General features: G+C 59.8%; 49 protein-coding genes (1 of these 49 running past the window's edge). 26 read left to right on the top strand and 23 right to left on the bottom strand.

Annotated elements, in window-relative coordinates; all coding sequences use genetic code 11:
• The 4 genes from AAAU26_RS09720 to AAAU26_RS09705 form a co-directional block, all read left to right on the top strand.
• Positions 1-2,116, top strand: partial view of a glycoside hydrolase family 2 protein gene (locus AAAU26_RS09720; RefSeq protein ID WP_227618699.1) — the 3' portion only. 272 nt of this gene lie to the left of the window's left edge; only the last 2,116 of its 2,388 coding nucleotides appear in the window; its start codon lies off the left edge, out of view; its stop codon occupies positions 2,114-2,116.
• A gap of 136 nt (positions 2,117-2,252) precedes the next feature.
• Positions 2,253-2,648 (top strand): hypothetical protein, encoded by a 396-nt coding sequence (locus tag AAAU26_RS09715; protein ID WP_207676915.1) that lies wholly within the window; start codon positions 2,253-2,255, stop codon positions 2,646-2,648.
• Between the two features lie 3 nt (positions 2,649-2,651).
• Positions 2,652-3,488, top strand: coding sequence for a DUF5685 family protein (locus AAAU26_RS09710; RefSeq protein ID WP_227618700.1), 837 nt, complete (start codon positions 2,652-2,654; stop codon positions 3,486-3,488).
• Between the two features lie 118 nt (positions 3,489-3,606).
• On the top strand, positions 3,607-4,362 hold the full coding sequence (locus tag AAAU26_RS09705) for a J domain-containing protein (RefSeq protein WP_158396255.1): 756 nt from the start codon (positions 3,607-3,609) through the stop codon (positions 4,360-4,362).
• A gap of 44 nt (positions 4,363-4,406) precedes the next feature.
• Here AAAU26_RS09705 and AAAU26_RS09700 read toward each other — a convergent pair whose 3' ends face one another.
• The 4 genes from AAAU26_RS09700 to serC all read right to left on the bottom strand — a co-directional run bounded on the left by AAAU26_RS09700 (position 4,407) and on the right by serC (position 9,315).
• Entirely contained in the window at positions 4,407-5,642 is a 1,236-nt protein-coding gene (locus AAAU26_RS09700) for a hypothetical protein (RefSeq protein ID WP_158396252.1), read from the bottom strand.
• A 284-nt stretch (positions 5,643-5,926) separates the two neighbouring features.
• Entirely contained in the window at positions 5,927-6,865 is a 939-nt protein-coding gene (locus AAAU26_RS09695) for a hypothetical protein (RefSeq protein WP_227618701.1), read from the bottom strand.
• 179 nt (positions 6,866-7,044) lie between these two features.
• Positions 7,045-8,205, bottom strand: a complete 1,161-nt coding sequence (locus AAAU26_RS09690) for a phosphoglycerate dehydrogenase (RefSeq protein WP_227618702.1) — start codon at positions 8,203-8,205, stop codon at positions 7,045-7,047.
• A gap of 27 nt (positions 8,206-8,232) precedes the next feature.
• Positions 8,233-9,315: a 3-phosphoserine/phosphohydroxythreonine transaminase gene (gene serC / locus AAAU26_RS09685; protein ID WP_227618703.1), complete on the bottom strand. Its 1,083-nt coding sequence runs from the start codon at positions 9,313-9,315 to the stop codon at positions 8,233-8,235.
• A 323-nt stretch (positions 9,316-9,638) separates the two neighbouring features.
• On the opposite strand from serC, the gene AAAU26_RS09680 reads away from it, so the two are divergent.
• From AAAU26_RS09680 to ilvD, 7 genes are all read left to right on the top strand, one after another.
• Positions 9,639-10,061, top strand: coding sequence for a BlaI/MecI/CopY family transcriptional regulator (locus AAAU26_RS09680; protein WP_207676910.1), 423 nt, complete (start codon positions 9,639-9,641; stop codon positions 10,059-10,061).
• Positions 10,062-10,198: 137 nt separating this feature from the next.
• A complete protein-coding gene (rlmD, locus tag AAAU26_RS09675) occupies positions 10,199-11,353 on the top strand; it encodes a 23S rRNA (uracil(1939)-C(5))-methyltransferase RlmD (protein ID WP_227618704.1) in 1,155 nt (384 codons plus the stop codon).
• A 14-nt stretch (positions 11,354-11,367) separates the two neighbouring features.
• A complete protein-coding gene (locus AAAU26_RS09670; RefSeq protein WP_227618705.1) occupies positions 11,368-12,093 on the top strand; it encodes a FadR/GntR family transcriptional regulator in 726 nt (241 codons plus the stop codon).
• A 292-nt stretch (positions 12,094-12,385) separates the two neighbouring features.
• Positions 12,386-13,465, top strand: a complete 1,080-nt coding sequence (locus AAAU26_RS09665; protein WP_158396239.1) for a Gfo/Idh/MocA family protein — start codon at positions 12,386-12,388, stop codon at positions 13,463-13,465.
• A gap of 27 nt (positions 13,466-13,492) precedes the next feature.
• Positions 13,493-14,353 (top strand): sugar phosphate isomerase/epimerase family protein, encoded by an 861-nt coding sequence (locus AAAU26_RS09660; protein WP_227618706.1) that lies wholly within the window; start codon positions 13,493-13,495, stop codon positions 14,351-14,353.
• An 18-nt stretch (positions 14,354-14,371) separates the two neighbouring features.
• The gene (locus AAAU26_RS09655; RefSeq protein WP_227618707.1) at positions 14,372-15,805 is read left to right on the top strand and encodes a GntP family permease; all 1,434 of its coding nucleotides are present in this window, start codon (positions 14,372-14,374) and stop codon (positions 15,803-15,805) included.
• Positions 15,806-15,853: 48 nt separating this feature from the next.
• Positions 15,854-17,602, top strand: a complete 1,749-nt coding sequence (gene ilvD, locus AAAU26_RS09650) for a dihydroxy-acid dehydratase (protein ID WP_227618708.1) — start codon at positions 15,854-15,856, stop codon at positions 17,600-17,602.
• Positions 17,603-17,699: 97 nt separating this feature from the next.
• Here the strand turns inward: ilvD and AAAU26_RS09645 are convergent, their stop codons facing one another.
• Both AAAU26_RS09645 and AAAU26_RS09640 read right to left on the bottom strand, forming a co-directional pair.
• Positions 17,700-19,583, bottom strand: coding sequence for a hypothetical protein (locus AAAU26_RS09645; RefSeq protein ID WP_227618709.1), 1,884 nt, complete (start codon positions 19,581-19,583; stop codon positions 17,700-17,702).
• Between the two features lie 5 nt (positions 19,584-19,588).
• Positions 19,589-21,673 (bottom strand): efflux RND transporter permease subunit, encoded by a 2,085-nt coding sequence (locus AAAU26_RS09640; protein WP_227618710.1) that lies wholly within the window; start codon positions 21,671-21,673, stop codon positions 19,589-19,591.
• Positions 21,674-22,427: 754 nt separating this feature from the next.
• On the opposite strand from AAAU26_RS09640, the gene pflB reads away from it, so the two are divergent.
• Both pflB and pflA read left to right on the top strand, forming a co-directional pair.
• Positions 22,428-24,680: a formate C-acetyltransferase gene (gene pflB, locus AAAU26_RS09635; protein WP_158400186.1), complete on the top strand. Its 2,253-nt coding sequence runs from the start codon at positions 22,428-22,430 to the stop codon at positions 24,678-24,680.
• Positions 24,667-25,419, top strand: coding sequence for a pyruvate formate-lyase-activating protein (pflA, locus tag AAAU26_RS09630; RefSeq protein ID WP_217211302.1), 753 nt, complete (start codon positions 24,667-24,669; stop codon positions 25,417-25,419). Before pflB ends, pflA begins: the two co-directional genes overlap by 14 nt.
• A 66-nt stretch (positions 25,420-25,485) precedes the next feature.
• Here the strand turns inward: pflA and AAAU26_RS09625 are convergent, their stop codons facing one another.
• From AAAU26_RS09625 to AAAU26_RS09605, 5 genes are all read right to left on the bottom strand, one after another.
• Complete coding sequence (locus tag AAAU26_RS09625) at positions 25,486-26,199, bottom strand: ABC transporter ATP-binding protein (RefSeq protein ID WP_015565417.1); 714 nt, start codon at positions 26,197-26,199, stop codon at positions 25,486-25,488.
• 3 nt (positions 26,200-26,202) lie between these two features.
• Positions 26,203-27,042 carry an ABC transporter ATP-binding protein gene (locus AAAU26_RS09620; protein ID WP_227618711.1) on the bottom strand — a complete coding sequence of 280 codons (840 nt, stop codon included), beginning with the start codon at positions 27,040-27,042 and terminating at the stop codon, positions 26,203-26,205.
• Positions 27,035-28,066 (bottom strand): branched-chain amino acid ABC transporter permease, encoded by a 1,032-nt coding sequence (locus AAAU26_RS09615; RefSeq protein WP_149793610.1) that lies wholly within the window; start codon positions 28,064-28,066, stop codon positions 27,035-27,037. Before AAAU26_RS09615 ends, AAAU26_RS09620 begins: the two co-directional genes overlap by 8 nt.
• 13 nt (positions 28,067-28,079) lie before the next feature.
• Entirely contained in the window at positions 28,080-28,958 is an 879-nt protein-coding gene (locus AAAU26_RS09610) for a branched-chain amino acid ABC transporter permease (RefSeq protein WP_158400188.1), read from the bottom strand.
• Positions 28,959-29,139: 181 nt separating this feature from the next.
• Positions 29,140-30,360 (bottom strand): ABC transporter substrate-binding protein, encoded by a 1,221-nt coding sequence (locus AAAU26_RS09605; RefSeq protein WP_227618712.1) that lies wholly within the window; start codon positions 30,358-30,360, stop codon positions 29,140-29,142.
• Positions 30,361-30,828: 468 nt separating this feature from the next.
• Here AAAU26_RS09605 and eno point away from each other — a divergent pair, with 468 nt between their 5' ends.
• The 3 genes from eno (at position 30,829) to AAAU26_RS09590 (ending at position 35,041) form a co-directional block, all read left to right on the top strand.
• Entirely contained in the window at positions 30,829-32,127 is a 1,299-nt protein-coding gene (gene eno, locus AAAU26_RS09600) for a phosphopyruvate hydratase (RefSeq protein WP_227618713.1), read from the top strand.
• Between the two features lie 220 nt (positions 32,128-32,347).
• Positions 32,348-33,448: a mannonate dehydratase gene (gene uxuA, locus AAAU26_RS09595; protein ID WP_015565411.1), complete on the top strand. Its 1,101-nt coding sequence runs from the start codon at positions 32,348-32,350 to the stop codon at positions 33,446-33,448.
• 6 nt (positions 33,449-33,454) lie between these two features.
• On the top strand, positions 33,455-35,041 hold the full coding sequence (locus AAAU26_RS09590; RefSeq protein ID WP_227618714.1) for a mannitol dehydrogenase family protein: 1,587 nt from the start codon (positions 33,455-33,457) through the stop codon (positions 35,039-35,041).
• A 172-nt stretch (positions 35,042-35,213) separates the two neighbouring features.
• Here AAAU26_RS09590 and AAAU26_RS09585 read toward each other — a convergent pair whose 3' ends face one another.
• Positions 35,214-36,329 (bottom strand): ABC transporter ATP-binding protein, encoded by a 1,116-nt coding sequence (locus AAAU26_RS09585; RefSeq protein ID WP_207676897.1) that lies wholly within the window; start codon positions 36,327-36,329, stop codon positions 35,214-35,216.
• A gap of 130 nt (positions 36,330-36,459) precedes the next feature.
• On the opposite strand from AAAU26_RS09585, the gene AAAU26_RS09580 reads away from it, so the two are divergent.
• Entirely contained in the window at positions 36,460-37,305 is an 846-nt protein-coding gene (locus tag AAAU26_RS09580) for a helix-turn-helix transcriptional regulator (RefSeq protein ID WP_227618715.1), read from the top strand.
• Here the strand turns inward: AAAU26_RS09580 and AAAU26_RS09575 are convergent.
• Positions 37,302-38,600, bottom strand: a complete 1,299-nt coding sequence (locus AAAU26_RS09575; RefSeq protein WP_227618716.1) for an MATE family efflux transporter — start codon at positions 38,598-38,600, stop codon at positions 37,302-37,304. The genes AAAU26_RS09580 and AAAU26_RS09575 overlap by 4 nt on opposite strands.
• Positions 38,601-38,771: 171 nt before the next feature.
• Here AAAU26_RS09575 and AAAU26_RS09570 point away from each other — a divergent pair, with 171 nt between their 5' ends.
• Positions 38,772-39,602 (top strand): PfkB family carbohydrate kinase, encoded by an 831-nt coding sequence (locus AAAU26_RS09570; RefSeq protein WP_227618717.1) that lies wholly within the window; start codon positions 38,772-38,774, stop codon positions 39,600-39,602.
• Positions 39,603-39,673: 71 nt separating this feature from the next.
• Here AAAU26_RS09570 and AAAU26_RS09565 read toward each other — a convergent pair whose 3' ends face one another.
• From AAAU26_RS09565 to AAAU26_RS09540, 6 genes are all read right to left on the bottom strand, one after another.
• Positions 39,674-41,014 carry a TRAP transporter large permease gene (locus tag AAAU26_RS09565; RefSeq protein ID WP_158396201.1) on the bottom strand — a complete coding sequence of 447 codons (1,341 nt, stop codon included), beginning with the start codon at positions 41,012-41,014 and terminating at the stop codon, positions 39,674-39,676.
• Position 41,015: 1 nt separating this feature from the next.
• Complete coding sequence (locus AAAU26_RS09560; protein WP_158396199.1) at positions 41,016-41,537, bottom strand: TRAP transporter small permease; 522 nt, start codon at positions 41,535-41,537, stop codon at positions 41,016-41,018.
• 101 nt (positions 41,538-41,638) lie between these two features.
• Positions 41,639-42,727, bottom strand: a complete 1,089-nt coding sequence (locus AAAU26_RS09555; protein ID WP_158396198.1) for a TRAP transporter substrate-binding protein — start codon at positions 42,725-42,727, stop codon at positions 41,639-41,641.
• A 244-nt stretch (positions 42,728-42,971) separates the two neighbouring features.
• Positions 42,972-43,982 carry a TRAP transporter substrate-binding protein gene (locus AAAU26_RS09550; RefSeq protein WP_227618718.1) on the bottom strand — a complete coding sequence of 337 codons (1,011 nt, stop codon included), beginning with the start codon at positions 43,980-43,982 and terminating at the stop codon, positions 42,972-42,974.
• Positions 43,979-44,809, bottom strand: a complete 831-nt coding sequence (locus AAAU26_RS09545) for a response regulator transcription factor (protein ID WP_207676894.1) — start codon at positions 44,807-44,809, stop codon at positions 43,979-43,981. Before AAAU26_RS09545 ends, AAAU26_RS09550 begins: the two co-directional genes overlap by 4 nt.
• The gene (locus tag AAAU26_RS09540) at positions 44,784-46,313 is read right to left on the bottom strand and encodes a sensor histidine kinase (protein WP_227618719.1); all 1,530 of its coding nucleotides are present in this window, start codon (positions 46,311-46,313) and stop codon (positions 44,784-44,786) included. Before AAAU26_RS09540 ends, AAAU26_RS09545 begins: the two co-directional genes overlap by 26 nt.
• Positions 46,314-46,504: 191 nt before the next feature.
• Between AAAU26_RS09540 and AAAU26_RS09535 the strand changes: the two genes are divergently transcribed.
• From AAAU26_RS09535 to AAAU26_RS09520, 4 genes are all read left to right on the top strand, one after another.
• A complete protein-coding gene (locus AAAU26_RS09535) occupies positions 46,505-47,032 on the top strand; it encodes a YcxB family protein (protein ID WP_227618720.1) in 528 nt (175 codons plus the stop codon).
• 627 nt (positions 47,033-47,659) lie between these two features.
• Positions 47,660-49,024 carry an MATE family efflux transporter gene (locus AAAU26_RS09530; RefSeq protein WP_158396192.1) on the top strand — a complete coding sequence of 455 codons (1,365 nt, stop codon included), beginning with the start codon at positions 47,660-47,662 and terminating at the stop codon, positions 49,022-49,024.
• 100 nt (positions 49,025-49,124) lie between these two features.
• On the top strand, positions 49,125-49,715 hold the full coding sequence (locus AAAU26_RS09525) for a chromate transporter (protein WP_158396190.1): 591 nt from the start codon (positions 49,125-49,127) through the stop codon (positions 49,713-49,715).
• Entirely contained in the window at positions 49,702-50,253 is a 552-nt protein-coding gene (locus tag AAAU26_RS09520) for a chromate transporter (protein WP_217211318.1), read from the top strand. Before AAAU26_RS09525 ends, AAAU26_RS09520 begins: the two co-directional genes overlap by 14 nt.
• Positions 50,254-50,374: 121 nt before the next feature.
• Here AAAU26_RS09520 and AAAU26_RS09515 read toward each other — a convergent pair whose 3' ends face one another.
• Positions 50,375-51,343, bottom strand: coding sequence for a biotin--[acetyl-CoA-carboxylase] ligase (locus AAAU26_RS09515; protein ID WP_227618721.1), 969 nt, complete (start codon positions 51,341-51,343; stop codon positions 50,375-50,377).
• Positions 51,344-51,491: 148 nt separating this feature from the next.
• Between AAAU26_RS09515 and AAAU26_RS09510 the strand changes: the two genes are divergently transcribed.
• From AAAU26_RS09510 to AAAU26_RS09495, 4 genes are read left to right on the top strand one after another with little or no spacing between them, the layout of a single operon-like run.
• Positions 51,492-52,010 (top strand): RNA polymerase sigma factor, encoded by a 519-nt coding sequence (locus AAAU26_RS09510; protein ID WP_223386858.1) that lies wholly within the window; start codon positions 51,492-51,494, stop codon positions 52,008-52,010.
• A gap of 1 nt (position 52,011) precedes the next feature.
• On the top strand, positions 52,012-52,512 hold the full coding sequence (locus tag AAAU26_RS09505) for a hypothetical protein (RefSeq protein WP_227618722.1): 501 nt from the start codon (positions 52,012-52,014) through the stop codon (positions 52,510-52,512).
• A gap of 15 nt (positions 52,513-52,527) precedes the next feature.
• Positions 52,528-53,199, top strand: a complete 672-nt coding sequence (locus tag AAAU26_RS09500; RefSeq protein ID WP_227618723.1) for a hypothetical protein — start codon at positions 52,528-52,530, stop codon at positions 53,197-53,199.
• Positions 53,168-53,500, top strand: coding sequence for a hypothetical protein (locus tag AAAU26_RS09495; RefSeq protein ID WP_227618724.1), 333 nt, complete (start codon positions 53,168-53,170; stop codon positions 53,498-53,500). The genes AAAU26_RS09500 and AAAU26_RS09495 overlap by 32 nt, the downstream gene beginning before the upstream one ends.
• A 71-nt stretch (positions 53,501-53,571) precedes the next feature.
• Here AAAU26_RS09495 and AAAU26_RS09490 read toward each other — a convergent pair whose 3' ends face one another.
• The 3 genes from AAAU26_RS09490 to AAAU26_RS09480 all read right to left on the bottom strand — a co-directional run.
• On the bottom strand, positions 53,572-55,122 hold the full coding sequence (locus AAAU26_RS09490; protein WP_227618725.1) for an alkaline phosphatase: 1,551 nt from the start codon (positions 55,120-55,122) through the stop codon (positions 53,572-53,574).
• Positions 55,123-55,351: 229 nt separating this feature from the next.
• Complete coding sequence (locus AAAU26_RS09485) at positions 55,352-56,698, bottom strand: dicarboxylate/amino acid:cation symporter (RefSeq protein WP_227618726.1); 1,347 nt, start codon at positions 56,696-56,698, stop codon at positions 55,352-55,354.
• A gap of 52 nt (positions 56,699-56,750) precedes the next feature.
• On the bottom strand, positions 56,751-56,954 hold a 204-nt coding region (locus AAAU26_RS09480; protein WP_227618727.1), incomplete at its 5' end, for a hypothetical protein.

The raw sequence follows: 56,954 nt of genomic DNA, 5'->3' as shown, positions 1-56,954 counted from the left end.
GCGGGTGTTCCACCACAGCTGCGGCTACACCGCTTTTACCGTCGATTTGACCAGTGCTCTCCATCTGGGTCAGAAGAACGTGGTGGCTGTCCGCTGCGACAGCCGCGAAGATTTGAACATCCCGCCCTTCGGCGGGCAGATGGACTTTCTGACCTACGGCGGCGTCTGCCGCGCCGTCTGCCTCGACGTGAAAGAGCCCGCCTACCTGCGGGACATCTTCATCGAGACGAAGGCCGAGGGCGATTTCCGCATCTACACGGCCACCGTGGGCGAGACCGTCGGCTGCACGTTACAGGCCGAGATACGCAGCCCCTCGGGCAGCCGGGCGTTCTACACCGGCGAGCTGTCGCTGCCCATCACCGGCGCACTGAACAGCGTCCATCCGTGGAGCATCGAGCACCCCACCCTCTACACCCTGACCGTCCGGCTCATCCGTCCCGGCACCGGCGGCCTGCCCGACCGGGTCCTGGACGAGAAAAGCTGCCGGTTCGGCTTCCGTACTCTGCAGTTCGTGGCGGGCGGGCTCTACCTCAACGGCCAGCGGGTGGAGCTGCGGGGCCTCAACCGCCGCCAGAGCTACGCCTATCAGGGCTATGCCATGCCCGACAGCATCCAGCGTCTGGACGCTCAGCTCTTGAAAAAGCAGCTGGGCTGCAACGCTGTGCGCCTCACCACGCCCCCCAGCCCCGCCTTCCTCGATGCCTGCGACGAGCTGGGCCTTTTGGTCTTTGTGGAGATGCCCGGCTGGCAGCACGTCGGCGACGACATCTGGAAAGCGCAGGCTCTGCAGAACTGCCGCGAGATGGTCTGCCAGTGCCGCAGCCACCCCAGCATCTTTTTGTGGGGCGTGCGGGTCAGCGGCAGCGCCGACGACGAGAGCTTTTATAAGCGCACCAACGAGACGGTGCGCCGCCTCGACCCCACCCGCCCCACGGCTGGTACCCGCAGCACCCGCCGCAGCCAGCTTCTGGAAGATGTTTACGCCTATGCCGACTACTCCTACCACGGGCGCGGCGTCGGGTGCGAGGCCCGCACCGCCGTCACCCCCGACACCCGGAAAGGCTATCTCATCAGCGAATTCGAGGGTGCCCAGTTCCCGGCCAAGCCCTTCGACGACGAGCCCCACCGCCTGGCGCAGGCCCTGCGCTACGCCGCCGTCCTCAACGACACCATCGCTCAGCAGGGCGTGGCGGGCAGCTTCGGCTGGTGCATGACCGACTACAACACCCACCGCGAATTCGGCAGCGGCGACCGCATCAGCTATCAGGGTGTGATGGACATGTTCCGCAACCCGAAGCTTTCTGCCGCCGTCTACGCCAGCCAGAAGACGCCCCGCTCCCCTTCTGACATCGTGCTCGAAATTTCATCCAGCATGGCGCTGGGCGACCATCCGGGCGGCTTTGCGGGGGCGTGCTGGGCGTTCACCAACGCCGAGAGCCTGCGGCTCTACCGGGACAACGACTTCGTAGCCGAGTTCACCCCCGACCGCCGGGGCCGTTTTGCGGCTCTGCCCCACCCGCCCATTGAGATACACGATTTCGTGGGCCTGCTGCTTGAAAAATACGAGGGCATCGACCGCACTGCCGCGCCGCAGGTAGCCGCCATCCTCAACGAGATGCGCCGGGACTCTATGGAGCTTTCGCCCCTGTCCCGGGCGCGGATGTACTCACTGCGCCTGAGCTGGAACGAGCTTGTGCAGCTTTACTACAAATATATCGGTGTGCTGGGCAGCCCCGCTGCCGTTTACCGCTTCGAGGCCGTGTGGCATGGCCGGGCCGTCCGCACCGTCGTGAAGGAGCCGGTGCAGAGCGTCCGGCTGGAATGCACCGTCCACAATCCCATCCTGACCGACGGCCCCACCTGGGACTGTGCCGCCGTGAGCCTGCGGGCCATCGACCAGAACGGCAACCTCCTGCCCTACTGTGGTGAGGCCGTTCAGCTGAGCGTAGAAGGGCCGCTGCGCATCCTTGGCCCCAGCGTCGTCCCTCTGCGGGGCGGCATGGCAGGCACCTATCTCGCCACCACCGGCGAGGCCGGCCCGGCCAAGCTCCACTGCCGGATGGAGGGTGCCTTGGACACCGAAGTTTCCCTCACCATCCGCTGCCGGGAGGAGTGAGCGGCACTTAAATGCCGTCTCTTTACGATAGGTTTGCACTCTGTTCAAAATTTTCTCATGGTTGCATGGTATCCTGAGAGCAGAAAAATACAGAAGGGGCGGCGCACCCGCCCCTCTTTTATGAGGAAGGACGTTTATGAAAGAAAAGATACGCCAGTTCATGATAGGCCGCTACGGCACCGATGGTCTGAACCAGTTTTTGAACATCGCCTCTCTCGTGCTGATCCTGGTCTATATCCTCACCCGTCTGCCGCTGCTGCTGTACGTTGGCGTGGTGCTGCTGGGCTTCTGCTACTACCGGATGTTCAGCCGCAACATCTCCAAGCGCACCGAAGAAAATTATAAATACTACGCCGTGAAGGACCGCATCCGCAATAAGTTCAGCGGCCTGAAGGACCAGTGGGACAACCGCAGACTCTACCACTATTACCGCTGCCCCCAGTGCCGCCAGAAGCTGCGCGTTCCCCGGGGCCGGGGCCGCATCCAGATCTCCTGCCCCCGCTGCGGCACCCAGTTCATCAAGAAGAGCTAACGTATGTTTGGATATGTCATCCCGAATCAGGCCGCGCTGGACGACGAGGCCAAGGCCCGTTACCGCACGGCCTACTGCGGCCTCTGCCGCCGCATCGGTGCGCTCCACGGCCTGCGGGGCCGTCTGACGCTGAGTTACGATTTGACGTTCTTGGATCTGCTGCTTTCCAGCCTCTACGAGGGTGAGAGCGAGTGCGTCACCGGCAGCGGCCACTGCCCCATCCACCCCATCCGGAAGATAAATTGGCGGCACAGCGGCCCCACCGACTACTGCGCCGATATGAGCGTGGCGCTCCACTACTACAACGCCGCCGATAAATGGAACGACGACCACAGCCTGCTGGGCCTCGGCTTCGAAAAGCTGCTGGACTCCCCCGCTCAGACCGTCGCACAGCGCTGGCCCCGACAGTGCAATGCCATCCGCACCTGCCTCGACCAGCTGACTCAGCTGGAAGCCGACGGCAGCGAGGACCTTGACGCTGTGTCGGGCTGCTTCGGCGAGCTGATGGCCGAGCTGTTCGACTACAAGCAGGACCACTGGTCGCCGGAGCTGCGGAGCATCGGCTTCCATCTGGGCAAATTCATCTACCTGCTGGACGCCTACGATGACCTGGCACGGGACGAGAAAAAGGGCGCATACAATCCGCTGCGCTCCCTCAGCCGTCAGCCCGGCTACGAGGAAGAGATGCGGGACATCTTCGAGCTGCTGTTAGCCCGGTGCGCCAGAAGCTTCGAGCGTCTGCCCTGCGTGGAGGACTCGGACCTTCTGCGGAACATCCTGTATTCCGGCGTGTGGCTCAAATACAACTGCAAACAGGCCAAAGAGGCCCAGAAAAAGTAACCAATTCCGCCCAAAAGGCGGATTTTGTCTTGATTTTGCAGGCACTGTCCTGTAGACTGTAATATTGTATGGAACGAAAAGGCCGCGCATGGCCTGAGAGACGTGAGGAAGTAGACCCATGAGAGATCCCTATGAGGTGCTGGGCATCCAGCGCGGCGCAACCGACGACGAGATAAAGAAAGCCTACCGTGCCAAGTGCAAGCGCTGGCACCCCGACCTGAACCCCAACGACCCCACCGCCGAAGAGCACTTCAAAGAGGTGCAGGCAGCTTACGACGCCATCACCAAGGGCGACACCGGCCCCCAGATGGGCGGACAGCCCGGCGGCGGTTACGGCTACGGCCAGCAGGGTTATTATCAGGGCGGCTACCAGCAGGGATACGATCAGGGCTACAGCCAGAACGGCTGGCAGCAGGGCGATTTCGGCTTCGGGTTCGACCCGTTTGGTTTCGGATTTGGTTTTGGCGGCTACCAGCAGCAGAGCGGGGCCAGCTACTCCGGCTCTGACAGCCCCGAGATGCAGGCGGCCCGCAACTTTGTGGCCAATGGCCGCTACGCTGAGGCCCGCCGGGTGCTGGACAGCATGAACAGCCGCTCAGCGCGGTGGTACTACCTCTCCTCGCTGGCCAATCAGGGCCTCGGCAACAGCATCGACGCGCTGCAGGACGCCCGCCGCGCCGTTCAGCTGGACCCCAATAACACCGAGTACCAGATGCACCTGCGCCGGATGCAGAATCCCGGCCAGACCTACCGCACCCAGACCACCTACGCCCAGCCCGGCGGGCTGATGCGCTGGTGCTGGAGCATGATTTTGCTCAATCTGCTCTGCAACTGCTGCTGTGGCGGCGGCTGGGGCTGGCGGTTCCGGATGTAACTAAAAAACGAAGGAGCATTGCTAATGCAGTGCTCCTTCGTTTTTTAGCGTTCGGCCAGTCTCGCAATTCCGAGGCCATCCTTCACTTCGACCTCAACAGCAGAATCCCGAGATTCATCTTCATAGCTAAGCAGCATCCACCTGTTCCAATAAAGTTGGTATCTCCTCTCTATCGGCCTTGCTCCGTTCATGAGGTCCTCTTCAAAAAACAAAAATCCATTTTCATCTGTGGCCATTTTATAGAAATTTTCCTTTTCTTCCTCCAATTCATTTGGGTGCTCTATGTAGGCTTTCAGCTTTGTATTCGGCAGAGGATAATCGTCTCCCGCCCATACGAGCACCCGGAATTCCTCGTCCTCCGACTCTTCTTTTGTCTCCCGCATGGAAACATAAGCTCCTTCCCATCCGTCCTTTTTTCCTCCGGCTACAACTTGAAGGGAGTAGGGTGAAACATAGGGACTGTAACCGTCCGCTTCTACCGCATAGTAGTATATCCCGGGCTGCAATTTTTCAAACACCATCGGTTTCGATAACTGCCCTCGTTTCATCTGTACAATTTTCCGCGTTTCGGCATCCAGAAGCGATATGATTACCTGATGCTTGCTAAGGTCATAGTAGTTATACAGCACCATATCGCTGCTGTCACCCAAGTATTTTGCCTTGGAGCAAAACAAAAAGGGGGATGCGGTTATCTTGAATTTGTCCTCAGCACACGGTTGGATCTTCTCTCTATCAAATTCGAAGTCCAGCTTTTCAGCTTTCGGTATGGGTTTCCGACCCTTGTCCCACGTTACATAGAGAATGATGTCCACCTTTTCCCCCATCCGATGATAAATAAGGCTTCCCGGCACATAGTTGATGCCGTACACCTTGAATTCCCCATCACTCTCCTCTACGTCCTCATTTTCTCTTTGGTTCGCCGCCTCGTCATATACGATGTCCGCTATACTGCCGGGCGCGGAGATCTCATTTTCCACCTTTTCATAACTATCGTAGAAATTGATGTTTGGCACCTCGTAATAGTGAAGCTTGCAGTATTCTCCGTAACAAAAAAAGATAATTGCAACTACCAAAAACAGTTCTCCTGCACACCGCTTCAGAGGCTTCTCTTCCTCCTTATCATTCTCCGAATCCTTATTCTCCTGAAAGAGCTGAGCGATTGCCACGACTGCAGCAATCCCCATGATCACCGATGTTGTAGAGTTATAGATCGTAAGCATTCCTTTTGCAAACACCGGATCTATAGAATCACGAAGGAAATCCATCATCATCCCCAGCATCTTCATTCCCCCTTTTTATTTTTTTCGTCCGTGACTCTATAATAAACATTTTCCCGACACATTTCAAGAGTTTTTTGTAGTTTTTGCCATAATCTTTTCGTGGATATTTTTCTTATATATACATCATGCACAATTTTATTTGAAATAAACTAGTATACATAACAGATTGCGTATGTTTTTTTCAAAATTTGTTTTCGTGTGTACACGCAAAAAAGAGTGCCACCGCACGATTCCTCGTGCAGCGGCACTCTCATTTCATTTTACTTTTTTCAGAACAGCACCCTTTAGCTGATGACGATGGTCCGTGTGATCTTCTCGCAGGAATAGTTACCGGAAACTGTTGCCGTCTGGGTGTAGATACCCGGCTGCGTCGGGAACTCCGTGGACTTGCTGCTGAACAGGCCCTTCTTTTTATAAGTACAGGTGACCTTGGCATTATCGACCACCACGCCGTCCGACTCCAGCAGAGCGCCGACATTGTGTGCCTCAGCCTCGGCCAGCGTCATCCCGGCGGGCAGGTCTTCGGCCCAGTAGAGGCGGACGCCCTCGGTCTTGGGCTTTATCTTGAACATGGCCACACCGGCGGTGTTCAAATCGCCGGATTCCAGCGCCACGGCACCCGCAACATAGCTGCCCGAATCCACGGGCTGTTCATCCAGATAGATGCGGCTGAACGCGCCCTCGGGAAGGTGGCGGCGGATGAGCTCGAGAGAGAGCTTCAGGCCCATGGACATATCTTTCAGGGTGGGGATATAGAATTTCAGGGTATCCATCACCTTGACGACCTCATCGGCCACGCCCAGCAGCACGCTGACATCGTTGCCGTCGATGAGCTGTTTGACATAGGCGTAGACATTGAACTCTTCTACCTGATCAGGGGTCTTGGACATCTTGCGGGGCAGGGGTATCATCTTGAGCAGGGTGCGGAGCTTATCGGAGAGCACGAGGGTGACGTAGCCCTTGGCTTCGCCCTTGATGCCCAGCACCACGCCGATATACTGCGCGTCCGCCGGGCGGGTGACCACCGACAGCTCGAACGGGGAGCCATAGACCAGCTTTCCGGCAGCCTGCAGACGAATGGAGACGACTTCATTCGTCTCTTCCAGCCGGGTCTGAGAGGCGCGGGGCAATTCGGTCTCTGCCGAGGCGGCCAGCACCGGGGTCACCATGCTCAGCATGAGGGCTGCTGTGAGAAGCAGCGAAAGCAATCTTTTGGCCTTCATATGGACAAACCTCCTGTATTCATCATCTTCAGCCGGGCGGGCCGCGCAGGCTGACACTCCGGCTGATATGATTTTACCGCAAATCCCTGCTGTGGTCAATGACGGGATTCAAGCGCATCCGCTCACGAAAAGACCGCTGCCCCAGCAGGGCAGCGGCCTCAGAAAATTTTATCGCAGCATCACAGGATGCGCACCCGGACGACGGCGGGGATGGCCGAGAGCTTCGCGGCCAGTGTATCATTCACAGCACCGGTGGCGTCCAGCATGGTGTAGGCCATGTTCTTCTTGCTCTTGTTCACCATGTTCTCGATGTTCAGGCCCGCCTCCGTGGTCAGGGCGGTGATCTGGCTGATCATGCCCGGCTCGTTCTTGTGGATGATGCAGATGCGCTTGCCGCCGGCGCGGGGTTGATGCACCTCGGGCATGTTCACCGAATGGGTGATGTTGCCGTTCTTGAGGTAGTCGTTGAGCTCCTGGGCGGCCATGACCGCGCAGTTGTCCTCGGCCTCCGGGGTAGAAGCGCCCAGATGAGGCGTGCAGATGACGCCCGGACGGCCCAGCAGAGCTTCCGTGGGGAAGTCGGTCATGTAGCCGGACACTTTGCCGGTATCAAGGGCTTCCAGCAGGGCGTCGGTGTTCACCAGCTCACCGCGAGCGTAGTTCAGCAGCTTGACACCGTCCTTGCAGAGGGCCAGCGTCTGGGCATTGATGGTGTCCTTGGTGGTGGGCAGATACGGCACATGGATGGTGATGTAGTCGCAGAGGGGCAGCATATCATTCAGGTTGACGCAGTGACGGACCTGACTGCTCAGGTTCCACGCAGCATCAATGGAGATATAGGGGTCATAGCCGTACACCTCCATCCCCAGCTCGATGGCGCAGTTGGCGACGCGGGAACCAATGGCACCCAGGCCGATGACGCCGAGGGTCTTGCCCTTGATCTCGTTGCCCACAAACTGCTTTTTGCCCTTCTCCACGCTCTTTGCCATGGCGGGGTCGCCGGCAAGACCCTGAGTCCACTGGGCGGCAGCAGCCACATTGCGGCTGCCCGCGATGAGCATACCGATGACCAGTTCCGCCACAGCGTTGGCGTTGGCACCGGGAGTGTTGAACACCACGATGCCCTGCTCACTGCACCGGTCGAGAGGAATATTGTTGACACCGGCACCGGCACGGGCAATGGCCAGCAGGTTGTCATTGAAGGTGGTGTTCAGCAGGTCGGCGCTGCGGACAAGGATGCCGTCGGGGGCGTCGGCGTCCACCGAGACATCGAACAGGTTTTTGTTCAGCTTTGCCAGACCTACCGGGCTGATGGCGTTCAGGGTTTTGATGGTGAACATACTTTCCTATCTCCTATACACAAAAACTCATGCGTTCTCTTTGCGGAACTTCTCCATGAAGTCTACCAGCTTGTCGATGCCCTCGGCTGGCATTGCGTTGTAGATGGAGGCGCGCATACCGCCCACGAGGCGGTGGCCCTTCAGGTTGACGAAACCGGCGTCTGCGGCCTCGGCGCAGAACTTCTTGTCGAGGTCGGGGTCAGGGCTGGTGAAGGTGACGTTCATGGTGCTGCGGTAGCGGTGCTCCACAGGATTATTGAAGAAGTCCTGACCATCGAGGTAGTCGTACAGGACCTTGGCCTTGGCCTCGTTGATCTTCTGCATATTGGCAAGACCGCCGATGTCGTTTTCCAGATACTTGAGCACCAGACCGGTCATGTAGATGCACCAGCAGGGCGGCGTATTGTACATGCTGTCCTTGGCCAGCAGGGTGGTGTAGTTCATCATGGTGGGTACATTGTCGGCGGCGTGACCCAGCAGGTCGTCCCGGACGATGGCGATGGCCATGCCGGCGGGGGCGACGTTCTTCTGGACGCCGAAATAGATGCAGCCGTACTTGGTGACGTCCACGGGCTTGGAGAGGATCATGGAGCTCATATCCGCCACCAGCGGCACACCCTCCACCTGAGGCACTTCGACATACTGGGTGCCGAAGATGGTGTTGTTCTGGCAGATGTGGATGTAGCTTGCATCCTTGTCGTAGTCGATGGCGTTCACGTCCGGGATGTAGGTGAAGTTCTTATCCTTGCTGGACGCGACGATTTTGGCCTCGCCGAACTTTGCGGCTTCCTTTGCGGCCAGGTTGGAGAAGTTGCCGGTGACGATGTAGTCGGCCTTGCCGGTGGTCATGAAGTTCAGCGGCACCATGGCGAACTGCTGGGTCGCGCCGCCCTGGAAGAAGCCGACCTTATAATTATCGGGAATGTTCATCACCCGGCGCAGGGTGGCTTCGGTGTCGGTGATGATGGCGTCGAACCACTTGCTGCGGTGGCTCATCTCCATCACGCTCTGGCCGCTGCCGCCGTATTCGAGCAGCTCTGCCTGAGCCTGCTTGAGCACCTTTTCGGGTAACATGCTGGGACCTGCGCTGAAATTATAAACTCGTGCCATGACGGATTCTCTCCTTTTCCTCTATCTGACGGCCCGTTCGGGCGTTGTGCTCTGGATTTGTCCGTAGTATAATGGTTTTGAGGGGTGCAAAACAAGAGCATCTTTGCACAAAGTTGAGCCGTCAAAGCCCGGGCGGGCGCACGAAGCGTACAAATGTCCTCGTGCAGGGGACATTTTCAAAGACATTTGTAAAACAGATAGTGGAGAGCCGCATGGCTGCTGGGTTTTCTGCTCTTGTTCTTTTTCCTGATTTTTGGTACAATGTCAGTATCTAAGACAAATGTAAAACTAAGTTTTTTACTCAAAAAGGAGAGATGGCCCCCATGTATGGCATTCCGGACAGGCTGAAAGCCCTTTCGGCGGCGGAGGAACAGGTGCTTCTGGCCCTGTGGGACTGCAAACCGCCCGTGTCGCGGCGGGACATCGGTGCGCGTCTGGCCGAAAAAGGCTGGGCCGCCGCCACCGTGCTGAACTTTTTATACCGGCTGGAAGAGAAGGGCTGGGTCACCTGCACCAAAGAGCAGAACCACAACCTCTACGCCCCCACCGTCACCCGCCGGGCCTACGGCGTCTACACCATGCGCCAGCGGCTGGACACCGTCTTTGGCGGCGACCTCGCACAGGCCGTGCGGGCGCTGGTGAGCGAGAGCGGCTGCTCCCAGAGCGAGCTGGAACAGGCCATCGCTGTACTGAACGAAAAGCACGCAGAATCGGAAGAATATGACCTGTATGACCCGTACGGTTAAATCTCTCAGTCTCGCTGTGCTCGCCGGCTTCCCTGTTAGGGGAGCCCTTGGCAGGCCGCTCAACTCGTACTGGATGAAAATGCACTGTCATCCGTAAGGCAATGGACCCTGCGGTCTGGTTTCAGGAGGATATGATAATGGATTGCAAACTTCGCGCCAAAAACTGCGGCGGCTGCCCGATGCTGGCCACCGAATACGCCGCACAGCTCAAAAAGAAAGAGGCCGACGTCCGCGCCCTGCTGGGCAAATACGGCCCCATCTCCCCCATCCGGGGGATGGAAACGCCCTACCACTACCGCAATAAAGTGATTTCCACCTTTGCCCCCGCTGCCGGTGGAAAACTCACCTCCGGCATCTACGCGGCTCGCACCCACAAGGTGCTTCCGGTGGAGAGCTGTCTTTTGCAGGACGAGGTACTGGACAAGGTGATGCTGGCCGTCCGCGCGGCCGCCAACGCCTGCCGCTACCAGCCCTTCAACGAGGACAAAGGCACCGGCCTGCTCCGCCACTGCCTGCTCCGCCGGGGCGTCGCCACCGGTCAGGTGATGGTGGTGCTGGTCACGGCCCAGCCCGTGCTGCCCGGCGCGAAGAACTTCGTGAAAGCCCTGCTGTCCGAGGCCGAAAAGCGGGGCGTCCCCGTCACCACCGTCGTACAGAACTACAATCCCCGCCGCACCAGCGTCGTTCTGGGCGAGGACGAAAAAGTCCTCTACGGCAAGGGCTTCATCCTTGACACCCTCTGCGGCAAGACCTACGCCCTCAGCCCCCGCAGCTTCTATCAGGTGAACCCCGTCCAGACCGCCGTGCTCTACGGGCTGGCCGTCGATGCCGCCCACCTCACCGGCAAAGAAGTCGTCCTCGATGCCTACTGCGGCATCGGCACCATCGGCCTGACGGCCTCTGACAAGGCCCGGCAGGTGGTGGGCGTGGAAGTGAACCGGGATGCCGTCCGGGACGCCATCGGCAACGCAAAGCACAACGGCGTAAAAAACGCCCGCTTCTTTGCCGCTGACGCCACCGCGTGGATACGGGAAGCCGCCGACGCGGGCCAGAAGGCCGACGTCGTCTTCATGGACCCGCCCCGGGAGGGTTCGACGCCCGCCTTCATCGAGAGCGTGGCCCGCATGGCCCCGAAGCGCATCGTCTACGTCAGCTGCAACCCCGAGACGATGGCCCGCGACCTCGCTCTCCTGACCCAGAAAGGCTACCGCGCCGAAGACTTCACGCCGGTGGATATGTTCCCCCACAGCGCACATTGCGAAGTGGTCGGGTCGCTGGTTCGTATAAAATAAAAGAGGAAAAAGATATGGCATCGTTTTCTGGCATCAAGAACACCCTGCTGGCTGAGCAGGTGGAAGAACAGCTGTACGAGTACATCACAAAGCTGCCCCTGAAGGCAGGCGACAAACTGCCCAACGAATTCAAGCTGGCGGAGATGTTCGGGGTAGGCCGCAGCACAGTGCGGGAAGCCGTAAAGCTCCTGGTTTCCCGGAACGTCCTCGAGACGCGGCGCGGCTCCGGTACCTATGTAAAAGACCTCGTCCCCACTGACCTCGACCCTCTGAATCTGCGCAACGTAGAAGATAAGGTCACACTGGCCATGAATCTGGTGGACCTGCGCCTCATCCTGGAGCCGGGCATCGCCGAGCTGGCAGCCTACAACGCCACCGACGAAGAGATCGAACATCTGAAAGACCTGTGCGACACTGTGGAATATAAGATAGACCATGACCTCTATTACATCCAGGACGACATCGATTTCCACACCTACATCGCCCGGTGCAGCAAAAACAAGGTGGTGGAGCAGATCATCTCCATCATCGAGACTGCGGTGCTGATGTTCGTGAACCTGACCCACCGCCGCCTGCGGCAGGAGACCATCATCACCCACCGCGCCATCACAAAATCCATCGCCGAGCACGACCCCGTAGGGGCGCGCAGCGCCATGACGATGCACATTTCCTATAACCGGGCCGCCATCAAAGAGATCTACGATGCACGGAACCGGGAGCTGGAAAATCAGGAACAATGACACTGCAGAGAGGTGCTACGGCACCTCTTTTTTTGATTTTCAGGCTGCTGTTTTGCGGCAAAAGTTGTCTGACTGATTTTGCAAAAAAGTTTACATTTTCGATTTAATTCGTTCACGCGACGAAATTTTCCTTCATTTTTGAGCAAAATGCACAATCAAAAAATCGCGTAATGTGGGAAAAGTAGAAGCTTTCGGAAACAACTTGCTGTGAAAATCCAGAAGTGGTATCATGAAGCCAGAAAAAGTCGTGCGACAATTTTCCTGTTCAGAGCATCAAGAAAAGGAGAAAACAATGAAGTTGAAAACCGGTATCATCGGCTGCGGAAAGGTCGGCGATTTCCATGCAAAGGCATACGCCCAGCTGGAGAACAGCGAGTTCACTGCCGTGTGTGACGCCAATCTGGAGCGTGCAAAAGCCTTCGCAGAGCGATACAATGTCCACGCCTACTCGGACATTGCGGAGATGATCCAGAAAGAACATCTGGACGTCGTCAGCGTCTGCACCCCGCACCCCATCCACTGCGACCCCGCTGTGACCGCAGCGGAGAACGGCTGCAACGTCCTCATCGAGAAGCCTCTGGCTTCCAGCCTCGCTGACTGCGACCGCATTATCGAGGCAGGCGACAAGAACCACGTCACCATCGGCACGATGGTGCAGCGCCGCTTCTACCGCCCTTGTATGCGCATCCACGAAGCCATCGAGGCTGGCAAGATCGGCAAGCCGGTGCTGGGCATGGTCACCATGCTGGGCTGGCGTGATAAGGCCTACTACGACAGCGACGCATGGCGCGGCACCTGGAAGGGCGAAGGCGGCGGCGTTCTGGTCAACCAGGCACCCCATCAGCTCGACCTGCTGCTGTGGTACATGGGCGACGTCGATGAAGTATACGGCGTCTGGAAGAATCTGAACCACCCCTACATCGAAGTGGAAGATACCGCCGTGGCCGTCGTCAAATTCAAGAGCGGCGCCGTGGGCAACATCGTGGTCAGCAACAGCCAGAACCCCGCCCTCTACGGCAAGGTACACGTCTTCGGCGAGAACGGTGCAGGCGTGGGCGTCCAGACCGACGGCGGCGCAATGTTCATCGCCGGTATGTCCACCATCACCGAGCCGCCTTACAACGACCTGTGGACCGTTGAGGGCGAGGCCGACAAGCTGGAGGACTGGAAGAAGGGCGACTGCGACTTCTTCAACAGCGTGGACTCCATGTACTACTACCATCAGGAGCAGATCAAGGACTTTCTCCACGCCGTGGAGACCCACACTAAGCCCCTGGTGGACGCCCGGGACGGCCGCAAGACCGTGGAGCTGTTCGAGGCCATCTACCGCAGCACCCAGACCAACTCCGTCATCAAATTCCCCATCCGCTGAGATGGGCAAAAAGGAGTGCTGCTGCTTATGAAGACCTCTTATAATGAAGCCTGCGCCCGCGACTGCTCTACTCTGGAAAAGGATCTCGCCCTCTGCGAGAAAGCCGGCTTCGATTACATCGAAATACGACTCGATCTGCTCCGGGGCTGGCTCAAGGAGCACACGGTAGAGCAGCTCAAGGAATTTTTCGAAACGCATCGGCTCAAACCCCACGCCATCAACGCCGTCTACTTGCATCAGGGGATGCTGCCGGACGAAACGCCCGACTGGGATGACCCCGCCATGCAGGACTTCAAGCTGGCCTGTGAGGTGGGCAGCGCCATCGGCAGCGGCTACGTCATCATCGTGCCGCCCCTCGACCCCAGCGGGGTGTTCACCGGTGATGCAGCCGCCGCAGAGCAGGAGTGCATCCGCATCCTGAAAAAGCTCTCGGCGCTGGCCCGGCCCTACGGCATGAAGCTCTGCTTCGAGCTGGTTGGCCTGCGCAAGAGCTGTGTGCGCAGCATCGAGGCCGCCGACCACATCGTGCGGGCCGTGGACGAGGACAATGCAGGCTTCGTGTTCGATTCCTACAACATCCACCTCAACGGTCACTGCAACGATTTCAGCGCCATCAAAAACGTGCAGCCCGAAAAGATCTTTGCCGTCCACCTGATGAGCGCCGACGACGTCCCCGAAAGCGAGATGGGGCAGGACAAGCGCTGCTTTGCCGGCACCGGCGTCGTGGACACCGACAGCTTTTTGCAGACCCTGAAATGCTGCGGCTACGACGGCATGGTCTCGGTGGAGACCTTCCGCCCCGAATACTGGGCCAAGACCCCTGAGTGGGTCATCGAGAACGCCTATCGTACGACCTATGCCGCACTGGAAAAGAACCAGTGCCTGTAAGCTTAAAAGGAGTACATTATGTCACCTCTACATTTTGTAATCATGCTGATCGTCGCGATCATCATCCTGACCGTTCTGACCCTGAAATTCAAGATGCACCCGGTCATGGTGCTGTTCCTTACCGCCACCTTCTGCGGTCTGGCCTCCGGCAAGACCCTTGTAGACACCTTTGCTGCCATTACCAAATACTTCGGCTCGACCTTAGGCTCCATTGGTGTTATGATTATTTTTGGTGCAGTCATTGCATCGGGCATCAATGACACCGGCGCTGCCACCAGCATGGTCAACTTCTTCATCAAGAAGTTCAAGGGCAAGTGCCTTGAGCTGGCACCGTCCCTGACCGGCTTCATCATGAGCATCCCCGTCTTCGGCGACATCGCCATCATCCTGAACGCCCCCATCTCCGCCATCCTTGCCAAGCGCAAAAAGCTGGGTATGCAGCAGGTCGCTCCCTTCGTTAACCTCGGCCTGACTCTGACCCACGGTCTGGTGCCTCCCACCCCCGGCATCCTGGCTGTCTCCATCCTGCTGGGCGCTGACATCGGCACTGTCATTATCATCGGCCTCATCTGCTCCGTCATCTCCTTCGTTGTCTGCTACCTCGGCCTGCGTCCTGTCTACGCCAAGGGCGAGTACGTCGCTCCGCTGCCCCAGTACACCGAGGGCATCGAGGCTGTGGAAGACACCAACGATGTAAACGCCCTGCTCATCAAGGAGGACAACACCCCCAGCGCCGGCGCTTCCTTCCTGCCCCTGCTTCTGCCTGCCGTGATGATCGCCATCGGCTCCATCGGCAAGCTGTTCACTGAGGAAGGCTCCTCTGCCTATAACTTCTTCAACACCTTCGGCAACACCGTTCTGGCTCTGTTCATGGGCATCATCGCTGTCGGCTGCCTGATCTTCGGCCGCAAGGACAAGGTCGTCAAGAAAGCCAATGCTGACGGCACCGGCTGCAAGCTGACCGAGAAGAGCTCCTGGTTCGAGATCGTCATGAACAACTGGGTGGGCCGCGCCCTCCAGATCGCCATCGGCGCTCTGCTCATCACCGCTATGGGCGGTGCCATGGGCGGCATCCTCCGCGAGAACGAAGCCATCGCCACCATCGGCGGCATGATCGCCGAGAGCAGCTTCCCCGCCGTTCTGGTGCCCTTTATCATGGCAGCCATCCTCATGACCGTCTGCGGTTCCATGACCACCGCCGCCATGACTGCTGCAGGTCTGATGGGCGGCCTGATGACCGTTCTGGGCCTCGACCCCGTCCTGACCACTCTGGCCATCGGCGCCGGCTCCATGGTCGGCTGGCACGTCAACAACAGCGGCTTCTGGATCTTCACCTCCCTGTACGGCTTTGACACCAAGCAGGGCCTGAAGTACTTCACCACCACCAACGCCCTCGGCGGCATCGTGGCTTTCATCGTGCTGGTCATCCTCCACGCAGTCGGCCTCGTCTAAAATATCATTCGCACACACCAAATATCATGGAAGATACAGGGATTTGTTATGGAACTCACTAGTCAAAAAATGCGCAAGCTGGCTCCCGAGCTGGACCCGCTCCGTCTGGGTACCGGCTGGACGCCGGATGAACTTTCCAAGCCTCAGATCATCGTAGAAAGCACCTTTGGCGACAGCCACCCCGGCAGCGGCCATCTGGACAAGCTGGTCAACGCCGCCTGCAAGGGCGCAGCCGAGGCCGGCGGCCACGGCGCCCGGTACTTTGCCACCGACATCTGTGACGGCGAGAGTCAGGGTACCGACGGCATCAACTTCAGCCTCGCCAGCCGCGAGATGATCGCCAATATGATCGAGATCCACGCCAACGCGACCCCCTTTGACGGCGGCGTCTATATTTCCAGTTGTGACAAGGGTATGCCCGCGAACCTCATGGGCCTGGCCCGGGTGAACATCCCCTCGGTGGTGGTCACCGGCGGCACCATGCACGCAGGCCCGGAGCTGCTGACGCTGGAGCAGCTGGGTATGTACAGCGCAAAGTATGAGCGCGGCGAGATCGACGAAGCAAAGCTCAACTGGGCCAAGCAGAACGCCTGCCCCAGCTGCGGTGCCTGCAGCTTCATCGGCACCGCCTCCACCATGCAGATCATGGCTGAGGCTCTGGGTCTGGCCCTGCCGGGCAGCGCCCTGCTGCCGGCCACCAGCCCCGACCTGGTGGAGTACGCCCGCCGGGCCGGCTATCAGGCCGTCGTCCTCGCAAAACAGGGCCTGCGCCCCAGCGACATCGTGACGATGGACAGTTTCGAGAACGCTATCATGGTCCACGCGGCCATCTCCGGCTCCACCAACGCCCTGCTCCATCTGCCTGCCATCGCCCATGAATTTGGCATCTCCATCGACGGCGACACCTTTGACCGTCTCCACCGCGGCGCAAAGTACCTGCTGGACATCCGCCCGGCCGGCCGCTGGCCCGCAGAGTTCTTCTACTATGCCGGCGGCGTGCCTGCCATCATGGAGGAGATCCGGGATGTGCTCCATCTCGACGCCATGACCATCACCGGCAAGACGCTGGGCGAGAATCTGGACGAGCTGAAGGCGAACGGCTTCTACGAGCACTGCCAGCAGCTGTTGGACGAGGCGAATGCCCGCTGCGGCATCAAGCTGACCCGCGCCGACATCATCCGCCCGGCTTCCGACCCCATCGGCACCGACGGCAGCATCGCCATCCTGAAGGGCAACCTTGCCCCGGAGGGCGCGGTCATCAAACACACCGCCTGCCCTAAGGAGATGTTCCAGGCTGTGCTCCGCGCTCGCCCCTTCGACAGCGAAGAGGAATGTCTGGACGCCGTGCTCCACCACAAGGTGGAAAAGGGCGACGCCGTCTTCATCCGCTACGAAGGCCCTCAGGGCAGCGGCATGCCGGAGATGTTCTACACCAGCGAGGCCATCAGCTCGGACAAGGAGCTGGGCCGCAGCATCGCCCTCATCACGGATGGCCGCTTCTCCGGTGCATCCACCGGCCCCGTCATCGGCCACTGCAGCCCTGAGGCCCAGACCGGCGGTCCCATCGCTCTGGTGGAAGAGGGCGACCTCATCGAGATCGACATCCCCGCTCGCAAGCTGAACATTATCGGCATCAAGGGGGAGCGCAAGTCCCCCGAAGAGATCGACGCCGTGCTGGCTCAGCGCCGCGCTGCCTGGAAGCCGAAGCCCCGCCGTTACAAGCGCGGCACCCTGCGGCTGTTCAGTGAGCACGCCGCCAGCCCCATGAAGGGTGCCTACCTCGAGTATAACGACTAAGCTATTTTCTCATTCTCAAAACCTCCATCCTCTGCTTTGCAGAAAACCGCCCGGACGATGACCGTCCGGGCGGTTTTCATTTTATATTCTTTTATTCTTACAGCCCGAACAGGGCCAGCAGGCGGTGCCACAGGCGGAGGAAGAAATTGCCCTCCGAGGCGTTGTCTGCCGCCGTCTCCACCGGAGCCGTTTCGGCGGGCGTCTCGGCGGTCTTGTAGAGGAACTTCACCCGGCTGGACGCACCCTCGGGTACACCGGCAAAGCTGGTGTAGTCGGCGAGACGGCTGGTCATCTCTTCCACCACGGTCTGCAGGGCGTGGAGCTGGTCGGCGTCCAGTGCACCGGTGAGCTGAGAAATGCCCTCCTCATTGAACTGCACGAGGCCGCCGCTGAGCTGGTCGGTGCCGTTCTGGAGCTGGAGCACACCGTCATACAGGGCGGATGCGCCGCTGGCCAGCTGAGCGCTTCCGGCCTTGGCGGTGTGTGCGCCGTCAGCGGCTGCGGCCACGCCGTCGGCGTACTGGCCGACGCTGGACACGAAGAACTGTATCTGGCCCAGATTTTCTTTCAGGGCGCGGACGCTGGCCATATCCTCGCTGTTGGCGGTCTGGTAGACCATCTCGTCGTGGATCTTCTGCTGGGCGTCGCTGTCGGTGAGCTTTTTCAGCCAGCCCATGATGAAATCGGGCGAAAAGCTCTGCATCAGGCGCAGAGCGGCCTCAAGGTCGTGGTCGGTCCTGGTGGCCGCGAGGTAGAGCGCGATGTCCAGCTGGCTGGCCTTGAACTGCGGAGCCTGCTCCCAGATGGTGCGCACCATCTTTTTGCGGCCTGCCGCCAGCGTCTTGTCGCCCAGCGAGAGGATGTCGTCAATGACGGCTTCATACGTATCCCACGTCATGGGGGTGTCGATGAGGCCGTTCTCCATGAGGGTCTGGTTGGCGGAGTCCAGCACGCCGTCGGCCACCTGCTGTGCGCCGGAAGTCAGGGCGGCGTTGTTGGACGTCAGGGTGTCCAGCCCTTCCGTCAGCTGTCCGAGACCGCTGTCCAGCTGGTTGACCCCATCCAGCAGAGCCAGCGAACCGGCGGCAAGCTGTGCCGCACCCGCTTTCAGCTGCGATGCACCGTCCAGCAGCTGGTTCATGGCATCATTCAGCGCCGCGATGCCGTCGGTCAAATCGTTGAGGCTGTCAAGGTCGAAGACCTCATCCCCCTGCCCCAGTGCCTCGGCACTCGCCGCACAGGCCAGCAGGATCTGAGGTGCCGTCAGCGACTCCACGTCGGCCTCCACGGTCACGCTGTCCTGTAAGTACTCAGCCACGCCGTTCACCTGCTCGGGAAGCAGGCCCTCGAGGGAATCCTTCACGCCCGGCAGGGTGACGAAGGCCGCCACGCTGCTCTTGGCCGCACTTTCCAGCAGGCCGTTTACAGCGTTGACATTGCTGGCGTCATCGCCCAGCACGACGCCCACCGCCGTGACCAGCGGGGTGACGATGGTGCGCTCTTTGCCGTTCACTGTCACCTTGCCGGTCTCATTGTTGGTCAGGTCGATGGTGAGCACGAGGTGGCCGCTCTGGCCCAGAAGCTCGCTGAGCGGGGCGGTCCTGCCGTCCAGCGTGTAGGTCACTTTGGCAGAGATGGGCAGCTGACGGTCCGTGTCGCCCTTGTAGTAAACATCGGTGTCGTCGGTGTTCCAGACCAGCGTATCGCCATTCTGGGTGTACTCGGCGAAGCTCTCGGTGTTCACGATGTTTTTCAGGGTGGACCTGTCCTCCACACCGGCGAGGCCGTCGGCATTGTAAAGATGCTCGCTGACGGTGGTCTTGGTGACAGAGCCGTCCGCTGCCATGACGGCATACACCGTCTCATCCTTCGAGAAGGGCGCCCTGGTCGCCGCAAAAGCGGGCTGACAGAGGCTGACCGTCAGGGTCAGGGCAAGCGCCGCAGAGCCAGCGCGGCGCAGAAAATTCTGAGTTTTTCTCATAGCATTCACTCCTTTGCAGCGTTGGGGGCGTTGAGCCAGTGGTAGGTGGTGCGGCAGATGAGGCCGTCCAGCAGCATCAGGCCAGCGGGCAGCACCAGCAGGATGACCACCATACTGATGAGCGCACCCCGGGAGATGAGCATACAGATACTTTTCAGCAGCTCCACCTTGCTGATGGCCGCGACGCCGAAGGTGGCCGCGAAGAAGGTCAGGCCGCTTGTCAGGATGCTCTGGCTGCAGTGCTCGAGGGCCTGCTGTGCCGCCGCCTTGGGCGAGCGGAGGGCCAGCCGCTCCTCGCGGTAGCGGGTGGTCATGAGGATGGAGTAGTCCACCGTCGCGCCCAGCTGGATGGTGCCGATGACGATGCTGGCGATGAAGGGCAGCGAGTCGTCGATAAAGTACGGGATGCCCATGTTGATGGCAATGGCCGCTTCGATGCTGGCCACCAGCAGAATCGGCACCGACAGGCTGCGGAAGGACAGCGCGATGATGACCAGCACCGCCGCGATGGACCAGATGTTGACATTTTTGAAGTCCTCGTCTGCGATCTCCACGAGGTCTTTCATCATGGCACCCTCGCCGGTGACGAGGCCCTCGGGGTCTGCCTCCTTGACGAGGCGGACCAGCTCGTCCACCTGCGCGTTCAGCGCGTCGCTGCCCGACTTATAACGGCCATTGGCGAGGATGAGCTTGTAACCGCCGTTCTGGACGATGTTTATCAGCTCGTCGGGCAGAAGTTCCGTCTCAAAGCCCGGGCCGGTGATGGAGTCGAGGCTCACCACCTGGGTGATGCCGTCCACCTCCTTTATCTCATCGCAGAGGGTGGACACCTGGGAAGCGGTCAGCTCTTCCCGTACGAGAATGAAGTGGTTGGTCATCATGCCGAAGTCTTCGCCCAGCTTGTTCGTACCCACGATGCCGGGCATATCCTGCGGAAGAGCGGCAAAAATGTTGTAGTAAATATCGGTCTTGCTCTGGGCCAGCCCGAAGGGGATCATCAGCAGGATGAACACCACCACGACGGGCATCGGGTGCTTCGAAACAAAATGGCTCAGGTGGGTGAGCTTGGGCATAAAGGTGCGGTGGCGGTATTTTTCCACCCACTTATCGAAGAAGAGAATGAGCGAGGGCAGGATGACGATGGTGCAGATGACGCCCAGCACCACGCCCTTTGCCATGACGATGCCGAGGTCTGCGCCCAGCGTCAGCTGCATGGCGCAGAGGGCCAGAAAGCCCGCAATGGTCGTCAGGCTGGACGCCGTGATGGAGCTCATGGTCTTACAGATGGCGTTCTCCATGGCCTCTTCGTTGGAGGCACAGAGCTTCTTTTCCTCGTCGTAGCGGTGGAGCAGGAAGATGGAGAAGTCCATCGTCACGCCCAGCTGCAGAACAGCCGCCAGCGACGCGGTGATAAAGCAGACCTGACCGAGAAAAATATTCGTGCCAAAGTTATAGACCAGCGGGAAGAGCAGCCCCAGCATGAACAAAAACGGCGTGAGCCAGCTTTCCAGCGAGAGGAACAGCACCAGCAGACAGCCGCCCACGGCGCAAAGCACATACCAGGGCATCTCGCCCATGACCAGCTCTTTGGTGTCGCTCAGGATGACGCTGATGCCGCCGAAGAAGCAGTCCTTCCGGAGTATCTTCTTGATTTGGGCCACGGCCTGCATCGTCTCTTCGCTGACGCTGGAGCCGCCCAGCTGGACGATGAGGATGGTGGAGTCGTTCTTGCCGAACATAAACTGCTGGACATCCGCCGGCAGCATCTCCGTCGGCACTGCCGGGTCCAGCACGTCGCTGAGCCAGAAGGTGTTCAGCACGTCCGGCACCTCGTCGATCTCGGCCTTCATGGCCAGCAGCTCGTTGGTGGGCATCCCCTCCACGGTTATCATGTTGGTGGACGCCAGATGGTAATCCGTTTCCAGCAGCAGCTGACCCACGCGGGAGTCCAGCTCCTGAGGCAGGTAAGAAAGGATGTCATAGTTGATGGGCGTGGCAATGGCTCCCACTGCCGCCGGGATGAGCAGCAGGACCGCCACGATGAGGATGAGCCTGCGCATCTTCACGATGGCCCTCGCTAATTTTTTCATTCATTTCCTCCCATTTTATCGTTCCGAAGAAAAACAACTTTTCTCGTTTTTCCGACACACATTATTATAGTACACTCACCCGGGGTGTCAAGAGACAGCTCTGCCGACGTTCTGCCTCTCCCTTTGCAAAACAAAAAGCGGGGCGCACAGGTGGTCAAGTCTGTGTGTCCCGCATTTTGTTCTTTTTTGCACAGGCCGCCGTACCAGAGCGCCCCGCGCTGCGCGCAGGGAAAGCGGAGCAAACCATAAGCCGCTTTCTCTTTTCAATAGATAGGAGAATGGAATGGAGGAACCGAATCGCCTCAAAGAGAGTTGCAGGCATCCCTTTGCAGTGAATCGGAGGAGCTTTGGTTAGGTTTAACTAACCTCGCCGTGACAACAGGATACCATAGTTTGTCATGACTGTCAAGCCTGTTTTTCAAATTTTCAAAAAATTTTTCTCCGGCGGCCTCCATGAGCATTTTTCATAACAAAAACCGCCATCTCTTGTAGAAAATCCACAGGTTCCCTCTTGCTTTTTCTGAGAATCACTGTTATTATATTGTCAGGCCGTTGCAGTCGGACTCGATTGCCTGTCTGCAGCGGCTCATAAACAGCGCAGGGGTTGCCATCCAAATACCTCTGCGCCCTGTACCACCCTGTCTTTCAGAAACCGCAATCGGCGGCTTTTTTAAGGCGGAACAGTTAGACTGCTCTAACTAATTATTGCAAAACAGATTGGTCGGAGCGTCAGGAACGGAGCAAGGAGGTTCCAATGATCGATTTTGAACAGTGGGAAGGCTTTGAAGGCCGCATCTGGAAAGAGGAAGTCAACGTCCGCGACTTTATCCAGAAGAACTACACCCCTTATGACGGCGACGAGTCTTTCCTGGCTGGCCCCACCGAGGCCACCGATAAGCTCTGGGGCGCACTGCAGAAGCTGCAGAAGGCCGAGCGTGCCAAGGGCGGCGTGCTGGATATGGAGACCGAGGTCGTCAGCGGTCTGACCGCGTACGGCCCCGGCTACATCGACGAGAGCCTGAAAGAGTTTGAGCAGATCGTCGGCCTGCAGACCGACAAGCCCCTGAAGCGTGCATTCATGCCCTACGGCGGCATCAAGATGGCGGAGCAGGCCTGCACTACCTACGGCTACCAGCCCTCTGAAGAGCTGCACAAGATCTTCACCGACTACACCCGCACCCACAATCAGGCTGTGTTCGATGCCTATACCCCCGAGATGAAGACCGCCCGCCACACCCACATCATCACCGGCCTGCCCGACACTTATGGCCGTGGCCGTATCGTCGGCGACTACCGCCGTGTGGCACTGTACGGCATCGACGCCCTCATCAAGTTCAAGCAGGAAGACTTCGCCAACTGCGGCGACGGCACCATGACCGATGACGTCATCCGCCTGCGCGAAGAGATCGCACGCCAGATCAACGCCCTGAAGGGCATGAAGAAGATGGCCGAGGCTTACGGCTGCGACATCTCTCAGCCCGCTAAGACCGCCAAGGAAGCCTGCCAGTGGCTGTACTTCGGCTATCTGGCCGCCATCAAGACCCAGAACGGCGCCGCTATGAGCGTGGGCCGCATCTCCACCTTCCTCGATATTTATATCCAGCGCGATCTGGACAAGGGCATCCTGACCGAGAGCGAGGCTCAGGAGCTCATCGACCACATGGTCATGAAGTTCCGCATGGTCAAGTTCGCCCGCATCCCCAGCTACAACCAGCTGTTCTCCGGCGACCCCGTCTGGGCAACGCTGGAAGTGGGCGGCATCGGCATGGACGGCCGCAGCATGGTCACCAAGAACTGCTACCGCTTCCTGCATACCCTCGAGAACATGGGCCCTGCACCGGAGCCGAACCTGACCGTTCTGTACTCCTCTGCTCTGCCTGAGAACTTCAAGAAGTACGCCGCCAAGGTGTCCATCAACACCAGTTCCGTCCAGTACGAGAACGACGACGTCATGAAGCCCGTCTGGGGCGACGATTACTCCATCTGCTGCTGCGTGTCTGCTACCCAGACCGGCAAGGAGATGCAGTTCTTTGGCGCACGTGCCAACCTGGCAAAGTGCCTGCTCTACGCCATCAACGGCGGTGTGGATGAGAAGAGCCACGAGCAGTGCGGCCCCAACTACGCCCCCATCACCGGCGAGTACCTGAACTACGACGAGGTGCTGCCCAAGTACGTCCAGATGCTGGACTGGCTGGCCGGCCTGTACGTCAACGTGCTGAACCTCATCCAGTATATGCACGACAAGTACTACTATGAAGAGGCTGAGATGGCCCTCATCGACACCGATGTCCGCCGCACCTTCGCCACCGGCATCGCCGGCTTCTCCCACGTCATCGACTCCCTGAGCGCCATCAAGTACGCCAAGGTCAAGGTCGTGCGCGACGAGATGGGTCTTGCCACCGGCTTCGAGGTCGAGGGCGACTTCCCGAAGTACGGCAACGACGATGACCGCGCCGACGAGATCGGCGTCTGGCTGCTGCGCACCTTCCTTGAGATGATCAAGAAGCGCCACACCTACCGCAACTCCGAGGCTACCACCTCCATCCTGACCATCACATCCAACGTGGTCTACGGCAAGTACACCGGCGCTCTGCCCGATGGCCGTGCCGCATTCACCCCGTTCGCACCCGGTGCCAACCCCAGCTACGGCGCAGAGCAGAACGGCCTGCTGGCCTCTCTGAACTCCGTGGCCAAGCTGCCCTACCACTGGGCTCTGGACGGCATCTCCAACACTCAGACCATCAACCCCGACGCTCTGGGCCACAGCGAGGGCGAGCGCATTGAGAATCTGGTGCAGGTCATGGACGGCTACTTCGACCAGGGCGCACACCACCTGAACGTCAATGTCTTCGGCAAGGAGAAGCTCATCGACGCTATGGAGCACCCCGAGAAGGAGGAGTATGCAAACTTCACCATCCGTGTCTCCGGCTACGCCGTCAAGTTCATCGACCTGACCCGCGAGCAGCAGATGGACGTCATCTCCCGTACCTGCCATGCAGCTCTGTAACCCCATCGGATACGTCCACTCGCTGGAGACTTTCGGTTCTGTGGACGGCCCCGGCGTCCGCTTCGTCGTCTTTTTGCAGGGGTGCGCCCTGCGGTGCAAATACTGCCACAACCCGGAGACATGGGCTGAGGGCGGCGAGGAATGGACGGTGGACAAGCTCTTCCAGCGGGTGTGGCGCTACCGCAACTACTGGGGCAAAAAGGGCGGCATCACGGTCAGCGGCGGCGAGCCGCTGCGCCAGATGGAGTTCCTGACGGCGTTCTTCGAGCTGGCGCGCTCCAAGGGCGTGCATACGGCTCTGGACACCGCCGGTCAGCCCTTCCGCCCCGACGATGCGGCCTATCTGGCCGATTTTGACCGGCTGATGAAGTCCACCAGCCTCGTCATCCTTGATTTGAAGGAGATCGACCCGGAGAAGCACCGCAGGCTCACCGGAAGGGACAACGCGAACATCCTTGCGATGGCGCGCCACATCTCCGACCTCGGCGTGCCGCTCTGGATACGCCATGTTCTCGTCCCCGGCCTGACGGACGACGAAGACGGCCTGCGGAAGACCGCAGAGTTCATCTCGTCCCTCAAGACGGTGCAGCGGGTAGAGGTACTGCCCTACCACACGCTGGGCCTCTTCAAGTGGCAGAAGCTCGGCATCCCTTATCCCCTGCCCGATGCTGTCCCGCCCACGGCGGAACAGGTCAAGCGGGCCGAGGAGCTGCTGGAAGTCAGCAAATATACAAGCTGAAAAAATCAGCTGATATAAAACAAAGAGGCGTGACCGCAAGGTCACGCCTCTTTTACTTTTTGTAATTTAGCCGCCCAGATATGCGCTGCGGACACGCTCGTTGGTCAGCAGCTCAGCACCGGTGCCATCCATGACCACGCGGCCCGTCTCGAGGACGTAGGCGCGGTCTGCCACGGAAAGGGCCATCTGTGCATTCTGCTCGACCAGCAGGATGGTCATGCCCTCTTTGTGGATGTTCTGGATGATGTCGAAGATCTCCTGCACCAGCAGGGGCGACAGACCCATGGAGGGCTCGTCCAGCATCAGCATGGAGGCGTTGCTCATCAGAGCACGGCCCATGGCCAGCATCTGCTGCTCGCCGCCGGACATGGTGCCGGCCAGCTGCTTGCGGCGCTCCTTCAGGCGGGGGAAGAGCTCAAAGACCTTCTCCTTGTTGGGAGCGATGGTGGAAGCGGGCTGGGTATAAGCGCCCATGTCCAGATTCTCTTCCACGGTCATATGCAGGAAGACATGACGGCCTTCCGGCACCTGTGCCAGACCGGCCTCGACGATTTTATGAGCGCGGACGCCCTTGATGCTCTTGCCCTTGTAGAGGACGTCGCCGGTCTTCGGGTGGAGCAGGCCGGAGATGGTCTTCAGGGTGGTGGATTTACCGGCACCGTTGGCACCGATGAGGGTGACGATCTCGCCCTCGTTCACCTCGAAGGAGACATCCTTGACTGCGTGGATGTTGCCATAAAAGACGTTGATATTATCAACTTTCAGCAAAGTCTGTGCCATCGTTCAGCCCTCCTTCTTGCCCAGGTAGGCTTCGATGACCTGGGGATTGTTGCGGATCTCGTCCGGCGTACCCTTGGCGATGATGCGGCCAAAGTTCAGCACGGCGATGCCCTCGCAGATGCCCATGACGAGGCTCATATCATGCTCGATGAGCAGGACGGCGATGTTGAACTCGTCGCGGATGCGGCGGATGGTCTCCGTCAGCTCTGCGGTCTCGGAGGGGTTCATGCCAGCGGCCGGCTCGTCCAGAAGCAGCAGCTTCGGGCTGGTAGCCAGCGCGCGCATGATCTCCAGACGGCGCTGTGCGCCGTAGGGCAGGCTGCCGGCCTGTGCATCGGCGAGGTCGGCCATGTGGAAGATGTCCAGCAGCTCGAAAGCACGTTCGGTGCAGCGCTTCTCTTCCTTCCAGTATTTGGGCAGGCGGATGAGAGAGGAGCCCAGATTGTACTTCATGGACTCGTGGAGGCCCACCTTGATGTTGTCGATGACGGACAGGTCCTTGAACAGGCGGATATTCTGGAAAGTACGAGCCACACCCATCCGGTTGACCTGATAGGTCTTTTTGCCGGCGGTGGGCATCCCATCGATGAGGATGGAGCCGCGGGTGGGCTGGTAGACGTTGGTCAGCAGGTTGAAGACGGTGGTCTTACCGGCGCCGTTGGGGCCGATGAGGCCGGTGATCTCGTTGCGGCCGATCATCAGGTTGAAGCCGTCCACGGCGGTCAGGCCGCCGAAGTCGATGCCCAGTTCACGGACGTCGAGGATGGGCTTCTTATCCTTGTCGCGGTCGGTCAGGAAGCCGCCGGAAGGGACGCTGTGTAACTTAGTCTGGAACTCACTCATGGTCTGCGCCCTCCTTGTCAGCATTCTTCTTGTGGAACAGCTCGCCGTTCATGACCTTTTCCACGATGCGGCTCATGGAGAAATCGTAGCTGCCCAGCAGTCCGCCCGGACGGAAGATCATCATCAGGACGAGCACCAGCGAGTAGATGACCATGCGGTAGCTGTCGAAGCTGCGGGTAGCCTCGGGCAGGATGGTCAGGACGGTAGCGGAGAGGATGGAACCCAGCATGGAGCCCATGCCGCCCAGAACCACCATGACCAGGATCTCGATGGACTTCATGAAGCCGAAGGTGGAGGGGTTCAGAACGCCGATGTAGCAGGCGTACAGACCACCGGCCAGACCGGCAAAGGCAGCAGAGAAAGCGAAGGCCATGACCTTATAATAAGTAGTCTGGATGCCGCAGCTCTCGGCAGCGATCTCGTTGTCACGGATGGCGAGGACGGCACGGCCATGGCGGCTCTTCATCATGGCATGGATGAGGAAGCAGGTGATGACCACACAGAGGAAGACATTGGCGAAGTTGGAGTACTTGGGGATGTTCTTGAGGCCCTTGGAGCCGTAGAACAGGCTGTAGCCCAGCACATCGTCGATGTTGTTCAGGGTGATGCGGATGATCTCGCCGAAGCCCAGGGTCAGGATGGCCAGATAGTCACCGGTCAGACGAAGAGCCGGGACGCCGATGAGGACGCCAAACAGGCCGGCCATCACAGCGCCCAGTGCAAGGCCGATGGCAAAGGAAACGCCATCGGGCAGAGGGCTGTACTTGGTGAAGAGGGCGCAGGTGTAAGCACCCACGGCCATGAAACCGGCGTGGCCCAGCGGCAGCTGGCCCAGATAGCCGGTGGCCACGTTCAGGGACACGGCCAGGATGATGTTGATGCCCACGGTCATGAGCACCTTGTTCTGGTAAGTGGAGAGCATGTTGCCGGTCATGTAGGAAAGGGCCAGGAACAGCAGCACCACCAGCACGGCGTTCATGAGGTAGCGCACGGGCATTTTGAGCGTTTTGCGATTCTTGTTCATCTTCATGCCCTCCTTACACCTTTTCCTGCACCTTGCGGCCAAGGAAGCCCGTGGGCTTGAACAGCAGCACGATGATGAGGATGGCGAACGTGACGGCGTCCTTCCAGGCAGACAGGCCGATGGCGGAGACGAAGCACTCGCACAGGCCGATGACGATGCCGCCGACCATTGCGCCCGGGATGGAGCCGATGCCGCCCAGAACGGCGGCGACGAAGGCTTTCAGGCCCAGCATGGAGCCCATGGTGGGAGTGGCCTGCGGGTAGGAGCAGCAGTACAGCACCGAGCCGATGCCGGCCAGTGCAGAGCCGACCGCGAAGGTAAAGGAGATGGTGCTGTTGACGTTGATGCCCATCAGGCGGGCAGCGTCCATATCCTCAGAGACGGCGCGCATGGCCTTGCCAAGCTTGGTCTTCTGGACGAGGAAGGTCAGCACCAGCATGGACAGCACGGTGACCACCAGCGTGATGATGGAGGTCAGGCCCAGAGGCACTTTGCCCAGATAGAAGGTCTTGTTGTCGTAGTAAGACGGGATGACCTTTGCGCCCGAGCCCATGACCAGCTCAGCCGTGTACTCGAGGAAGAACGACACGCCGATGGCCGTGATGAGCAGAGAGATACGGGGTGCGCTGCGCAGCGGGGTGTAGGCGATCTTTTCGATGACTACGCCCAGCAGCGTACAGGTGAGGATGGTGGCACAGACCGCCGTGACCGGGCCGAGGCCCAGCTGGTTCATGACGAACCAGGACATGTACGCGCCCACCATGATAACGTCGCCGTGGGCAAAGTTCAGCAGCAGGATGATGCCGTACACCATGCTGTAGCCCAGTGCGATCAGTGCATAGATGCTGCCCAGCGACAAGCCGTTGATGAGCTGGCTGAAAAACACTGTCATGGATGGATACTTCCTTTCTTTCCGGCGCTGTTGCACGCCTTATGTGGGGATACACTTTTTTACCAAAAAAGCGGAGATCACCGGGGCAATACTGTTCCGGCGTTCTCCGCAGTCGGGTCAATTTACGATCATTCGGATCTCAGCGGCGCTTCCATCACCGGTCGATGGAAGAAAGCTGGGATCAGAACATTTCCTTCAGCACCGGCTTGCCGTCCACATAGGTCAGGATAGCAGTCTGCTTGACGGGGTCGTGATGCTCGTCGAAGGTGAAGGTGCCGGTAATGCCGTCGATGGTGCCGGAGGCAATGGCATCGATGACAGCCTGCTTGTAATCGTCGGTGCCAGCCTCGAGACCGGCATCCTCAGCAGCCTGCAGGCCGTAGACGACGGTCTTTGCTGCATCGTAGCCCAGAGGAGAGAAGCCGTTGGGGTACTCCTCACCGTACTCTGCCTTGTAGGCATCCTCAAACTCGGCGTTGGAGCCCTTTGCGTAGTTCGCGCAGAAGTAAGTGTCCTTCAGCTGATCGTTGGTGGCGTAGCCTTCCAGACCATCCCAGCCGTCGCCGCCCAGGAACGGAACGGTCAGGCCGACGCTCTCAGCCTGAGACAGGATCTGGCCCACTTCCTCGTAGTAGTTGGGGCAGAAGACGGTCTCGGGGTCCTTGCCGAGGATGGTGGTCAGCTGAGTCTTGAAGTCCACGTCGCCCTCAGAGTAGCTCTCCTGATCGACGATGGTGCCGCCCAGAGACTCGAACTCGTTGACGAAGTTCTCTGCCAGACCCTCGTTGTAGTCAGCACCCTTCTTGAAGATGACGGCTGCCTTGGTGTAGCCCAGCTTCTGGTATGCGTAGTCAGCCATCTTGATGCCCTGGAACGGGTCGGTGAAGGTGGCACGGAAGACGTTTGCGTTCACGGTATCGGTCTCGGCATCGTAGGTGACAGCCTCAGCGGTAGCGGAAGCGGTGACCATGGGCATATTGTAGTCTGCGCTCTCAGCAACGACTGCCAGAGTCGGGGTGGTGGTAACGTCGCCGATCAGAGCGGTCATGCCCTCGTCCACCATCTTGGTGAAGCAGTTGACAGCCTGCGTAGCGTCGCCCTGCTCGTCCTCGGTGAGGATCTCGATCTGCTTGCCGTTGATGCCGCCGTTGGCGTTGACCTGCTTCAGGTACAGGGTAGCACCGTTGACAACAGCCTGACCGTAAACGGAGACGTTGCCGCTCAGGGGACCCATAACGCCGACCTTGATGGTGTCGCCGGAAGCAGCTGCTGCGGTAGAACCGGAAGCGGCAGCAGTGGAAGCTGCGGTGCTGGAAGAGCCGCCGCAGGCAGTCAGAACACCGGCAGCAGCCACGACACCGGCAGCAGCCAGAAAGTTACGACGAGAGATCATGTTTTTCATAAGTCTATATCCTCCTGATATTTGGAAGCGTTCGTGTTATTTGCAGCCATCGCGCGCGGCCCATGAGCCAGTGTCCCGAAAAGCTGTTAAGGAAGCAGTGCTCCCTTCCCTCAAAGCAGCTCTGCTTCCTTGAGTCTTATTATAAGCACTTCGGTGCAAGTCCGCAATTCACAAATCGTCCATAGTTTTGGAGGGGTTTCGGGTAAAACTCGCTATTTTTCACAAAATCAAGCGTCGCTTTTTGGTTACTTTTTCAAATTGTTCACCTGAGAAAAACAGAACATGAAAGCAATTCATGAGTAACAAAAAGATGACACAACTTTCCTCTCCTGAAGTTTGCTACTGCTAACATCACTGCATCCTCTTGCATCCCGGGCCGAATCATGGTAGGATAATGTCGGTTAGTTAGCATATACTATCCAAATGAGAACAGCGCATCCATTCCTATTATATATGGAGGTACAAATCATGAACTATCTTGAGATCGTAGACGTTCAGGGCCGTGAGATCTTGGACTCCCGCGGCAATCCCACTGTTGAGGCTGAGATCACCCTCGCCGACGGCACCGTGGCCCGGGGCTGCGCACCGTCCGGCGCATCCACCGGCGAGTTCGAAGCTCTGGAGCTGCGCGACGGCGACAAGGGCCGTTATCTGGGCAAGGGCGTCACCAAAGCCGTAGAGAACATCAACACCGTCATCGCTGATGCTGTCATCGGCATGGATGCTTCCGACATCTACGCCATCGACAAGGCTATGATCGACGCCGACGGCACCAAGGACAAGTCCAAACTGGGCGCAAACGCCATTCTGGCCGTTTCCATCGCTGCCTGCCGCGCTGCTGCCACTTCGCTGGACATGCCCCTCTACCGCTTCCTCGGCGGCGTGAACGGCAACCGCCTGCCCGTCCCCATGATGAACATCCTGAACGGCGGCGCACACGCCTCCAACACCGTGGACACTCAGGAGTTCATGATCATGCCCGTGGGCGCACCTTCCTTTAAGGAGGGCCTGCGCTGGTGCGCTGAGGTCTTCCACGCTCTGGCTTCCATCCTGAAGGCAAAGGGTCTGGCTACCTCCGTGGGCGACGAGGGCGGCTTCGCTCCCAACCTGTCCAGCGACGAGGAGACCATTGAGACCATTCTGGCCGCCATCGAGAAGGCCGGTTATCTTCCCGGCAAGGACTTCATGCTGGCCATGGACGCTGCTTCCTCCGAGTGGAAGAGCCCCAAGGGCAAGGGCTTCTACAAGCTGCCTAAGGCCGGCACCGAGTTTACCTCCAGTGAGCTCATCGCACACTGGAAGAAGCTGGTGGAGAAGTACCCCATCATCTCCATCGAGGACGGTCTGGACGAAGAGGACTGGGAAGGCTGGCAGGAGATGACCCGCGAGCTGGGCGGCAAGGTCCAGCTGGTGGGCGACGACCTGTTCGTCACCAACACCGAGCGTCTGGCCAAAGGCATCCAGCTGGGTGCCGGCAACGCCATCCTCATCAAGCTGAACCAGATCGGCTCCGTATCTGAGACTCTGGAAGCCATCAAGATGGCTCACAAGGCCGGCTATACCGCCATCAGCTCTCATCGCTCCGGCGAGACTGAGGACACCACCATCGCCGACCTGGCCGTAGCCCTGAACACCTGCCAGATCAAGACCGGCGCCCCCAGCCGCACCGAGCGTGTGGCAAAGTACAACCAGCTGCTGCGCATCGAGGAGCAGCTGGGCGGCAGCGCCGTCTACCCCGGCATGGCTGCCTTCAACGTGAAGCGTTAACTCAGACTCTGCGACAGGAGCGCCAGTCCCGGCTTTGCCGGAGCTGGCGCTCTTTTTTGTCATTTCCATGTCAATTTGTCTAAAGTATACAAGAAAAAACATTAAAACTCAGCAAATCGACTATTGCCAATTCGCAACTGATATATTAGAATATAAGTGAGAGAGCGAGGCACTCCTGCCGCGCATAAACGCAAAGCAATATGAACGGAGGACATCCACTATGCCTATGAAAATGGGTTGGCGCTGGTATGGCGAGGGCAACGACCCCGTCACCCTCAGCGACATCAAGCAGATCCCCGGCGTGACCAGCATCGTCTGGGCGCTGCACAACAAGATGCCCGGCGAGATCTGGGAGATCGACGAGATCCAGAAGGTCGCAGACCAGATCCACGCTTACGGCTTCGACATGGACGTTGTCGAGTCTGTCAACGTCCACGACGACATCAAGATCGGCCTGCCCACCCGCGATAAGTACATCGAGAACTACAAGCAGTGCATCCGCAACCTGTCCAAGTTCGGTGTCAAGGTCATCTGCTACAACTTCATGCCCATCTTCGACTGGACCCGCACCGACCTGTTCCACCCCGTCGGCGACGGCTCCACCGCACTGTTCTACGAGAAGGACAAGATCAAGGGCGACTACAAGTCCATGGCCGAGTACATCATGTCCTTCACTGAGAAGTACAACATGACCTTCCCCGGCTGGGAGCCGGAGCGCATGGCAAAGCTGGACGAGCTGTTCAAGGCCTACGCCCCTGTCACCAAGGAAAAGCTCTGGGAGAACCTGAAGTACTTCCTCGAAGCCCTGATGCCCACCTGCCGTGAGTGCGACATCAAGATGGCCATCCACATGGACGACCCCCCTTGGGACATCTTCGGCCTGCCCCGCCTGCTGGTGGATGCCGAGAGCATCGACCGCTTCCTGAGCATGGTGGACGACGAGTACAACTGCCTGACCCTCTGCTCCGGCAGCCTGAACGCCAACCCCAACAACAATGTGGCTGAGATCGTCCGCAAGCACTGCGACCGCATCGCATTCGCACACATCCGCAACATCCATCACTTCCCCAACGGCGACTTCTCCGAGGCTGCCCACCGCGACTGCTGCGGCGAGACCGGCATCATCGAGATCCTGCGCGCCTACCATGACTGCGGCTTCGAGGGCTACATCCGCCCCGACCATGGCCGTCAGCTGTGGGAGGAAGGCCCCGGCAGCTGCCGCCCTGGCTACGGCAAGTATGACCGTGCGCTGGGCATCCAGTATATGCTGGGCGTCTGGGACCTGCTGGACCGTCTGGACGAAGAGAAGAAGAAGGGCTGATATATCATGAAGCTGACTGATATTAAGAACGGCAATCTGTCCGCCGAGTGGGCAGAAAAGGGCTACGAGCTGCCCAAGTTCGACGTTGAGGCCGTCAAGGCCAAGACCCACGCAGAACCCACCTGGGTCCACTTCGGTGCCGGCAACATCTTCCGCGCATTCCCGGCTGCCATCCTGAACGACGCCCTGAACAGCGGCAAGTATGACCGCGGCGTCATCGTGGCCGAGAGCTTCGACTACGAGATCATCGACAAGGCTTATCAGCCTTACGACAACCTGAGCCTGCTGGTCTGCCTGAAGTCCACCGGCGACATCGAGAAGAAGGTCATCGCCTCCGTCACCGAGAGCCTGAAGGCTGACTACTCCTTCGGCGCTGACTGGGCTCGTCTGGTCGAGATCTTCCAGGCACCCAGCCTGCAGATGATCTCCTTCACCATCACCGAGAAGGGCTACGGCGTCGCTCCTGCTGACCTCGAGCGCGGCCTGACCCCCGTTCTGGCCATGGGCAAGGTCACTGCTCTGCTGTACGAGCGTTTCAAGGCCGGCAAGCTGCCCCTGACCGTCCAGAGCATGGACAACTGCTCTCACAACGGCGATAAGGTCAAGGCCGCAGTCTTTGCCTACGCTTCCAAGTGGGTCGAGCAGGGCCTGGTCCCCGCCGAGTTCCTGGCCTACGTCAAGGACGAGACCAAGATCACCTTCCCCTGGAGCATGATCGACAAGATCACTCCCCGCCCGGATGCCAAGGTCCAGAAGATGCTGGCTGACGACGGTTTTGAGGACAACTACACCATCGTCACCGAGAAGCACACCTTCACCGCTCCCTTCGTCAACGCCGAGGAGACCCAGTACCTCTGCATCGAGGACCACTACACCAATGGCCGTCCTCCGCTGGAGCTGGGCGGTGTCCTCTACTGCGACCGCGAGACCGTCGATAAGATCGAGAAGATGAAGGTCTGCACCTGCCTCAACCCCCTGCACACCGCCATGTCCATCTACGGCTGCATGCTGGGCTACACCCTCATCTCCGCTGAGATGGCTGATGAGGATCTGCGCAGCTTCATCCAGAAGATCGGCTACATCGAGGCGATGCCCGTCGTCGTTGACCCCGGCGTTCTGAACCCCTACGAGTTCATCGGCGCTGTCATCAACCGCCGTCTGCCCAACCCCTTCATGCCCGACGCTCCTCAGCGTATCGCCACCGATACCTCCCAGAAGCTGGCCATCCGCTTCGGCGAGACCATCAAGGCTTACGAGGCGCGCGGTCTGGACAAGTCCAACCTCGTGCTGATCCCGCTGGTGCTGGCAGGCTATGCCCGCTACCTGAAGGGTATCGACGACAACGGTCAGCCCTTCGAGATCTCCACTGACCCGCTGCTGGCTGAGCTGCAGGCCATCGTGGCTCCCCTGAAGGTGGAAGCCGGCGAGCAGGACTTCTCCTGCCTGAAGGCTCTGTACAGCCGCACCGACGTCTTCGGCGTGGACCTGTACGCCGTCGGTCTGGGCGAGAAGATCGAGTCCATGGCCAAGGAGCTGTTCGCAGGCCCCGGCGCTGTCCGCGCTACCCTGCACAAGTACGTCAAGGCCCGCTGATCTAAGCGTCCCCTGACTTCATAAGCCATTTCCGCGCCCATGCTGCGTTTTGCTTTGCCGCAGCATGGGTTTTTATTATATCTTTTTTCGGCACAGGAAAAGCCGCCGGGCCTTACGGCCCGACGGCTTTTCTTATGATAGGAGGATCAAAAATGATCGTAGACTATCTTATTCAGTTCAGGATGGTCTGCTCGGTCTCGACGTCGAACAGGTGGACCTTGTGGGGATCGAAGGCAACGCGGACGGTGTCTCCGTTGCGGGCCTTGGAGGTGGGAGCGACGCGGGCGGTCATCTTGTTGCCCTTGTACTCCAGATACAGGTAGATCTCAGCGCCCATCATCTCAGAGACATCGACCTTAGCATCCAGCTGGCAGTCGGTGTGCTTTGCCATGAACTCGGGCTCATCGTCGATGTCCTCGGGACGGATGCCCATCTTGACCTTCTTGCCGACGTAGGAATCCAGCTTGCTGTCAGCGGTCTTCTCCTTGGGCAGGGGGATGAGGTCGCCGCCCAGATCGACGCTGTACTGGTCGCCCTTCTTGACGATGGTGCCGTCCAGGAAGTTCATCTGGGGGCTGCCGATGAAGCCTGCGACGAACATGTTGCAGGGCATATCGTACAGGTTCTGCGGGGTATCGACCTGCTGGATGATGCCGTCCTTCATGACAACGATACGGTCGCCCATGGTCATAGCCTCGGTCTGGTCGTGGGTAACGTAGATGAAGGTGGTAGCCAGCTTCTTGTGCAGCTTGATGATCTCGGTGCGCATGGAGGTACGCAGCTTAGCGTCCAGGTTGGACAGAGGCTCGTCCAGCAGGAAGACTGCCGGGTTACGGACCATTGCACGGCCCAAAGCGACACGCTGGCGCTGACCACCGGACAGAGCCTTGGGCTTGCGGTCCAGCAGGTGCTCGATCTCCAGGATCTTAGCAGCCTCGTGGACGCGGCGGTCGATCTCGTCCTTCGGGGTCTTGCGCAGTTCCAGACCGAAAGCGATGTTCTTGTAGACGGTCATGTGGGGGTACAGAGCGTAGCTCTGGAAGACCATGGCGATGTCGCGGTCCTTCGGGGGAACGTCGTTGATGAGGCGGCCGCCGATGTACATCTCGCCCTTGGAGATCTCCTCCAGACCGGCGATCATGCGCAGGGTGGTGGACTTACCACAGCCAGAGGGGCCGACGAAGATGATGAATTCCTTGTCCTGGATCTCCAGGTTGAAATCGGTGACGGAAGGAGCCGTAGCACCGGGGTAGATCTTGTAGATATGCTGGCAGCTGATAGAAGCCATAAAGCTTTTTCCTCCATTGATGTTGTTGCACTCAAAGGCTCAGCTTGACGATGAGCCGTTTCATTGCTATTATAATAGCAGATTATTTTGTGTTATAAAATAGCATTTTATTGATTTGAGGTGTCAGATATTGATTTACTCTCCCAGCACGACTGCCGCCCTCGGCATCGTGGAGGATGCCCAGCCGGAAGAGCCCCTCACCCTGCGGGGCGAAGGGCTCTGGGTCTGCCTCATTTCCAGCGGAAAATGTGTCGTCTCGCTGTCCGATCTCGACCCGATGCCGGCAGGTTCTGCCCTGTTGCTGCCGCCCCAGAATGCCGCAGCGGGCCATCTCGTGCTGAGCCGGGGGCCGCTGACCCTCGCGCCGGAAAACGAGTGCCATCTGCTCTGCGTCCAGCTCACCGGGCAGGCAGCGGAACAGTTCCTCGCAGGGCTTTCCGAGATGCCCTTCCTCGCCCGGGGCGAGACCTGCCCGGCGGCGGCAGAGCTGATGGGGCGCCTTGCCGAAGAGCGGGACGCCTCGGAGCGGGTGCGCAGTCAGCTGGCCTTCGCGCTGCTGTGCGAGCTCTCAGACGCCGACAGCGCCGCCCCTGCCCTGCCCCCGCTGGTGGCCGCCGCCATCGAGGACATCCGCAGGAACTACGCCGGGCTCTACGGCGTGGAAGAGCTGAGCGAGCGGCTGGGCGTCTCCAAGAGCCACCTCGTCCGGGCCTTTACGGCAGCGCTGGGCGTCTCGCCGGGGCGGTACCTCACCAACGTCCGCATAGAAGCCGCCATGCGTCTGCTGCTCCACCGGGAGTACACGCTGGATGTCATCGCCAGCCTCTGCGGTTTCTCGGGGGCCAACTACCTCTGCCGCGTCTTCAAAAAAACGACCGGCCAATCTCCCACGCAGTGGCGGGCGATGGCCGGTCGGAGCGCACTGCCCGAGCTTTCGCCCGAGCAGCAGCGGTTGGAACAGGAATTGTTCATTTAAGCGCTACGCTTTTTCCGCTTCAGCAGGAAGAGGGTCAGGCCGGCCGTGATGGCCTCAGAGGCCGGAAACGCGGCCCAGACGCCGTTCATCCCGAAGAGGGCGCTCAGCACCAGAGAGCAGGCCACAATGGCCACGATGCCGCGGGAAAGCGACGTCGCAGAAGCCTCTGCGGGGCGGTCCACCGCGCCCAGATAGCCGGCGGCCACGATATTGAAGCCCGCGAAGAAATAGCCGAGGAAGTAGATGCGCATCCCGCTGAAGGCATACTGCGCCATGAGGGCCGAGTTCTCACTGTTGAAGACCGCGACGATCGGCCCGGTGAACCCGAACAGAACTGCATACAGTGCCGCCGCCAGCGCAAGCGCTGTTCCGCTGCCCAGCAGCAGGAGCTTGCGGGCACCGGCGGCATCGTTTTTGCCGTAGCACTTGCTGACCAGCGGCTGTGCGCCCTGGGCCACGCCGTTGAAGATAGCCGTCGCCACCAGCGCGTAGTTCGCCACGACGCCGTAAGCCGCCACGGCCACATTGCCCGCCAGACGCAGGAGCAGCAGGTTGAAGACGGTGGTGGTCACGCCGGAGGACATCTCTCCCACGAAGCCCGAGACGCCCAGCTGGCAGCTCTGGGCCAGCAGCTTCGGCGAGGGCAGCTGCCGCACAAGGCGGACGGTGCTGCTCTTTTTGAAGAAGTGGCGGCTGCAGATCGCAATGCTCAACACCGGCGAGACTGCCGTCGCCAGCGCCGCGCCGGGCAGGCCGAGGCCCATGGGGAACATGAAGATGTAATCGAACACCACGTTGAAGAGGCTTCCGCAGAGGGTCGCCACCATGGCCAGTGAGGGATCGCCATCGTTCCGGACAAAGGCTGAGACGATGTAGTTGCACATGAAGAAGGGCGTGAACAGCAGGAAGATGCGGGCGTACCCCACGCCGAGTGCAACGATCTCCGCGTCGCCGCCCATGAACCGCAGCAGCACCTCGGGGCAGAAGATGCCCGCCAGCATGAAGGGCAGGGCGAACACCAGCGCCCAAAGCAGGGCGTTGGTGAAATAGCGCTCCGACCGCTCGTCGCCCTGCGCCCGGAGGATGGCGTAGCGGGTGGCCGCGCCGAGGCCCAGCATGGAGCCGATGGCGAAGATGAAGTTGTAGATGGGCAGACAGAGGTTCAGCAGAGCCACACCGCTGGTGCCTGCCGCCTGCGAGATGAAATAGGTATCGGCCAGGATGTAGCAGGACGTACCCAGCAGGCCGAAGATGTTCTGGCTGACGTATTTGAAATACTGTTTGGTAAGGCTCATGTTCTCCTCGTCAAATGTCACATTTTTATCATTCAAATTTCAGATATACTGCCATATTGCGTCAGTTTATCACAATCCGACCGAAGCTGTCAAGCTCTCCATTTGCACAAACGCCCGGATGGGTGTATACTGTAGTTTGTTTTTGAAAACAGGCAGAAGGGAGGGTGCATCATGCCGGGCAAGACTTTATACTGTCTGGGCGAAGCGTGGCTGGAATTGAACAGCACCGCGCCGCTGGCGTCGGCAAAGACGTTTTCTCCCCGCATGGGTGGAAGCGCCGCCTCGCTGGCACTGGCTTATGCCACACAGGGCGGCAGAGCCTCTCTTTTAACGCAGCTTGGCGAGGATGTTTTCGGACACCGCATCGCAGACGCTTTATCTACTGCCGGTGTGGACATCAGCCGGGTCTGCTTCACTTCCCGCGCTCCCACGCCGCTGCTGTTCGACGGCGGCGGCGAGACGCTGGCCTGCCGCACCCGTTCTTCGGAGCTGCTCTATGCACCCGAACAGCTGGGCGCTGACTGGGCCGCAGATGCTGAAATGCTGGCCTTTTCCAGCGCCTGCCTCGTGGACAGCCCCTGCCGCTACACCCATCTTGCCGCGCTGGACACCGCCCGCACCGCCGGTGTGCCGGTCTGCTTTGTCCCCTCTCTCCGCCCGGCTCTCTGGCCCGGCGAGAAGACCCTGCGGGACACGGTGATGCAGTTTCTCCCCTTCGCGGACATCCTCCTCCTCACCGCCGACGAGATGGAGCTTCTGCTGGACACCCGGGAGTATCAGGTCGGGCTGTTTGCCCTGCTGCGGGGGCATACCCAGCTGGTGGTGCTTGAGACAGAAGAGGGCGTCCACGCCTTTACCCGGGCAGTACACGCATTCCTGCCCGAGCTTTCCGCCCCGCCCGAAGAGCTGGCCGCACGGCTGCTGTATCAAATCTCTCAGCAGGAGCTGACCCTGAAAAAGCTCATGAAATGCAGTGCTCCGGCACTTCAGACACTTCTATAACGCCGGAAAGCCCCCGCCTTTGCAGGCGGGGGCTTTCCGTTTATCCTGTCATCCGGAGGAGAATGAGCTGATCAGTGAATGAACACCGGGCCAAGCGGGTTGGTGATGGGGCTGACGTAGCCGCCCAGCAGCTTCGGGATAGCGAGGCTGATGTCAGGCACGAAGGTCAGCAGCAGCAGAGCGATGAACATGCACAGATAGAACGGGAGAGTAGCCTTGACGACCTTTTCCATGGGGCGCTTCGCAACGGCAGAGCCGATGAACAGAACCGCGCCGACAGGGGGAGTCAGCAGGCCGATACCGCAGTTCAGGACCATGATGATACCGAACTGGATGGGGTCGATGCCGATGGAGGTCGCGATGGGCAGCAGGATGGGGGTAGCGATCAGGATGATGGGAGCCATATCCATGATCATGCCCAGCACCAGGATGATGAGGTCGATGAGCAGTGCGATGATGTAGGGGTTGCTGGTGACGCTGGTGATGGCGTTTGCAGCCAGATCAGGCACGTGCAGCATGGTCAGGCAGTTGCCGAACACAGCAGAGGTGGCGATCAGGATGAGGACGATGGACAGAGTGTTGACGCACTCATCCAGAGCGTGCCAGACGCCCTTCCAGTCAAGGCCCTTGTAGACGAAGACGGAGACCAGCAGAGAGTAGATAACTGCGATAGCAGCGGACTCGGTAGCGGTGAACACACCGCCGACAACGCCGAACACAACGATGACGACTGCGGCCAGAGCCCAGATGGAGGTACCCAGCTGCTTGATGAAGCCCTTGATGGTGAAGGGAGAACCCTTGGGGTAATTCTCCTTGACGGAGATGATGTAGGAGCCGATCATCAGGACGATGGCCAGCAGAGCGCCGGGCAGGTAGCCAGCCAGGAACAGGCTGCCCACGGAGATGCCGCCGGCGGTGGTGGCGTAGATGACCATGTTATGGCTCGGGGGAACCAGCAGGCCCTCGCAGGAGGAGGTGATGGTGACAGCGGTGGAGAAGTCGGCGTCGTAGCCCTGATCGACCATCATGGGGATCATGATGGAGCCGATGGAAGCAGTATCTGCGGAAGCAGAACCGGAAATGCCGCCGAAGAAGTAGGAAGCAACGATGTTGACCATTGCCATGCCGCCGCGCATCCAGCCGACGCAGGCGTCAGCCAGAGCGATCAGCTTTTCGGAGATGCCGCCGCTGCCCATGAGGACGCCCATGGTGATGAAGAACGGGACGGCCATCAGGCTAAAAGACGAGATGCCCTTGACCATCAGGCGGCAGACATCGGTCAGTGCCTGACCCTGCACCATCATGCACAGCACGCTGGACAGACCAACGGCGTATGCGATGGGGAAGCGCAGGAAGATCATGACGAAGAAGCTGACAAGAAGGACAACGATTGCCAGTGTCTGGACTGTCATATTAGTTCTCCTCCTTTACAAAAATGCTCTTGATGTGGTTGTACAGTGCCTCGATCTCGAAGATGATCATGGCGACACCGGCCAGAGGCACGGGGAAGTACATCCAGAAACGGCTCAGCCAGGGCATCGAGACATAGAAGCCGCGGCCGCCCAGGGTGGTGGCGTAGTTCCAGCCCACAACCAGCATGATGAGGCCGAGGATGCAGACCGCCAGATCGGCGAGGATGTCCAGCACCTTGACGGCGATCTTGGGCAGATAGACGTCAAATGCGGTCATGCGGATGTGTGCGCCGCGGCGGATGGCCAGAGCAGCACTCAGCACGGCCATGTAGCTCATGCAGGTCAGAACGACTTCTTCAGACCATGCGGGGTCCGGGATGAACGGGACGTAACGACCAATGACCGACATGGTGGTGATGAGAATATCCACGATCAGCAGAATCTTGCAGATAAACAGGACCACTTTGTAGGTGACGTCGTACGCCGGCTTGATCTTATCCAGAGTGGTAAAGATTTTCGGCATAGGATCTCCTCCATACTCTTATAAAAAGCCCGGCGGGTCTGCGGGCGTATCCCGTAGTCCCCCGCCGGGCTATGTACTACTTCAGGATAAAGGCGCTTTTATCAGGCCTTCATATCCAGCAGCTGCTGATACAGCTCAGCCTGATCAGAGGTGTTCTCGCTGATGACCTTAGCGCAAGCCTCCTGCCAGGGAGTCTTATCGGGGACATCGACGACGTTGCAGCCGGAAGACTTCAGCTCGTCGAGGACCTTGTTCTCAGCGGTCTCGGACAGGTCAGCGTTGAAGGCCTGCGTATCCGCAGCAGCCTCCATGACGGCAGCCTGCTGGTTCTCGGTCAGCTTGTTCCAGGCGTTGTCGGTGATGACAGCCTGCACAGCGCCCAGAGTATGGCCGTCGAGGATCAGGTTGTTAGCGACCTCGGGGAAGGCGTTGGACTTGTAGTTTGCGATGGGCTGCTCAGCGCCATCGACAACGCCGGTCTGCAGTGCGCTGTACAGCTCGCCGAAGGAAACGACGGTGGGGTTAGCGCCCAGGCCCTCGACCATGCCGTTCATGACGGGGTCGTTGGACACACGCAGCTTCAGGCCCTTGAAATCAGCGATGCCAGAAACAGGCTTGACAGTGAAGAAGTGACGGAAGCCCTCCTCGCCGTAGAAGATACCACGAACGGGCAGACCCAGCTCCTGGGGCTCGTTCAGGAACTCAGGTGCCAGCTCGCTGTTGGCGAAGTTCCAGAAGTGTGCGCGGTTCTCGAAGGTGAAGGGGATGGACAACAGCTTGGACTTGTTGCAGCCGTAGCTGGTCAGTGCGAAAGCGGAGATACGGCTGATGTCGATGGAGGTAGAGCCGCCGAGGATAGCGTCCAGAACGTCGTTCTCAGAACCCAGAACGCCGGAAGCCTGCACATCGACGACGACGGAGCCGCCGGTCAGCTCCTCGACCTTCTCCTTGAAGTGAGAACCGGTCTGGCCGACGATGGTATCCAGCGGGTTGACCTCGGCGTAGACCAGAGTCACCTTCGGGTCGGAAGCAGCAGCTGCGGCATCACCGGCGGGAGCGGTGGAAGCTGCAGCAGAGGTAGCGGTAGAAGCAGCAGTGCTGTTGCTGGAGCCACCGCAGGCGGTCAGTGCCAGAGCAGCGGCGGAAACACCGGCTGCTGCCAGAAAGCTGCGACGAGAAATCTTCTTCATGATAAAATCCTCCTTAGATTTTCCTCATTCAGGGCGGTGCGCTCTGCACGGGTCGCACACCGTCCGTTCATTTACTGTACACACTTTAGCAAAAATTTTTAGTCAGAACAAGGGCTTATGAAAAATGTCCTGTTTTTCAAAAAAATGTGAGAAACACTTTTGTGCATTCCTTACAAGCCGCAGCGCAGTTTATTCAGCACACTGCCCAACAAGATGAATACAATGTAATATCTCTTGCGCTTTTTCAGGCTTCGCGGATGCGCTGGATGAGGCGGCTCTGCTCCTCAAAAGCCGCGTACATAGGCTCGACTGCCGCCCGGAAGCGGGCTTTCTCGGCAGCGGAGAGGGTCGTCACCTCCACGCCCCATTCCCTCATATGCTTCTCGGCGCTGGCCTCCCGCTCCGCCCAGAGGCGGCGTTCGGTCAGAGCGCTCTCCTTTCCGCAGGTGCGGATGATGTCCGGGAAGCGTTCGTCCAGCTCTGCCAGCTTTTCCATCGCAGCCTCGCTGGCCAGCTGCAGCTCCGGCACGCGGGCATGCTCATCCTTTAAGAAATAGGGGGCCACCTCGTAGTGGCCCATGGCCTCATAGCTGGGCCAGTTGTTTTCCGCGCCGTCTATCTCGGCGTTGTGCAGGGCTGCATAGACCCGGCTGTAGACCACCTGCGCGGGCTTTGCGCCGAGGTCCAGTATCATCTCGCTCATCATGTCCGACTCCTGCACCCGGAGCGTCAGCCCCGCGAGGTCCGCCAGCGTCTCCACCTTTTCGCGGGTGTAGAAGCTGCGGACACCGGCGTCGAACCACGACAGGCCCACGAGGTCCATCACGCCGAGGCCGGAGAGGAATTCATCGCCGATCTCACCGTCCAGCACCCGCCACATCTGGGGCGCGTCGGTATAGAGAAAAGGCAGCTGCAATACGCTCAGGGCCGGCTGATACTCGGCCAGCTGGCTCAGAGAGACGCGGGCAAAGTCGATGCCGCCGTACTGCATCTGCTCGATGACGCTCTGCTCGGCCCCCAGCTCCCCGCCGCTGTAGACCACGACTTTGACCCTCCCCTCCGTCCGCTCGGCCACGAGGTCGGCAAAGGCCAGAGCGGCCTGAGTGGTGGGATAATCCTCGGGCTGGTTCTCGGCGTAGCGCAGGATGAGCTCCGGGCCGGTGTACTCTTCCGTCTTGCTGCAGCCCACAGCGCCCAGCGCCGTACAGGCAGCCAGCGCCAGCACACTGCGGCGGGAAATCATCCGCCCGCTCACAGTCCGGCCTCCGGGTCGGCCTTTGCCTTCTGACCGGCCTGACGGCGGTACTGGGTGGGAGTCATGCCGGTGCGTTTCTTGAACGCCCGGGCGAAGTAGCTGGCGTCCTCGTAGCCCACCATCGACGCCACCTCTGCCGAGGAGCGGAAGGGGTCGGCCAGCAATTCCTTTGCCGCGTTGATGCGCAGCTCGGTGAGGCAGTCGAGGAAGTTCATCTTCTGGTACTTCTTGAACTGCGCCGACAGGTAGGCCGGGCTGATGTGCAGGATCTCGCCCACGCTGTCCAGCGACAGATCGAACATATAATTATCCTCGAGGTAGCGGCGGACGTGGGCCATGACGAGGGCCGTCTGGCTGTTCTCGCCCTCCTCGGGGGCGTCTTCCGCCTCTTCTTCGGTCTCCGTCTGCTCCTGCTGGGGCTGGGCGGCGGCCAGCTCTTCCAGCTTCCGCTCCGTCTCGATCTGCCGCATAGCCCGGCGCACCGAGGCTTCCAGCTCGTCGGGGTCCACCGGCTTGAGCAGATAGTCGCAGGCCCCCAGATGCACCGCCTCATGGGCATACTGGAACAGGCTGTAGGCCGTGACGAAGATGACCCGGCAGGAAGGCCGCTGGGCCAGCACGGCGCGGGCAGCGTCGAGACCACTCATGCCCGGCATCTCAATATCCATCAGGATGAGGTCCGCGCCCCACAGCACCGCCGTGTCGGCAGCTTTGCGGCCATTTTCCGCCACCTCCAGGACCACTTCCCGCTCAAAACGGCGCTGGACCAGCTCTGCAAGCGCCTCCCGCTCCAGCTTTTCGTCATCCGCGATCAACAGGCGTATCATCGTCCAAATCCTCCTCCAAAAGTTCTACAAGGGGCAGGTACATACTGATGGCCGTCCCCCGGCCCGGGTGAGAGCGGATGACCAGCCGCCCCCGTTTATCCAGAAGCCGCAGCCGTGCGGCCACGTTATAGACGCCGATATGCTCCCAGCGCTCCCCGGGCTGGGCCAGCGCGGCTTTCAGCTGGGCCAGTTGTTCGGGCTGGATACCCACGCCGTTGTCGCAGACGCTGATATAGAGCAGCCCCTTATCCCGCAGCGGGTTGATGCGGATGCGCACCACGCCGCCCTCTTCCTTGGGCGAGATGCCGTGCTTGAAGGCATTCTCCACAATGGGCTGCAAGATGAAGGACGGCACCATCGTCTCCGTCAAATCGAGGGAGTCGGAGATACGCCACACCATCTTCACCCGGTCGCCGAAGCGGACGTGATAAATGGAGTAATACTCGTCCACGATGCGCACTTCCCGGGCCAGCGGCACCTGCTCGTCGTTGCTCATCAGGCTGTAGCGCAGCAGGTGCGACAGAGCCGTGATGAGGGCCTGAGTGCGGTAGGCTTTTTCCTGTCCGGCGGTCTGTAAAATGACGTTCAGGGTGTTGAAAAGGAAATGGGGGTCGATCTGGCTGCGCAGCTGCTGCAAACGGCTGCGCTCCATCCGGTTCTGTAATTCCAGAGCTTCCGTTTTCTGGCGGTGGAGCTCCCGCTCCATCTCGTTTTTCTCCCGCAGGGTGGTCACCTGCTCCGCCATCGAATGCTTCATGTGGTTGAAGGCTTCGGTCAGCTGGGCCATTTCCGGCTGACGGGGCGCAGGCAGGTCGGGCGAGTCGAACTCGCCCCGGGTGACCTCCCTGGAGGCGCCGATCATCTGCTGCACCGGGGTCAGCAGCGTCAGCACCGAGAAGGCCATGACGCAGCCCAGCGCAAGGCAGAGCGCCACCACGACGGTCTGCACCCATTTCACCCGGTCGCTGAGGGCCGACACGGTGGTGTAAGTCCCCTGAGCATCGGTTATGGCCGTGTTCAGCAGCTGCTGGGTGTACTGGCGCAGATAGCCGCCGCAGGGTACGATTTTATTATAGTAGAGCTGGGCGGCTTTCGTGTCCTGACCGGCGGCCACCGCTTCTTCCAGCTGGTCCACCAGTGCGGTGTAGCTGTCGTAGGTAGTGGAAACGGCATTGTAGAGCAGATACTGCTCTTCACTCACAGTGCCAAGGTCGCTCTCGATGCGCCAGAGCCATGCGTTGGTGACGGAAAAGGCGCTGTGGAGCTCCTCTGTCAGCGCTTTGGCGTCGCCGTACTCCCAGCGGTAATCTTCCATGGCCGAAAGACTCCGCTCCACGCCGTTTTGAAAGCGGCTGATGGCGTTGAAGTTGCCCATCTGGTCGTCCAGTTCCCGCAGCACGGTGCCGGACTGGTAAAAGCTCAAGAATATCTGCCCCGCCAGCGCCAGAAAAAACGCCGCCAGGCAAAGACTGATCTGCCCTTTCAGGGTCATCCTGCGCCCCACGCACCCATCCTCCTTCTCTGTGATATTCTACCGCGCATCTTCCGCCTTATCCGGCCTGTCCGCCGTCAGAGCGAAAGCTCCATAAACTTTCTTTTTCGTCCTATTTTAGCACATTTTAGGGCATCTGCGCAATATCATCCTTGATTGTTGGAAAATAATATGGTACTATGACCAAAAAGGAGGGTATTTTTATGTCTCAGCCGATCTCCGTTTCCGTCCAGATGGATGCTGCATCCTTCCACGATTTTGCCGCCTTTGACCTGCTGCGCCACCACAAGGCGTGGCACCGGCCTCTGGTGTTCACGGCCATTTTGCTGGTGTCTGCCGGCTTCTGCCTGTCGCAGGTGGGCCAGAAAGACGGCGCAGCTCTGCTCACGGTGGTGCTGGCCGTGGTGGCGCTGGGCGTGCCGGCTGTCTACTTCTGGACGTTCTTCCACTCCCTGAGCCTCCAAATCAAAAAGATGGGCCTGCCCCGCCCCTTCTACCGGCTGCTGCTGGACGACGAAGGACTGTCGGTCTGGATGGCCGGCGAGCAGGACAAGCCTGAGGCGAGCCGCAAGTATGCGTGGCACGATCTGCATCTGGCCTACCGCACCCCCAACGCCATTTACCTCTATGTCCAGCAGAATCAGGCCTATCTGCTGAACGACAGCCTCGACGCCGCATGGAGCCTGCTGCAAGCCTCCCTCCCGGCAGAGCGCCTGCATGATATGCGCTGAAGACAACAAAAACCGCCCTTTTCAGGGCGGTTTTTGTTTTTAACCTCTCAGTCTCGCATTCGCTCGACAGCTCCCCTAGCGAGGGGAGCCTCTGGCGAAGAGGAAAGGCTTTACGAAATGCCAAAGCCTCCCCTCGTTAGGGGAGGTGGCAGCGCGTAAGCGCTGACGGAGAGGTTGACTCCAAAATACAAAAACAGGCAGCGCCGTGGAAAGGAGGAGAAAGCGGCGCTGCCTGTGTATGAGAACTCCTAAACATTTGCGGCTGCTAGGAGGTTGTTGGTAGTCTGTCCGCCGCCGTGGCTATTGCCTCGCATAGGTGGGGGACAGTATTTTTTTAGGGGCGCGGCACCCGCTGCGGGGCTGCGCATGAATCCTGCCTGCATGGCATTTATGGAAAGTCAAAAGCCGGAGATGGGGGATCTCGTTCTTGTCTTCCCGACTGCACCTTTATTGTACCGGATAAAAATGGAGTTTCTTTGAGTTAGTTTTGAACAATCTGCAAACAAGATGTGGAAAGTCTGAGGGCTTTCTTTTCCGTTCTGCTTGACATTCGGCACAGAACGATGTATTGTTAAGTTTATTGTGAAATACCTATGAAATTCCTGCATTTTTGAGGGAGGAACCACTATGGCCGCAACGGCACAGCCGCAGCAGAAAAAGACCCTGCTCATGACCGAGGGCAGCATCTGGAAAAGCATCCTGCTCTTCTCGGTGCCGCTCATCCTGGGCAACCTGCTCCAGCAGCTTTACAACACCGCCGACTCCATCATCGTCGGCAACTTTCTGGGCAGCAACGCTCTGGCCGCTGTGGGTTCCAGCGGCTCACCCATCTACCTGCTCATCGGTTTCAGTCAGGGCGTGGCCGTCGGCGCCGGCGTCGTCGTGAGCCAGTACCTCGGCGCAAAAGATAAAAAGGAAACGCGCATCGCCGTCCACACCTCGCTGGCCATCGCGGTCATCCTCGGCCTCATCCTGACGGTGGGCGGCATCGCCGTCAGCCGCAGCCTGCTGGTCTGGATGAACACCCCCGAAGAAGTTCTCGGCGACGCCGTGACTTACATGAAGCTCTACTTCGGCGGTGTGCTGTTCAGCGTCGTCTATAACATGGCAGCCGGCATCCTCAACGCGGCGGGCAACTCCCGCCGCTCGGTCATCTACCTCGCCTGCGCTTCCATCACCAACATCATCCTCGACCTCGTACTCATCGCCGGGCTGAAGATGGGTGTGGCGGGTGCTGCCATCGCCACCGACATCAGCCAGCTCGTCTCCTGTGTGCTGAGCCTCCGCTTTCTGATGAAGGTGGACGCCGACTACAAGGTGGAGCTTTCCGCCATCCGGCCCGATCAGCGGATGACCTCCCGCATCATCCGCATCGGCCTTCCCACCGGCATCCAGAACATGGTCATCTCTTTCTCGAATGTGCTGGTGCAGTCCAGCGTCAACAGCTACGGTGCCGCCGCCATGGCAGGCTTTGCGGCCTATATGAAAATCGACGGCTTCAACATCCTGCCCGTCACCAGTTTCAGCATGGCGGCGACGACCTTCGTGGGCCAGAACTATGGCGCAGGCAACCTCAAACGAGTGAAGAATGGCATGTGGGTCACGCTGGGCATGGGCGTGCTCTACACCCTCTGCACCGGTGCTCTGCTGCTGGCGTTCCAGAATCCCATCATGCACCTGTTCACCTCCGACGAGACGGTGGTGGCCTTCGGGTGCAGCGCCATGCACTACTTCTGCCCCTTCTACTTCCTGCTGGCCATCCTCCACGGCATGGCGGGCGCAGTGCGCGGCACTGGCCGCAGCGTACCGCCGATGGTGGTGCTGCTCATCTCGCTCTGCCTCTTCCGTGTGGTGTGGATCCAGTTCGTCCTCCCCTTCTTTGCGGGCATCGAGGGCGTGTTCGTCCTCTACCCGGTGTCGTGGGCGCTGGGTGCCGTGCTGATGGCCCTCTACGCATGGAAAGGCAGCTGGATGACTTACGAGCATTCCTGACAGGAACCGGGAACCATTCCATTTTTCCATTCGCCTTTTGGGGACGTCTGTGGTATCTTATAGGTAAAAGAACAGCAAACCCGGTATCTCAGGAGGATTCATGCAGACAACAAAACCCGAAACCGCACAGCAGCGCCCCACCGGCGCACGAATGGCCCTGCTGATGCTTCTTTACTTTATCAAAATCGGCGCGTTCACCTTTGGCAGCGGATGGAGCATCATTGCCCAGATGGAGCGGGAGTTCGTGGACGAGCGCGGCTGGATGACCAAGAGCGATCTGCTGGAGCTCATCGCCGTGGGCAAGAGCCTGCCCGGCATCATGGTGGCGAACATCACTCTGCTCTTCGGCTATCAGATGGCCGGGGTGCTGGGCGGCATCTGCGCGGCCATCGGCCTGTGCATCCCCGCCGTCGTCACCCTTACCATCGTGACGGCCATCTACGACGCCATTAAAGATAACTACTGGGTCTGGTCGGCCCTCAAGGGCGTCCAGTGCGCCGTGGCCCCCATCATCGGCGGCGCGGCCATCTCTCTCGGCAAAGATGCTCTGACCAGCGCGATGCCCATCATCATCTGTGCCGTCGCCTTTGTGCTCTGTTACTTTACGTCCATCAGCAATCTGACGCTGGTGGTGGCCGGTGTGGTCATCGCGCTGGTCTGGATGGGGGTGAGCGAACATGGCCATGTTTGAGACCCTCGTTCAGCTCTTCGCCGCGTTTGCGAAGATCGGCTTCACCAGCTTCGGCGGCACCTCCATGATCCCCCTCATCATGGATGAAATGTCCTCCCACGGCTGGATGACGGATGCCGATTTGACGAACCTCATCGCCATCGCCGAGATGACACCCGGCTCTCTGGGCGTCAATGCCGCCACCTTTGCAGGCACCAAGACCGCCGGGATGCCGGGCGGCGTCTTCGCGGTCCTGGGCGTCCTCAGCCCCACCCTGACGCTGACGCTTCTGGCGGCGGCGTTCTTCCAGAAGTTCCGCACCAGCAAGGTGATGAGCTACATCATGAAAATCGTCAAGCCTGTCTGCATCGGCATGGTGCTGGGTGTTCTGGTGGGCCTCTGCCGCCAGACCTACATCACCGAGGCAGGAGGCATCAGCCTGCCGGGCATCGCCATCGGCATCCTCTGCTTTGTACTGCTCCAGAAATTCAAGCTCAGTGTGCCGAAGGTCATCGGCATCGCGGCGGTGCTGGGGCTGGTGTGCTTCGGGGTGTTTTGACCAGCTTTCCTTCAGCTCTTAGGCTCTCTCTTTGGGAGAGGCATTTGCTCTACTTAAAGCAAAAGCATCCGCAGCACCCTCGCCGGGTGTCTGCCGATGCTTTCTTTCTATATTATTCTTATTATTTTACCGCCAGCGGCGACGGCCTTATACTCACTTCTCCGTGGCAGAGCATCTCGGTGCGGCCCCCTTCCCGCTGCACGATGAGCCGCCCGGCGTCGTCGATGGCCACCGCCTTTGCGGCGTAGCTCTCCGTCCCGGTGCAGACCGTGACCCAGTGGCCCGGCACAAAGCACCGGGCGCGGTACTCGTCCAGACAGTCGAAGGCCGGGCAGAGACCCAGCAGTTCCCGGGCGATGGCCCCAGCCAGTGCCGCCCGACTCACCGGTGCAGGCCCACCGGGGTAGAGACTGCCCGCGATGGGCCGCAGCTCCTCGGGCCAGTCCTCCGGGCGGGAGGTCAGGTTCAGGCCGATGCCCACCACCAGCCATTCCAACTGTCCGCTCTCGATGTCAGCCCCGGCTTCCGTCAGGATACCGCAGACCTTCTTGCCGTTATAATAGAGGTCGTTGACCCACTTGATGCCCAAGTCCAGCCCGCAGAGCCGCTTCACAGCCCGGCAGACGGCCACCGCCGCGCTGACGGTGACGGTCTGCGCCTCGGTCATGGGCAGGCCGGGCCGCAGCACCAGCGAGAGATAGATGCCTTTCCCCTCCGGGCTCTCGAACCGCCGCCCCAGCCGGCCCCGGCCCGCCGTCTGCTGACTTGTCAGCACCATCGTGCCGTGGGGCGTACCCTCGAGGGCCAGCGTCTTGGCCGTGCGGTTGGAACTTTCCAGCTTGTCGTAGAGGTAGATGGGGGCGTCGTACTCCCCCACCGCCTCGGCGCAGAAGGGGTCGCCGCCCGCCAGCCGATAGCCCCGCCGGGGGGCGGCTTCCAGCGCATAGCCCTGAGCCGCCAGTGCAGCCGCAGCCTTATGGACAGCAGCGCGGCTCACACCCAGCTGCTGCGCCAGCTGCTGGCCGGAGATGCATTCGCCCTGGGCGGCGGAGAGCGCCGCCAGAAGTGCCTGTTTTGTGGCAGAGGCCATCGTGTTTTCTCCTTTGTGAGGTTTGATAAGGCCATTTTACCACATTTTCAATATTTTTCCCACGATTTTGCAGGTTTTGGACCCACTGATTCGTATCGATAGACAGAGCGCTTGAAATGCCGGGCAGAAAGGAGGCGGAGAGCAGCCATTGAATGCACTGGAATTTGACAGGCTGGTACAGAAGTATCAGTCCCTCGTCTACACCATCTGCCGTCAGCTGGTGGCAGATGAGGGCTATGCGCAGGATCTGACGCAGGAAACTTTTCTCTCTGCATGGCGGAGCATGGACCGCTGTCCTGCCGGATACGAAAAGCAATGGCTGGCCCGCATCGCCTCCAACAAAGCCAAGGATTACTTACGCAGCGCCTGGGCGCGCCGGGTGAACACCCCCGGCGACGATGTGCTTGCACTTGAGGGCGCACCGCCCGGCAGCGAGCCGGAAGCGCAGGTGCTGGAAGCTCTGGGCGAAGAGGAGCTGACGCAGCGCATCCTCGCTCTGCGGGAGCCCTACAAGACGCCCTGCCGCCTCATGCTGCTGGAACAGCACACCGCCGCCGAAGCCGCCCGGCTCTGCGGCAGGCCCCAGAAAACAGTGGAGGCGCAGGTCTTCCGGGCAAAAAAGATGCTGGCCGCGCAGCTGAGCGCCGCCGGAAAGGAGGGCTTTTGAGATGGAATTGTTCCGTGAAGACGGCTGTCTGAGCGACGAAGGGCTGTACGCCCTCACCGCCGGGCAGCTGGACGAGCTGGGACGGCTGGAAGCCGCCGAACATCTCGCCTACTGCGACAAATGCACCGATCGTTACACCGCACTTCTGACCGCCGACGCCCTCACCGACCCGCCCCGGGATGTCCGCCGTACCGTGATGAGCACCATCTGGGTGCGGCTGATGCAGAGCACCTATGGCCGGGCTGCGGTGGCGGGCGTCACCGCCGTGTTGGCGCTGACCATGTGGCGTACCGGAGCGCTGACCTTCGTCACCGACCACGGCAGCGACCTGCAGGCTCTCCTGCCCACAGTCCAGGTCACCCTGCCGGAAAAACAGCCCCCGAAGATTCTGCCCGAAAAGCTGGGCAGGCCCGTGACTTCCCGCCCCGGCGAGAACATCTATACCCGCGTTTCCTCTGTGCTGGAAAGCCTGCTGAACGCGGCAGAAAACATAAAATCATAAAACAAGGAGATCGTTATGCTGAAAAACGGATTTTTGACCTTCTGCTGTGCGTTTATCCCCGGCGCAGGCCAGATGTATCAGGGTTACATGAAGCGGGGCCTCTCCCTTATCCTCACGGCCTGCCTCATCGGGATGGTGAGCTCACTGCTCAACCCGGTGCTGCTCCTGCTGATGGTGGTGTGGATGTACAGCTTCTTTGACACCTTCAACCTCCGGGCGCAGATCATCGCGGACACCGCGCCGGAGGACGACTACCTCATCCACTTCGACCCCCGCGACAAGCGGCTGGCTCGGGCTCTGCTGGACAGCCACAAGCTGGTGGGCTGGCTGCTCATCGCCTTCGGTGCGCTCATCGCCTACCAGAACCTCATCATGAACACTCTCGGCGACCTCGTCTACCGCTGGGGCCACTCCTCCCCCGTTTTCCGCGCCCTCTATCTCGTCATGGACAGCCTGCCGGATGTGGTGGTCTGTGTGGTCCTCATCGTCTGCGGCGTCTGGCTGGTGAAAGGCCCCCATCCGGCCAAAAAGCCGGATGCTTCCAAGGATGTCCCCGAGGATGCCGATTTCTGCGAGTATCACGCCGACGCGGCCGCGCAGCCGGAGAACGCTCCTCTGCTCTCCGGCCCGGTGGTGAACGAAAACGAGGTGACGGATGATGACTTCGACCACGAACACGACGAATAAGCCGCTCCGCCGAGTCGGCACCCTGACGCTGGGCGTCTGCCTCATCGCGGCAGGTGTGCTCTTCCTGCTCTGCCGCTTCCTTCCCGGCCTGCCGTGGATGGTCATCTGGCAGGTGCTCCCTGCGGCGGGTCTCATCCTGCTGGGGTGTGAGGTGCTCTACTTTTCCGCCCGACCCGGCAAATGCCGGTGCGACTTCAGCTCTGTAGTACTCTGCCTGCTGCTGATGGGCGGATGCTTCGGCGTCTCGACCCTTATGCTGCTGGCCCAGATGCTGGGCCGCGGCTGCACCATCCACCTGTGAACACAAGAAAGCCTGTGCAGCCTCCCGCCCCGGGAGCGTCTGCACAGGCTTTTTCGTTTGAAGAGAGGGGCTTACTGTACGCCGGTCAGCTCAGCCAGCTTGTGGTAGATCTCGGTGTTGTCGAAGACGCCGCGGAACTTCTCCGCACCAGCGCCCAGCGCATAGATGTTGACCATCGCGCCGGTGTGGGCGTAGGTGGTGTGGTCCATGCCGGACTTGTGGTTGATGGTGTGGCAGATGGCCATGCTGAAGGGGATGTAGGTGCCGTAGAGCTCATAATCCTGCTGGCTCATCTCCTTCTGGGAGGAAGCGCCGACTTCCAGCGTCCGCTCGTAGGCTTTGCGCAGGTTCTCCACCTCGTAGTCGGTCAGCAGCAGCTTGCCTGCACTGGCAGCATCGGGGTCGGTGGGCAGGGTCAGGCCGAAGTTTGCCTTCACGTCGGCCATGGCGGCCTCGAAGGGAGTCTTGTTGGCGATGTAGCCATTCACATAGGTGGAGTCGAACTTGGCGTAAGACATCTTCTGGTGGGTGAGATTGGTCAGGAAGGTGTCGTAGTTGGTGGTCTTGTAGCCGATGGCCATGCCGCCCGTCTCGTGGTCGGCGGTGACGAGGATGAGGGTGTCGTTGGGGTGGGCATTGTAGAAGTCCACAGCGGCCTGCACGGCGTTGCTCATCTCCAGCACATCGTGGATGGAAGCGGCGGCATCGTTGGCATGGCAGGCCCAGTCGATCTTGCCGGACTCGGTCATCAGGAAGAAGCCCTTCTTGTTGTCCAGCAGCTCGATGCCCTTCCTGACGTAGTCGGTCAGCTGCCACTCTCCTGCGGCGGCGTCCATGGCGTAGTTCATGGCCTTGCCGTCGGCCAGTGCCTCGGCGATGATGAGGGTCTTGCCTGCACCAGCCTTGAGGGTGGCAGCGTCCGCCTGACGGGTGACGACGTTGTAGCCGTTCTGGGCAGCGATCTCGTGGTTGTTGGGGCCGGTACCGTCGCCGTTCACCTTCTGGAACTCGCCGCCTGCGAAGTACTCGAAGCCAGAGGCGGCCAGCTCTTTGCCGATGGCGTAGTAGTTCTTGCGGGTCTTCTGATGTGCATAGAAGGCGGCGGGGGTGGCGTGGTCGATGTTGACGGTGGACACAACGCCCACCTTGTAGTTCTTCTGGGCGTGGAGCTTCTCGGCGATGGTCTCATACGGCACATCGCGGGTCCACGGACACATATTGATGACGCCGCTCTCGGTCTTGTGGCCGGTGGCGATGGAAGTGGCAGTGGAAGCGGAGTCGGGGCAGAAAGAAGTGCTGTCGTAGGTGGTCACGCTGCCCACCTCGGGGAACTGGGTGAAGCTCAGCTCGCCCTCGACGACAGCACCGTTGTTCTCCACCGTACCCTTATAGAATCGGGCGGACTGTATCTGGGCCGTGCCCATGCCGTCGCCGATGAAGAGGAAGACATACTTGGGTTTGCCGCCGAACACGCCCAGCAGTCCGTTCTCTTCCTCTGCTGCGTTGGCGGCATTGGGAGCAGCGGCGTTGGCAGCGGCAGGCGCTGCGGCCAGCATACCGGCGGCGGATGCAACGGCACCGACCTTCAAAAAGCTGCGGCGGGACATTTTATTCTCTTTCATGCGAAAGTCCTCTCTTTCCATGAGCCTCATGGCTCCTTCTCTCTTTTTCGATTTACCGGGAACGGCCTTATTCTACCGCCGCAGCCGCCCGGCCCGAAACCATACGGACGCAAAATCGGCGTAAAACCCCGGCGGCGGCTTTGGGCCGTCTGTAAAAAAGAAGACTTCTGCTGCGCAAAAAGCGCCCCTCCGTTTTACCGGAGGGGCGCTTTTGTATGTTACAGGTCAATTATGCGTTGAACTTTTCCTCGTTCAGCAGACCCTCGCTCTTGGCCACGCAGATGCTGGCCACAGCGTCGCCCACAACATTCAGGGAGGTGACGAGCATCTCGATGGGGCGGTTGATGGCGAGGATGAGGGAGTAGGCCAGCAGGGCGCTGTCATTCACGAAGCCCGCACCGGACAGGATGGTGAAGAGGATGACGGCTCCTGCGCCGGGGGCGGCAGGCGTCCCCACCGAGGCCAGCAGAGCCAGCAGAGCGACCACAACCAGCTGGGCGGGAGTAACGGTGTAACCGGCGCAGCCTGCGATGAAGACAGTGGCCACCACCTGCATGATGGCGGTGCCGTCCATGTTGATGGTCATGCCCAGAGGCAGGACGAAGGAGGCGATGGACTCATCGACGCCGAAATCCTCGGTGCAGACCCTGATGTTCAGGGGGAGAGTGGCTGCGCTGGAAGAGGTGGAGAAGCCGAAGACGGCCACGTTGGCGATCTTCTTAATGAAGGTGATGGGGTTCTGCTTTGCGCCCAGCGCCACCACCAGAGGATAGGCCACCAGCAGGAAGACGAAGAGCAGAACCACCGTGACCACCACATACACCAGAGCGGGCTTGAGGTAATCAATGCCATAGATGGCGAAGGTGCGGGTCAGCAGCACGAAGACTGCAAAGGGCGCGAAGTTTGTGACGACGAAGTTCAGGAAGACCACCACCACGTCGTTCACCTCGCCCAGCAGGCGGCGGAGGGTGGAAGTACGGCTCTCACCCAGCACATTCATGCTCAGGCCCACAGCCACCGCGAGGAAGACGGAGGAAAGAACAGCGTTGTTGCTGCCGAAAGCCGTGACGATGTTGGAGGGGATAACATTCAGCACCACATTCAGGGGGTTGGAACCGGTGGAGCCGGCGGCTTCCGTCAGGCCCTCGATGTGAGCGTTGAAGAGACCCATGGAATAGGTGGCGTAGCCCACGCATCCGGCCAGTGCCAGCGCCATAAAGGAGCAGAGCAGGAACCAGAAGAGGGTCTTGGCCGAGATGCGGCCCATGGTGCGGGTATCGGCGATGCTGCCGATGGCCAGCGCGATGGAGGTGAAGACCATCGGGATGATGACCAGCTGCAGTGCTTTGATGAAGAGCTGTCCGATGATGTAGAAGAGGCCGAGCGCACGTTCCGCGCCCTCTGTGGTGATGTCCTGGAAGAGCAGGTCGTTGATGGTCTGCCAGATGCCGCTGTTGCCGGAAGCCACGAGCTTTTCGCGCAGCATCATAAAGGCAAAGCCTGCCGCCAGACCGCAAACCAGAGACACTGCCATCTTTCTTGCCAGTGCCGCGCCGCTGTTCTTATTTTTTTCCATACGATTTTCCTCACTTTTGTCCATTTCCCAGTGTGTTTCGTTCACATTCGATCTATCCTACCACGGCAAACTGTTGGACGCAAGGGAAAAATCGGCTTTTCAGGCGATTTTTCCGCAAAAGTACGACGCATGAAAATTTGATGTAAAAATTACGTTCTGGATAAAAGGCCAAAAGAAAACCTCTGTTTGCCTCATTATGTCCGTTTGATATTCCAAAAGGCTGCCCGCCGCGCATCATAGCAATAAATCCAGCGTC

Source organism: Faecalibacterium longum, from assembly GCF_040094125.1.
In the GTDB taxonomy this organism is placed as follows: domain Bacteria; phylum Bacillota; class Clostridia; order Oscillospirales; family Ruminococcaceae; genus Faecalibacterium; species Faecalibacterium longum.
This window is presented reverse-complemented; position numbering and strand designations above follow the sequence as displayed.

What these genes read in the sequence shown, in the direction of transcription:
- AAAU26_RS09715 (WP_207676915.1), top strand. Translation starts at nt 2,253, where the DNA reads ATGAAAGAAAAGATACGCCAGTTCATGATAGGCCGCTACGGCACCGAT.
- AAAU26_RS09710 (WP_227618700.1), top strand. Translation starts at nt 2,652, where the DNA reads ATGTTTGGATATGTCATCCCGAATCAGGCCGCGCTGGACGACGAGGCC.
- AAAU26_RS09705 (WP_158396255.1), top strand. Translation starts at nt 3,607, where the DNA reads ATGAGAGATCCCTATGAGGTGCTGGGCATCCAGCGCGGCGCAACCGAC.
- AAAU26_RS09700 (WP_158396252.1), bottom strand. Translation starts at nt 5,642, where the DNA reads ATGCTGGGGATGATGATGGATTTCCTTCGTGATTCTATAGATCCGGTG.
- AAAU26_RS09695 (WP_227618701.1), bottom strand. Translation starts at nt 6,865, where the DNA reads ATGAAGGCCAAAAGATTGCTTTCGCTGCTTCTCACAGCAGCCCTCATG.
- AAAU26_RS09690 (WP_227618702.1), bottom strand. Translation starts at nt 8,205, where the DNA reads ATGTTCACCATCAAAACCCTGAACGCCATCAGCCCGGTAGGTCTGGCA.
- serC (WP_227618703.1), bottom strand. Translation starts at nt 9,315, where the DNA reads ATGGCACGAGTTTATAATTTCAGCGCAGGTCCCAGCATGTTACCCGAA.
- AAAU26_RS09680 (WP_207676910.1), top strand. Translation starts at nt 9,639, where the DNA reads ATGTATGGCATTCCGGACAGGCTGAAAGCCCTTTCGGCGGCGGAGGAA.
- rlmD (WP_227618704.1), top strand. Translation starts at nt 10,199, where the DNA reads ATGGATTGCAAACTTCGCGCCAAAAACTGCGGCGGCTGCCCGATGCTG.
- AAAU26_RS09670 (WP_227618705.1), top strand. Translation starts at nt 11,368, where the DNA reads ATGGCATCGTTTTCTGGCATCAAGAACACCCTGCTGGCTGAGCAGGTG.
- AAAU26_RS09665 (WP_158396239.1), top strand. Translation starts at nt 12,386, where the DNA reads ATGAAGTTGAAAACCGGTATCATCGGCTGCGGAAAGGTCGGCGATTTC.
- AAAU26_RS09660 (WP_227618706.1), top strand. Translation starts at nt 13,493, where the DNA reads ATGAAGACCTCTTATAATGAAGCCTGCGCCCGCGACTGCTCTACTCTG.
- AAAU26_RS09655 (WP_227618707.1), top strand. Translation starts at nt 14,372, where the DNA reads ATGTCACCTCTACATTTTGTAATCATGCTGATCGTCGCGATCATCATC.
- ilvD (WP_227618708.1), top strand. Translation starts at nt 15,854, where the DNA reads ATGGAACTCACTAGTCAAAAAATGCGCAAGCTGGCTCCCGAGCTGGAC.
- AAAU26_RS09645 (WP_227618709.1), bottom strand. Translation starts at nt 19,583, where the DNA reads ATGAGAAAAACTCAGAATTTTCTGCGCCGCGCTGGCTCTGCGGCGCTT.
- AAAU26_RS09640 (WP_227618710.1), bottom strand. Translation starts at nt 21,673, where the DNA reads ATGAAAAAATTAGCGAGGGCCATCGTGAAGATGCGCAGGCTCATCCTC.
- pflB (WP_158400186.1), top strand. Translation starts at nt 22,428, where the DNA reads ATGATCGATTTTGAACAGTGGGAAGGCTTTGAAGGCCGCATCTGGAAA.
- pflA (WP_217211302.1), top strand. Translation starts at nt 24,667, where the DNA reads ATGCAGCTCTGTAACCCCATCGGATACGTCCACTCGCTGGAGACTTTC.
- AAAU26_RS09625 (WP_015565417.1), bottom strand. Translation starts at nt 26,199, where the DNA reads ATGGCACAGACTTTGCTGAAAGTTGATAATATCAACGTCTTTTATGGC.
- AAAU26_RS09620 (WP_227618711.1), bottom strand. Translation starts at nt 27,042, where the DNA reads ATGAGTGAGTTCCAGACTAAGTTACACAGCGTCCCTTCCGGCGGCTTC.
- AAAU26_RS09615 (WP_149793610.1), bottom strand. Translation starts at nt 28,066, where the DNA reads ATGAACAAGAATCGCAAAACGCTCAAAATGCCCGTGCGCTACCTCATG.
- AAAU26_RS09610 (WP_158400188.1), bottom strand. Translation starts at nt 28,958, where the DNA reads ATGACAGTGTTTTTCAGCCAGCTCATCAACGGCTTGTCGCTGGGCAGC.
- AAAU26_RS09605 (WP_227618712.1), bottom strand. Translation starts at nt 30,360, where the DNA reads ATGAAAAACATGATCTCTCGTCGTAACTTTCTGGCTGCTGCCGGTGTC.
- eno (WP_227618713.1), top strand. Translation starts at nt 30,829, where the DNA reads ATGAACTATCTTGAGATCGTAGACGTTCAGGGCCGTGAGATCTTGGAC.
- uxuA (WP_015565411.1), top strand. Translation starts at nt 32,348, where the DNA reads ATGCCTATGAAAATGGGTTGGCGCTGGTATGGCGAGGGCAACGACCCC.
- AAAU26_RS09590 (WP_227618714.1), top strand. Translation starts at nt 33,455, where the DNA reads ATGAAGCTGACTGATATTAAGAACGGCAATCTGTCCGCCGAGTGGGCA.
- AAAU26_RS09585 (WP_207676897.1), bottom strand. Translation starts at nt 36,329, where the DNA reads ATGGCTTCTATCAGCTGCCAGCATATCTACAAGATCTACCCCGGTGCT.
- AAAU26_RS09575 (WP_227618716.1), bottom strand. Translation starts at nt 38,600, where the DNA reads ATGAGCCTTACCAAACAGTATTTCAAATACGTCAGCCAGAACATCTTC.
- AAAU26_RS09570 (WP_227618717.1), top strand. Translation starts at nt 38,772, where the DNA reads ATGCCGGGCAAGACTTTATACTGTCTGGGCGAAGCGTGGCTGGAATTG.
- AAAU26_RS09565 (WP_158396201.1), bottom strand. Translation starts at nt 41,014, where the DNA reads ATGACAGTCCAGACACTGGCAATCGTTGTCCTTCTTGTCAGCTTCTTC.
- AAAU26_RS09560 (WP_158396199.1), bottom strand. Translation starts at nt 41,537, where the DNA reads ATGCCGAAAATCTTTACCACTCTGGATAAGATCAAGCCGGCGTACGAC.
- AAAU26_RS09555 (WP_158396198.1), bottom strand. Translation starts at nt 42,727, where the DNA reads ATGAAGAAGATTTCTCGTCGCAGCTTTCTGGCAGCAGCCGGTGTTTCC.
- AAAU26_RS09545 (WP_207676894.1), bottom strand. Translation starts at nt 44,809, where the DNA reads ATGATACGCCTGTTGATCGCGGATGACGAAAAGCTGGAGCGGGAGGCG.
- AAAU26_RS09535 (WP_227618720.1), top strand. Translation starts at nt 46,505, where the DNA reads ATGTCTCAGCCGATCTCCGTTTCCGTCCAGATGGATGCTGCATCCTTC.
- AAAU26_RS09530 (WP_158396192.1), top strand. Translation starts at nt 47,660, where the DNA reads ATGGCCGCAACGGCACAGCCGCAGCAGAAAAAGACCCTGCTCATGACC.
- AAAU26_RS09525 (WP_158396190.1), top strand. Translation starts at nt 49,125, where the DNA reads ATGCAGACAACAAAACCCGAAACCGCACAGCAGCGCCCCACCGGCGCA.
- AAAU26_RS09520 (WP_217211318.1), top strand. Translation starts at nt 49,702, where the DNA reads ATGGCCATGTTTGAGACCCTCGTTCAGCTCTTCGCCGCGTTTGCGAAG.
- AAAU26_RS09515 (WP_227618721.1), bottom strand. Translation starts at nt 51,343, where the DNA reads ATGGCCTCTGCCACAAAACAGGCACTTCTGGCGGCGCTCTCCGCCGCC.
- AAAU26_RS09505 (WP_227618722.1), top strand. Translation starts at nt 52,012, where the DNA reads ATGGAATTGTTCCGTGAAGACGGCTGTCTGAGCGACGAAGGGCTGTAC.
- AAAU26_RS09500 (WP_227618723.1), top strand. Translation starts at nt 52,528, where the DNA reads ATGCTGAAAAACGGATTTTTGACCTTCTGCTGTGCGTTTATCCCCGGC.
- AAAU26_RS09495 (WP_227618724.1), top strand. Translation starts at nt 53,168, where the DNA reads ATGATGACTTCGACCACGAACACGACGAATAAGCCGCTCCGCCGAGTC.
- AAAU26_RS09490 (WP_227618725.1), bottom strand. Translation starts at nt 55,122, where the DNA reads ATGAAAGAGAATAAAATGTCCCGCCGCAGCTTTTTGAAGGTCGGTGCC.
- AAAU26_RS09485 (WP_227618726.1), bottom strand. Translation starts at nt 56,698, where the DNA reads ATGGAAAAAAATAAGAACAGCGGCGCGGCACTGGCAAGAAAGATGGCA.